Source organism: Streptomyces sp. LARHCF249 (genome assembly GCF_052871255.1).
Genome location: NZ_JBIXJQ010000006.1, coordinates 1 through 56522, shown reverse-complemented (window position 1 = coordinate 56522; position 56522 = coordinate 1). Strand labels below are relative to the sequence as shown.

58 protein-coding genes and 1 tRNA gene are annotated in these 56522 nt (G+C 69.9%); 11 read left to right on the top strand and 48 right to left on the bottom strand.

Annotation, left to right across the window (positions count from 1 at the left end; genetic code table 11):
* Window positions 1-211 precede the first annotated feature (211 nt).
* The 5 genes from topA (at window position 212) to ACIPUC_RS18150 (ending at window position 9627) form a co-directional block, all read left to right on the top strand.
* Entirely contained in the window at window positions 212-3022 is a 2811-nt protein-coding gene (gene topA, locus ACIPUC_RS18170; protein WP_446590532.1) for a type I DNA topoisomerase, read from the top strand.
* A 172-nt stretch (window positions 3023-3194) separates the two neighbouring features.
* The gene (tmk, locus tag ACIPUC_RS18165) at window positions 3195-6374 is read left to right on the top strand and encodes a dTMP kinase (protein ID WP_446590530.1); all 3180 of its coding nucleotides are present in this window, start codon (window positions 3195-3197) and stop codon (window positions 6372-6374) included.
* Between the two features lie 76 nt (window positions 6375-6450).
* Entirely contained in the window at window positions 6451-7662 is a 1212-nt protein-coding gene (locus tag ACIPUC_RS18160) for a DNA polymerase III subunit delta' (protein WP_446590529.1), read from the top strand.
* 183 nt (window positions 7663-7845) lie between these two features.
* Window positions 7846-9414, top strand: coding sequence for an alpha/beta hydrolase (locus tag ACIPUC_RS18155; RefSeq protein ID WP_446590527.1), 1569 nt, complete (start codon window positions 7846-7848; stop codon window positions 9412-9414).
* A gap of 139 nt (window positions 9415-9553) precedes the next feature.
* Window positions 9554-9627 (top strand) — tRNA-Thr (locus ACIPUC_RS18150).
* A gap of 42 nt (window positions 9628-9669) precedes the next feature.
* Here ACIPUC_RS18150 and ACIPUC_RS18145 read toward each other — a convergent pair.
* Entirely contained in the window at window positions 9670-11319 is a 1650-nt protein-coding gene (locus ACIPUC_RS18145; protein WP_446590526.1) for a tyrosine-type recombinase/integrase, read from the bottom strand.
* Window positions 11316-12014: a hypothetical protein gene (locus ACIPUC_RS18140; protein WP_446590525.1), complete on the bottom strand. Its 699-nt coding sequence runs from the start codon at window positions 12012-12014 to the stop codon at window positions 11316-11318. Before ACIPUC_RS18140 ends, ACIPUC_RS18145 begins: the two co-directional genes overlap by 4 nt.
* A 115-nt stretch (window positions 12015-12129) precedes the next feature.
* On the opposite strand from ACIPUC_RS18140, the gene ACIPUC_RS18135 reads away from it, so the two are divergent.
* The gene (locus ACIPUC_RS18135; RefSeq protein ID WP_446590523.1) at window positions 12130-12375 is read left to right on the top strand and encodes an integrase; all 246 of its coding nucleotides are present in this window, start codon (window positions 12130-12132) and stop codon (window positions 12373-12375) included.
* A 228-nt stretch (window positions 12376-12603) separates the two neighbouring features.
* On the opposite strand, the gene ACIPUC_RS18130 is transcribed toward ACIPUC_RS18135, so the two are convergent.
* A complete protein-coding gene (locus ACIPUC_RS18130; RefSeq protein WP_446590522.1) occupies window positions 12604-12987 on the bottom strand; it encodes a hypothetical protein in 384 nt (127 codons plus the stop codon).
* Window positions 12988-13157: 170 nt separating this feature from the next.
* Between ACIPUC_RS18130 and ACIPUC_RS18125 the strand changes: the two genes are divergently transcribed.
* Entirely contained in the window at window positions 13158-13436 is a 279-nt protein-coding gene (locus ACIPUC_RS18125) for a GntR family transcriptional regulator (protein ID WP_446590520.1), read from the top strand.
* A 119-nt stretch (window positions 13437-13555) separates the two neighbouring features.
* Here the strand turns inward: ACIPUC_RS18125 and ACIPUC_RS18120 are convergent, their stop codons facing one another.
* From ACIPUC_RS18120 to ACIPUC_RS18005, 24 genes are all read right to left on the bottom strand, one after another.
* Window positions 13556-14104, bottom strand: a complete 549-nt coding sequence (locus ACIPUC_RS18120; RefSeq protein ID WP_446590518.1) for an NUDIX hydrolase — start codon at window positions 14102-14104, stop codon at window positions 13556-13558.
* A 14-nt stretch (window positions 14105-14118) separates the two neighbouring features.
* A complete protein-coding gene (locus ACIPUC_RS18115; protein WP_328969264.1) occupies window positions 14119-15246 on the bottom strand; it encodes an adenosylhomocysteinase in 1128 nt (375 codons plus the stop codon).
* Between the two features lie 572 nt (window positions 15247-15818).
* Window positions 15819-16256, bottom strand: coding sequence for a hypothetical protein (locus tag ACIPUC_RS18110; RefSeq protein ID WP_446590516.1), 438 nt, complete (start codon window positions 16254-16256; stop codon window positions 15819-15821).
* Window positions 16257-16311: 55 nt separating this feature from the next.
* Window positions 16312-17541 carry a helix-turn-helix domain-containing protein gene (locus ACIPUC_RS18105; protein WP_446590513.1) on the bottom strand — a complete coding sequence of 410 codons (1230 nt, stop codon included), beginning with the start codon at window positions 17539-17541 and terminating at the stop codon, window positions 16312-16314.
* Window positions 17542-17746: 205 nt separating this feature from the next.
* Window positions 17747-18001 (bottom strand): hypothetical protein, encoded by a 255-nt coding sequence (locus ACIPUC_RS18100; RefSeq protein WP_446590512.1) that lies wholly within the window; start codon window positions 17999-18001, stop codon window positions 17747-17749.
* The gene (locus ACIPUC_RS18095; RefSeq protein ID WP_446590511.1) at window positions 17998-18261 is read right to left on the bottom strand and encodes a hypothetical protein; all 264 of its coding nucleotides are present in this window, start codon (window positions 18259-18261) and stop codon (window positions 17998-18000) included. Before ACIPUC_RS18095 ends, ACIPUC_RS18100 begins: the two co-directional genes overlap by 4 nt.
* Window positions 18262-18331: 70 nt before the next feature.
* Window positions 18332-19129 (bottom strand): peptidoglycan-binding protein, encoded by a 798-nt coding sequence (locus ACIPUC_RS18090; protein ID WP_446590510.1) that lies wholly within the window; start codon window positions 19127-19129, stop codon window positions 18332-18334.
* Between the two features lie 71 nt (window positions 19130-19200).
* Window positions 19201-20970 carry a hypothetical protein gene (locus ACIPUC_RS18085; protein WP_446590509.1) on the bottom strand — a complete coding sequence of 590 codons (1770 nt, stop codon included), beginning with the start codon at window positions 20968-20970 and terminating at the stop codon, window positions 19201-19203.
* Between the two features lie 36 nt (window positions 20971-21006).
* On the bottom strand, window positions 21007-21885 hold the full coding sequence (locus ACIPUC_RS18080) for a hypothetical protein (RefSeq protein WP_446590507.1): 879 nt from the start codon (window positions 21883-21885) through the stop codon (window positions 21007-21009).
* The gene (locus ACIPUC_RS18075; protein ID WP_446590505.1) at window positions 21885-22991 is read right to left on the bottom strand and encodes a hypothetical protein; all 1107 of its coding nucleotides are present in this window, start codon (window positions 22989-22991) and stop codon (window positions 21885-21887) included. The genes ACIPUC_RS18080 and ACIPUC_RS18075 overlap by 1 nt, the downstream gene beginning before the upstream one ends.
* 11 nt (window positions 22992-23002) lie before the next feature.
* Entirely contained in the window at window positions 23003-23986 is a 984-nt protein-coding gene (locus ACIPUC_RS18070) for a hypothetical protein (protein ID WP_446590504.1), read from the bottom strand.
* 13 nt (window positions 23987-23999) lie between these two features.
* On the bottom strand, window positions 24000-24908 hold the full coding sequence (locus tag ACIPUC_RS18065) for a phage distal tail protein (protein WP_446590502.1): 909 nt from the start codon (window positions 24906-24908) through the stop codon (window positions 24000-24002).
* Window positions 24909-24911: 3 nt separating this feature from the next.
* Window positions 24912-27323 (bottom strand): phage tail tape measure protein, encoded by a 2412-nt coding sequence (locus ACIPUC_RS18060; protein WP_446591149.1) that lies wholly within the window; start codon window positions 27321-27323, stop codon window positions 24912-24914.
* A gap of 233 nt (window positions 27324-27556) precedes the next feature.
* Entirely contained in the window at window positions 27557-28045 is a 489-nt protein-coding gene (locus tag ACIPUC_RS18055; protein ID WP_446590501.1) for a DUF7426 family protein, read from the bottom strand.
* Window positions 28045-28584 (bottom strand): phage tail tube protein, encoded by a 540-nt coding sequence (locus ACIPUC_RS18050; RefSeq protein ID WP_446590499.1) that lies wholly within the window; start codon window positions 28582-28584, stop codon window positions 28045-28047. Before ACIPUC_RS18050 ends, ACIPUC_RS18055 begins: the two co-directional genes overlap by 1 nt.
* A gap of 9 nt (window positions 28585-28593) precedes the next feature.
* Window positions 28594-29025 carry a minor capsid protein gene (locus tag ACIPUC_RS18045; RefSeq protein ID WP_446590498.1) on the bottom strand — a complete coding sequence of 144 codons (432 nt, stop codon included), beginning with the start codon at window positions 29023-29025 and terminating at the stop codon, window positions 28594-28596.
* The gene (locus ACIPUC_RS18040) at window positions 29022-29375 is read right to left on the bottom strand and encodes a hypothetical protein (protein ID WP_446590496.1); all 354 of its coding nucleotides are present in this window, start codon (window positions 29373-29375) and stop codon (window positions 29022-29024) included. The genes ACIPUC_RS18045 and ACIPUC_RS18040 overlap by 4 nt, the downstream gene beginning before the upstream one ends.
* The gene (locus ACIPUC_RS18035) at window positions 29372-29689 is read right to left on the bottom strand and encodes a hypothetical protein (RefSeq protein ID WP_446590494.1); all 318 of its coding nucleotides are present in this window, start codon (window positions 29687-29689) and stop codon (window positions 29372-29374) included. The genes ACIPUC_RS18040 and ACIPUC_RS18035 overlap by 4 nt, the downstream gene beginning before the upstream one ends.
* Window positions 29686-30084 (bottom strand): hypothetical protein, encoded by a 399-nt coding sequence (locus ACIPUC_RS18030; protein WP_446590493.1) that lies wholly within the window; start codon window positions 30082-30084, stop codon window positions 29686-29688. The genes ACIPUC_RS18035 and ACIPUC_RS18030 overlap by 4 nt, the downstream gene beginning before the upstream one ends.
* Window positions 30085-30088: 4 nt before the next feature.
* Window positions 30089-30337, bottom strand: a complete 249-nt coding sequence (locus tag ACIPUC_RS18025; protein ID WP_446590492.1) for a hypothetical protein — start codon at window positions 30335-30337, stop codon at window positions 30089-30091.
* 11 nt (window positions 30338-30348) lie between these two features.
* On the bottom strand, window positions 30349-31359 hold the full coding sequence (locus ACIPUC_RS18020) for a major capsid protein (RefSeq protein ID WP_446590491.1): 1011 nt from the start codon (window positions 31357-31359) through the stop codon (window positions 30349-30351).
* A gap of 18 nt (window positions 31360-31377) precedes the next feature.
* The gene (locus tag ACIPUC_RS18015; protein ID WP_446590490.1) at window positions 31378-32085 is read right to left on the bottom strand and encodes a hypothetical protein; all 708 of its coding nucleotides are present in this window, start codon (window positions 32083-32085) and stop codon (window positions 31378-31380) included.
* A gap of 74 nt (window positions 32086-32159) precedes the next feature.
* A complete protein-coding gene (locus ACIPUC_RS18010; RefSeq protein WP_446590489.1) occupies window positions 32160-32342 on the bottom strand; it encodes an Rmf/CrpP fold protein in 183 nt (60 codons plus the stop codon).
* Window positions 32327-34609: a phage minor capsid protein gene (locus ACIPUC_RS18005; protein ID WP_446590487.1), complete on the bottom strand. Its 2283-nt coding sequence runs from the start codon at window positions 34607-34609 to the stop codon at window positions 32327-32329. Before ACIPUC_RS18005 ends, ACIPUC_RS18010 begins: the two co-directional genes overlap by 16 nt.
* A gap of 58 nt (window positions 34610-34667) precedes the next feature.
* Between ACIPUC_RS18005 and ACIPUC_RS18000 the strand changes: the two genes are divergently transcribed.
* Both ACIPUC_RS18000 and ACIPUC_RS17995 read left to right on the top strand, forming a co-directional pair.
* Complete coding sequence (locus tag ACIPUC_RS18000) at window positions 34668-35003, top strand: ArsR/SmtB family transcription factor (RefSeq protein ID WP_446590486.1); 336 nt, start codon at window positions 34668-34670, stop codon at window positions 35001-35003.
* Window positions 35003-35710, top strand: coding sequence for a cation transporter (locus ACIPUC_RS17995; protein ID WP_446590485.1), 708 nt, complete (start codon window positions 35003-35005; stop codon window positions 35708-35710). Before ACIPUC_RS18000 ends, ACIPUC_RS17995 begins: the two co-directional genes overlap by 1 nt.
* A gap of 24 nt (window positions 35711-35734) precedes the next feature.
* Here the strand turns inward: ACIPUC_RS17995 and ACIPUC_RS17990 are convergent, their stop codons facing one another.
* The 12 genes from ACIPUC_RS17990 to ACIPUC_RS17935 form a co-directional block, all read right to left on the bottom strand.
* Window positions 35735-37216, bottom strand: a complete 1482-nt coding sequence (locus tag ACIPUC_RS17990; protein WP_446590483.1) for a phage portal protein — start codon at window positions 37214-37216, stop codon at window positions 35735-35737.
* The gene (locus ACIPUC_RS17985) at window positions 37203-37631 is read right to left on the bottom strand and encodes an HNH endonuclease signature motif containing protein (protein WP_446590482.1); all 429 of its coding nucleotides are present in this window, start codon (window positions 37629-37631) and stop codon (window positions 37203-37205) included. The genes ACIPUC_RS17990 and ACIPUC_RS17985 overlap by 14 nt, the downstream gene beginning before the upstream one ends.
* Window positions 37632-37698: 67 nt before the next feature.
* Window positions 37699-38934 carry a PBSX family phage terminase large subunit gene (locus tag ACIPUC_RS17980; RefSeq protein ID WP_446590481.1) on the bottom strand — a complete coding sequence of 412 codons (1236 nt, stop codon included), beginning with the start codon at window positions 38932-38934 and terminating at the stop codon, window positions 37699-37701.
* Window positions 38931-39374, bottom strand: a complete 444-nt coding sequence (locus ACIPUC_RS17975) for a helix-turn-helix domain-containing protein (protein WP_446590480.1) — start codon at window positions 39372-39374, stop codon at window positions 38931-38933. Before ACIPUC_RS17975 ends, ACIPUC_RS17980 begins: the two co-directional genes overlap by 4 nt.
* A 65-nt stretch (window positions 39375-39439) precedes the next feature.
* Complete coding sequence (locus ACIPUC_RS17970; RefSeq protein WP_446590479.1) at window positions 39440-40255, bottom strand: sulfite exporter TauE/SafE family protein; 816 nt, start codon at window positions 40253-40255, stop codon at window positions 39440-39442.
* Between the two features lie 396 nt (window positions 40256-40651).
* The gene (locus tag ACIPUC_RS17965; RefSeq protein ID WP_446590478.1) at window positions 40652-41416 is read right to left on the bottom strand and encodes a hypothetical protein; all 765 of its coding nucleotides are present in this window, start codon (window positions 41414-41416) and stop codon (window positions 40652-40654) included.
* A 14-nt stretch (window positions 41417-41430) separates the two neighbouring features.
* A complete protein-coding gene (locus tag ACIPUC_RS17960; RefSeq protein ID WP_446590477.1) occupies window positions 41431-41775 on the bottom strand; it encodes a hypothetical protein in 345 nt (114 codons plus the stop codon).
* The gene (locus ACIPUC_RS17955; RefSeq protein ID WP_423647283.1) at window positions 41772-41960 is read right to left on the bottom strand and encodes a hypothetical protein; all 189 of its coding nucleotides are present in this window, start codon (window positions 41958-41960) and stop codon (window positions 41772-41774) included. Before ACIPUC_RS17955 ends, ACIPUC_RS17960 begins: the two co-directional genes overlap by 4 nt.
* A complete protein-coding gene (locus ACIPUC_RS17950; RefSeq protein ID WP_446590476.1) occupies window positions 41957-42247 on the bottom strand; it encodes a hypothetical protein in 291 nt (96 codons plus the stop codon). Before ACIPUC_RS17950 ends, ACIPUC_RS17955 begins: the two co-directional genes overlap by 4 nt.
* Complete coding sequence (locus tag ACIPUC_RS17945; RefSeq protein ID WP_446590475.1) at window positions 42244-43062, bottom strand: zinc finger domain-containing protein; 819 nt, start codon at window positions 43060-43062, stop codon at window positions 42244-42246. The genes ACIPUC_RS17950 and ACIPUC_RS17945 overlap by 4 nt, the downstream gene beginning before the upstream one ends.
* The gene (locus ACIPUC_RS17940; RefSeq protein WP_446590474.1) at window positions 43059-43880 is read right to left on the bottom strand and encodes a hypothetical protein; all 822 of its coding nucleotides are present in this window, start codon (window positions 43878-43880) and stop codon (window positions 43059-43061) included. Before ACIPUC_RS17940 ends, ACIPUC_RS17945 begins: the two co-directional genes overlap by 4 nt.
* 156 nt (window positions 43881-44036) lie before the next feature.
* Window positions 44037-44324: a hypothetical protein gene (locus ACIPUC_RS17935; RefSeq protein ID WP_446590473.1), complete on the bottom strand. Its 288-nt coding sequence runs from the start codon at window positions 44322-44324 to the stop codon at window positions 44037-44039.
* A gap of 211 nt (window positions 44325-44535) precedes the next feature.
* Here ACIPUC_RS17935 and ACIPUC_RS17930 point away from each other — a divergent pair, with 211 nt between their 5' ends.
* Window positions 44536-45015: a hypothetical protein gene (locus ACIPUC_RS17930; RefSeq protein ID WP_446590472.1), complete on the top strand. Its 480-nt coding sequence runs from the start codon at window positions 44536-44538 to the stop codon at window positions 45013-45015.
* A gap of 99 nt (window positions 45016-45114) precedes the next feature.
* On the top strand, window positions 45115-45336 hold the full coding sequence (locus tag ACIPUC_RS17925; protein WP_446590471.1) for a hypothetical protein: 222 nt from the start codon (window positions 45115-45117) through the stop codon (window positions 45334-45336).
* 901 nt (window positions 45337-46237) lie between these two features.
* Here ACIPUC_RS17925 and ACIPUC_RS17920 read toward each other — a convergent pair.
* The 9 genes from ACIPUC_RS17920 to ACIPUC_RS17880 all read right to left on the bottom strand — a co-directional run.
* Window positions 46238-48580: a tetratricopeptide repeat protein gene (locus tag ACIPUC_RS17920; protein WP_446590470.1), complete on the bottom strand. Its 2343-nt coding sequence runs from the start codon at window positions 48578-48580 to the stop codon at window positions 46238-46240.
* A 1330-nt stretch (window positions 48581-49910) separates the two neighbouring features.
* Window positions 49911-50156, bottom strand: coding sequence for a hypothetical protein (locus tag ACIPUC_RS17915; RefSeq protein ID WP_446590469.1), 246 nt, complete (start codon window positions 50154-50156; stop codon window positions 49911-49913).
* Between the two features lie 7 nt (window positions 50157-50163).
* Window positions 50164-50601, bottom strand: coding sequence for a hypothetical protein (locus tag ACIPUC_RS17910; RefSeq protein ID WP_446590467.1), 438 nt, complete (start codon window positions 50599-50601; stop codon window positions 50164-50166).
* 157 nt (window positions 50602-50758) lie between these two features.
* Window positions 50759-51619: an immunity 49 family protein gene (locus ACIPUC_RS17905; protein WP_446590465.1), complete on the bottom strand. Its 861-nt coding sequence runs from the start codon at window positions 51617-51619 to the stop codon at window positions 50759-50761.
* Between the two features lie 36 nt (window positions 51620-51655).
* Window positions 51656-51817 (bottom strand): Imm49 family immunity protein, encoded by a 162-nt coding sequence (locus ACIPUC_RS17900; RefSeq protein ID WP_446590464.1) that lies wholly within the window; start codon window positions 51815-51817, stop codon window positions 51656-51658.
* A gap of 282 nt (window positions 51818-52099) precedes the next feature.
* Entirely contained in the window at window positions 52100-52417 is a 318-nt protein-coding gene (locus tag ACIPUC_RS17895; RefSeq protein ID WP_446590463.1) for an immunity 49 family protein, read from the bottom strand.
* 233 nt (window positions 52418-52650) lie between these two features.
* Window positions 52651-52782 (bottom strand): hypothetical protein, encoded by a 132-nt coding sequence (locus ACIPUC_RS17890; RefSeq protein WP_446590462.1) that lies wholly within the window; start codon window positions 52780-52782, stop codon window positions 52651-52653.
* Between the two features lie 31 nt (window positions 52783-52813).
* Window positions 52814-53539, bottom strand: a complete 726-nt coding sequence (locus ACIPUC_RS17885) for an immunity 49 family protein (protein ID WP_446590461.1) — start codon at window positions 53537-53539, stop codon at window positions 52814-52816.
* Window positions 53540-53679: 140 nt separating this feature from the next.
* Window positions 53680-56522 (bottom strand): hypothetical protein (locus ACIPUC_RS17880; protein ID WP_446590460.1); only part of this gene is annotated, 2843 nt, incomplete at its 5' end.

Genomic DNA, 56522 nt, shown 5'->3' with positions numbered 1-56522 from the left:
CGGGGGCGCGGCCAGACGGCCCCCCGGACACTCGGCCCGGTGATCGGCAAGGGCCCGGCGCGGCATCCGGGCGGCAGAACCGGCACTTGTCGGGTTACCGTTCGAGTGGCCGTTGCGGGCTTGTGCCGTTTGACACGGGGGCGGGTTGTACCGTCACACTCCGCAGCGTCGCCGTACTGCGACCGAGTGCCGACCGGAGAGAAGAGCCAAGTTGTCCCCGACTAGCGAGACCGCAAAGGGCGGCCGCCGACTCGTCATCGTCGAGTCCCCTGCCAAGGCGAAGACGATCAAGGGCTACCTCGGCCCGGGATACGTCGTCGAGGCGAGCGTCGGGCACATCCGCGACCTCCCGAACGGCGCGGCCGAGGTTCCCGACAAGTACACCGGCGAGGTCCGTCGCCTCGGCGTGGACGTCGAGCACGACTTCCAGCCGATCTACGTCGTCAACGCGGACAAGAAGGCCCAGGTCAGGAAGCTCAAGGAGCTGCTGGCCGAGTCCGACGAACTCTTCCTCGCCACCGATGAGGACCGCGAGGGCGAAGCCATCGCGTGGCACCTGCAGGAAGTCCTCAAGCCCAAGGTCCCCGTCCACCGGATGGTCTTCCACGAGATCACCAAGGACGCGATCCGCGACGCCGTCGCCAACCCGCGCGAGCTCAACCAGCGCATGGTCGACGCCCAGGAGACCCGCCGCATCCTCGACCGCCTCTACGGCTACGAGGTCTCGCCGGTCCTGTGGAAGAAGGTCATGCCGAGGCTGTCGGCCGGCCGCGTCCAGTCGGTGGCCACCCGCCTCGTCGTCGAGCGGGAGCGCGAGCGCATCGCCTTCCGCTCCGCCGAGTACTGGGACCTGACCGGAACCTTCGCCACCGGGCGCACCGGTGACGCCTCCGACCCCTCGACGCTGGTCGCCCGCCTGAACACGGTGGACGGCAAGCGCGTCGCCCAGGGCCGCGACTTCGGCTCGAACGGGCAGCTCAAGAGCGAGGTGCTGCACCTCGACGAGGCCAATGCGCGGGCCCTCGCCGCCGCGCTGGCGGACACCTCGTTCGCCGTCCGCTCGGTCGAGTCCAAGCCGTACCGCCGCTCCCCGTACGCCCCGTTCCGTACGACGACGCTCCAGCAGGAGGCCTCGCGCAAGCTGGGCTTCGGTGCGAAGGCGACCATGCAGGTGGCGCAGAAGCTGTACGAGAACGGCTTCATCACGTATATGCGTACCGACTCCACCACGCTGTCGGACACCGCGGTGTCGGCGGCCCGGGCGCAGGTCACGCAGCTCTACGGGGCCGACTACCTGCCGGAGAAGCCGCGCGTCTACACGGGCAAGGTCAAGAACGCCCAGGAGGCGCACGAGGCGATTCGTCCTTCGGGTGATCGTTTCCGCACCCCGGCGGAGACCGGCCTCACCGGCGACCAGTTCCGCCTCTACGAGCTGATCTGGAAGCGGACCGTCGCCTCCCAGATGAAGGACGCGGTCGGCAACAGCGTCACCGTGAAGATCGGCGGCCGGGCGGCTGACGGGCGGGACGCCGAGTTCACGGCCTCCGGCAAGACGATCACCTTCCACGGCTTCATGAAGGCCTACGTCGAGGGCGCGGACGACCCGAACGCCGAGCTCGACGACCGCGAGAAGCGCCTGCCGCAGGTCGCGGAGGGCGACGCGCTCGCCGCCGAGGAGATCACGGCGGACGGCCACTCGACCAAGCCGCCGGCCCGCTACACCGAGGCCTCGCTGGTCAAGGAGCTGGAAGAGCGCGAGATCGGCCGCCCGTCGACGTACGCGTCGATCATCGGCACGATCCTCGACCGCGGCTACGTCTTCAAGAAGGGCACGGCGCTCGTGCCGTCCTTCCTGTCGTTCGCCGTGGTGAACCTGCTGGAGACGCACTTCGGCCGGCTGGTCGACTACGACTTCACCGCGAAGATGGAGGACGACCTCGACCGCATCGCGCGGGGCGAGGCCCAGTCCGTGCCGTGGCTGAAGCGGTTCTACTTCGGCTCGGAGGACGCGACCGAGGTCGTGCCCGCCGACGGGGACCACCTCGGGGGCCTGAAGGAGCTGGTCACGGACCTGGGTGCGATCGACGCCCGGGAGATCTCCTCCTTCCCGGTCGGCGAGGGCGTCGTGCTGCGGGTCGGCCGCTACGGGCCGTACGTGGAGCGGGGCGAGAAGGACGCGGAGGGCCACCAGCGGGCCGACGTGCCGGACGACATGGCTCCGGACGAGCTGACGGTCGCGTACGCGGAGGAGCTGTTCGCCAAGCCGAGCGGCGAGTTCGAACTCGGCAAGGACCCGGTCAGCGGGAACGAGATCGTCGCGAAGGACGGCCGCTACGGCCCCTACGTGACGGAGATCCTTCCCGAGGGCACGCCGAAGACGGGCAAGAACGCGGTCAAGCCGCGGACGGCTTCGCTCTTCAAGTCCATGAGCCTGGACACGGTCACGCTCGACGACGCGCTGAAGCTGATGTCGCTGCCGCGCGTGGTCGGCGCGGACGCGGAGGGCGTGGAGATCACGGCCCAGAACGGCCGCTACGGCCCGTACCTGAAGAAGGGCACGGACTCGCGGTCGCTGGAGACCGAGGACCAGCTCTTCTCGATCACGCTGGACGAGGCGCTGGCCATCTACGCGCAGCCCAAGCAGCGGGGCCGGGCCGCGGCCAAGCCCCCGCTGAAGGAGCTGGGCACGGACCCGGTCAGCGAGAAGCCGGTGGTGGTCAAGGACGGCCGCTTCGGGCCGTACGTGACGGACGGCGAGACGAACGCGACGCTGCGGCGGGACGACGACGTCGAGACGATCACGCCGGAGCGCGGCTACGAGCTGCTCGCGGAGAAGCGGGCGAAGGCCCCGGCCAAGAAGACGGCGAAGAAGGCCCCGGCGAAGAAGGCGACGGCGACGAAGACCGCCGCCGCGAAGAAGACGACGGCGGCCAAGACGGCGGCCAAGAAGACGACCGCGAAGAAGACGGTGGCGAAGAAGACCGCGACCAAGAAGGCGGCCACGGCCCCGGCGGACGAGTGACCGTTCCCCTCGGGCGTCGGCGGGGCCGGGTTGCGCGCAGCGCAAACCCGGCCCCGCCGGCGTGTGAGGCGCGGGGTCCGGGGCGGAGCTCCCGACAGGGTGGGGCCGGGGTCACAGCGGACCTTGTCCACAGGCTTCCGCACCGGCCAAGCGCAGCGGATAGGCTGGGCGGATGACGCGAGCCGAGCAGCCAACGGTCGTGACCGCCCCCGCGAACCCCACCTACGACGAAGCCCTAGCCGCGGATTCCCGCGAGCGTGCGGTGCGCGCCCTGCTGCGCACCCCCAGGCTGCGCCGGCTGTGGAGCGCCCAACTCGTGAGCGGCATCGGCGATGCCCTCGCGCTGCTGGCGCTGGTGCTGCTTGCCCTGCAGGCGGCCGTCACCGAAGGAGCCTTCGGCGGCGGCTACCGGGGCGCGGCCCTCGCCGTGGCCGTCGTCTTCGGGATCCGGATCCTCGCCACCCTGTTCTTCGGCGCGGTCCTGCTGGGCCCGCTCTCCGGCCTGCTCGCCCCCGGCGGCAAGCTGGACCGCCGCTGGACGATGATCGGCGCCGACGGGTTCCGGCTCGGGCTCTTCGTCGTCGCGCCGCTGTGGCTCGACTGGATCCCGGCCCACGCACTCACCGCACTGCTGGCCACCGTCTTCGTCGCCGGCGCCGCCGAGCGGCTGTGGACCCTGGCCAAGGAGTCCGCCGCTCCCGCCCTGCTGCCGGTGCCGCCGCCCGAGGGGGCGACCGTACGGCCGCTTCCGGACCACCTGGACGCGCTGCGGCGGCTGTCCCTGCGCACGGCCTTCGCGGCCCTCCCGATCGCCGCGGCCGCGCTGCTCGCCGCCACCCTCGTCGGCAAGGCCCTCGGGCTCGGCATCGACTGGTTCGCCGCGAACCAGGCCGCGCTCGGTTCGTACGTGGCCTCCGGCCTCTTCGCGGCGTCCGTCTCGCTGCTGCTGCCGCTGGTGCTGCCCGGGGCGAAGACCCCGCGGCCGCGTTCGCCGCTGGAGGGGCTGCGCGCCCCCAAGGCGGGCGACCGGCCCGACAAGGGCCGTACCGGCGCGATCCCGCTGCTGGTCCTGGCCTGCGCGGCGGTCGCCGGAGCGGTGTCCTGCGCCGTGTCCGTGGCCGTACTGCACGCCTTCGACCTCGGCGGGGGCCCGGCCGCCTTCGCGCTGTGCGTCCTCGCGCTGGTCGGCGGCACCGCCGCCGGCATCCGGGCCACCCAGGCCGGCAAGGTGCTGCCCGGCCTGTCCCGGCGCCGGCTGCTGGCCCTCGCCATAGCGGTGGCGGGGCTCGCGCTGCTGCTGACCGGGCTGGTCCCGGACACGGCGACCGTGCTGTTCCTGTCGCTGCTCGCCGGCGCCGCCGCGGGTGTCGCCGCCAACACCGGCCACACGCTGCTGGACCAGGAGACCGAGGAGTTCCGCCGGGCCCGGGTCACCGAGCACCTGCACGCGGTCGTACGGGTGGCCGTGGCGCTCGGGGCCGTCGTCGCCCCGGTGCTCGCCGCGCTGATCGGGCCGCACCGGCTGGGCGGGGGCGATGTCGTCTTCGCACACGGCGGCGCCGCCTTCACCCTGATGCTGGTCGGCGCCCTGCTGCTGCCCGTCGCGGCCGTGGTCCTGGCCAAGGCCGACGACCGCAGCGGCGTACCCCTGCGGCGGGACCTGCGCGAGGCGCTGCGCGGCGGGGAGCCGGTGCAGGCGCCGTCCGGCACCGGGTTCTTCATCGCCCTGGAGGGCGGCGACGGCGCCGGCAAGTCCACCCAGGTGGAAGCGCTCGCCGACTGGATACGGGGCAAGGGGCACGAGGTCGTCGTGACCCGCGAGCCGGGGGCCACCCCGGTCGGCAAGCGGCTCCGTTCGATCCTGCTCGACATCTCCTCGGCCGGACTGTCGAACCGCGCCGAGGCCCTGCTGTACGCCGCCGACCGGGCGGAGCACGTGGACACGGTGGTGCGCCCGGCCCTGGAGCGCGGCGCGGTGGTCATCTCGGACCGCTACATCGACTCCTCCGTGGCCTACCAGGGCGCCGGCCGCGACCTCTCCCCGACCGAGATCGCCCGGATCTCGCGCTGGGCCACCGACGGGCTCGTCCCGAACCTGACCGTGCTGCTCGACGTGTCGCCGGAGGCGGCGCGCGAGCGGTTCACGGAGGCTCCGGACCGGCTGGAGTCGGAGCCGGCCGAGTTCCACCAGCGGGTGCGGTCCGGGTTCCTGACCCTGGCCGCGTCCGACCCGGGGCGCTACCTGGTGGTCGACGCGGGCCAGGACCCGGATTCGGTGACCACCGTCGTACGGCACCGGCTGGACCGGATGCTTCCGCTCTCCGAGGCCGAGGTGGCCGCCCAGGCGGAGGCCCGGCGGCTCGCCGAGGAGGAGGCCCGGCGCAAGGCGGAGGAAGAGGCCGCGCGCAAGGCGGAGGAAGCCCGGCTGAAGGCCGAGGAGGAGGCCCGCCTCGCACGTGAGGCCGAGGCCGCCCGGATCAAGGCCGAGGCGGAGGCCGCGCGCAAGGCGGAGGAGGAGCGGATCCGCGCCGAGGAAGAGGCACGGGCCCGGGCCGAGGCGGAGCGGCTGCGCGCGGAGGCCGAGGAGAAGGCGCGGGCGGCCGAGGAGGAGCGGCTGCGCCGGCAGGCGGAGGAGGAGGCCCGGCTGCGGGCCGAGGCCGAGGAGCGACGGCTGGAGAAGCAGCGGCGGGCCGAGGAGGCCCTGCTGAAGGCCGAGGAAGCGCGCCGGCTGGCGGCGGCTGCGGCTGCCGAGGCGGCGGCCCAGGCGTCCGCTGCCGCGGCGGCTTCGGCGGCGGCGTCGGCACCGGCTGCGGCCGCTCAGGCTGCGCCTGCGCCTGCGCCTGCTCCTGCTCCTGGCCCGGCCCCGGAAGCGGATGGTCCGCACCCGGACGACGCGGTGACGCTCGAGACCCCGGCGCTCAGGCGGGTCGTCCAGCCCGACGACATCACGCAGACCGTTCCCGTTCCGAAGGTCGACACGACGAAGCCGCCGGTGCGGCCGACCCACGAGACGGCGGTACTGCCTCCGGTGCGGCCCGCCGACGAGACGGCCGTGCTGCCCCCCGTACGCCCGCAGGCCTCGCGGCCCACGGCCCGGCGCCCCGAGGAGAACCCGGCCGACCGGGTGCCGCCGGGTATCTTCCGGGACTCCGGCGAACCCGGCGCCTCCGGCGCGGACCGGACGCGTGAACTCCCGGTCCTCGGCGAGGACGGCCGCCCGCGCCGGCCGCGGTCGGACTGGGCCGAGGAGACCCCGCTGGACGACCTGCCGACGCTGGCGGACGAACTGCTGGGCCGCCGCCGGGACGACGACTACGGCGACGACGAGCGGGGCCCGCGCCGGCAGCGCTGACCTGGGCCGGACCGGATTGTCAGTGCCGCGCGCCACAATGGGTGCACGCAGAGTGAAGTGAAAGGTGGTGGGCGGGATGCCCGTATGGGACGACCTGGTGGGACAGGAGCGGGTCCAGAAGCAGCTCGCCGCCGCCGCCCGCGACGCCGACGCCCTGGTCACGGCGATCACGGACGGGACCGCGCCGCCCGCCGCGTCCAAGATGACCCACGCCTGGCTGTTCACCGGGCCGCCCGGCTCGGGGCGGTCCACCGCCGCCCGTGCCTTCGCGGCCGCCCTGCAGTGCACCAGCCCCGACCGCGCCCTGGGCGGCGAGCCGGGCTGCGGGTTCTGCGACGGCTGCCACACCACCGTGATCGGAACGCACGCCGATGTGGAGATCGTCCGCACCGATCTGCTGTCGATCGGTGTGAAGGAGACCCGCGACCTCGTGCGCCGCGCACAGCTCTCCCCGGCCGTGGGCCGCTGGCAGGTCATCGTCCTGGAGGACGCCGACCGGCTCACCGAGGGCGCGGGCAACGTGCTCCTCAAGGCCGTGGAGGAGCCCGCTCCGCGGACGGTGTGGCTGCTGTGCGCGCCCTCCCTGGAGGACGTGCTGCCCACGATCCGCTCCCGCTGCAGGCACCTGACCCTGCGCACCCCGCCGGTCGACGCCGTGGCCGAGGTGCTCGTCCGGCGTGACGGCATCGAGCCCGCCGTCGCCGCGGCCGCCGCCCGCGCGACGCAGGGGCACATCGGCCGGGCGCGCAGGCTGGCGACCGACGAGGCTGCCCGCTCCCGCCGGGCCACCGTGCTGAAGCTCCCGCTCCGCGTGGACGACGTGGGAGGCTGCCTCAAGGCCGCACAGGAGCTCGTCGACGCCGCCTCCGAGGACGCCAAGCAGGTCGCGGAGGAGGTCGACACCAAGGAGACCGAGGAGCTGAGGGCCGCGCTCGGCGCCCAGGCGGGCGCCGGCAGCCGGATGCCGCGCGGCACGGCGGGCGTGATGAAGGAGCTGGAGGACCGGCAGAAGCGCCGCCGCACCCGCACCCAGCGCGACACCCTGGACCTGGCGCTGACCGACCTCACCGGCTTCTACCGGGATGTGCTGGCCCTGCAGCTCGGCTCCTCGGTGGCCATCGCCAACGAGGAGATACGGCCGGACCTCGACCGGATCGCCCGCGCCTCGGGTCCCGAGCGGACCCTGCGCCGGATCGAGGCGATCATCGCCTGCCGGGAGGCCCTGGACCGCAATGTGGCCCCCTTGCTCGCGGTCGAGGCGATGACGATGTCCCTGCGCGCGGGCTGACCGGCCCCCGCGTCCATGCCCGGTTGACCGGCTCACCCGTACGGGCGGACCGGCCGCCCCGGCACGGACGGCTCCCGTCCGTGCCGGGCCCCGTGCCCCGCCCGGCACGAGCCGCGGAAGGGGCTCCGCCGTCCGGCGCGGGGCCGCTGCCTGGGCCCGGTCACCAGGACGTAGTCTCCGGGGATGGACACCAGTCGCCTGCTGCGTACCACCGGGACCGTGATCGCAGCCGCCGGGCTGCTGCTCGTCGGATGCACCTCCGGCGGGTCGGCGGGACCCAGGGCGGCCGCGTCCTCCGACGAGAGGTCCGGTCAGCCGCCGGCGCAGCCGTCCCCCGATGCGGCGGCGCTGCGCCCGTACTACGAGCAGAAGCTGAGCTGGCGCGACTGCGGTGTCCCCGGATTCCAGTGCTCCACCATGAAGGCCCCGCTGGACTACGCGAACGCCGGCTCCGGCCAGGACGTCGACATCGCCGTGTCCCGCCGCCAGGCCACCGGCCCGGGCAAGCGGCTCGGCTCCCTGGTGGTCAACCCGGGCGGGCCGGGCGGATCCGGCATCGGGTACCTCCAGGCGTACGCGGGGATCGGCTATCCCGCGCCCGTCCGCGCCCGGTACGACATGGTCTCCTTCGACCCGCGCGGGGTGGACCGCAGCAGCCCGGTCGAGTGCCTGACCGGCCCGGCGATGGACAAGTACACCCAGGTGGACCAGACCCCCGACGACGCCGCCGAGCGGGCGCTGCTGGTGGCGGCCTTCAAGGAGTTCGCCGCCGGCTGCCAGGCGCGCTCGCAGCGGATCCTGCCGCACATGTCCACCGTGGACGCCGCTCGCGACATGGACCTGCTGCGCGCGGCGCTCGGAGACGAGAAGCTCACGTACGTCGGCGCCTCGTACGGCACCTTCCTGGGGGCGACGTACGCGGACCTCTTCCCGGGCCGGGTGGGGCGGCTGGTGCTGGACGGCGCGATGGATCCCGCCCGCCCGGCGGTCGACCTGAACCGGGACCAGACGGCGGGCTTCGAGACGGCCTTCACCGCCTTCGCGAAGGACTGCGCCAAGCAGGCCGACTGCCCGCTCGGCACGGGCGGTCCGGACGCGGTGGCGGCGCGCCTGAAGGAGTTCTTCCGCAAGCTCGACGCCCAGCCCGTGCCCACCGGCGAACCGGCCCGCCCCCTGGGCGAGGCCCTCGCGACGATGGGCGTGATCGAGGCGCTGTACGACGAGGGGGCCTGGCCGCAGCTGCGGGAGGCGCTCGCCACGGCCATGGACGGCGACGGGGCGTCCCTGCTGAGCCTGGCCGACAGCTACTACCAGCGCGAACCGGACGGCGAGTACCCCAACCTGATGTTCGCGAACGCCGCTGTCAACTGCCTCGACCAGGCCCCGGCCTTCGCCGGCCCCGAGGCGGTCGCTTCCGCCGTGCCGTCCTTCGAGAAGGCCTCCCCGGTCTTCGGAGAGGGGTTCGCCTGGGCCTCGCTGAACTGCACGTACTGGCCGGTGAAGGCCACGGGCACCTCGAAGCCGCTGACCGCGAAGGGAGCCGCGCCGATCCTGGTCGTCGGCACCACCCGCGACCCCGCGACCCCGTACAAGTGGGCCCAGGCCCTGGCGGGCCAGCTCGAGTCGGGCACGCTCCTCACGTACGACGGCGACGGCCACACGGCGTACGGCCGCGGCAGCGACTGCATCGACACCTCGATCAACGAGTACCTGCTGGAGGGCAAGGCGCCCGCGACCGGCAAGAAGTGCTGAGCCGCCGCATTCATCCGGGTATGTGACCTCCGTCCCACCCCTGGAGAACGTGGTTCAGGGCACCCGCCGAGAGCCTGTAGACTTGGCGCCGCTGCTGATGAGAGCACCTCTTCGAGGGAATACTTGTCTGACCAGCGGTGCCGCCTTAGCTCAGTTGGCCAGAGCAACGCACTCGTAATGCGTAGGTCTCGGGTTCGAATCCCGAAGGCGGCTCGGATTAGCCCCAGGACTCACTCGCCGTGACCTGGGGCTTTTTCATGCCCGGACCAATCGAGGGCGGAACGCGATGATCTTCGCGCCGTCCTGCGTGCCCATTGCGTGCCCATTCTGCTGAGCGGGTACCGGTGTGACCTCGACCGCATCCTCGACTGGAGCGACGACCTGAACGGGCCGCCGTACGGAACCCCTCGGCACCATGGCGGCCGTTGCCTCGGCGGCATCGCGTGCAGCCTTGGGCATGACCGACTGATAGATGTCCCGCGTGATGCGGCTGTCGCTGTGGCCGAGCGTCTCGGACACGATCTTGACGTCGACGCCGGCGGAGAGCATGAGCGAGGCGGCGACGTGCCGCAGATCGTGAAGCCGGATCGGCGGCAGACCGGACAGTTCGACGAGCCGCTCGAACTGGTCGGTCAACCACCCGGGATGAATCCACTCGCCGTTTTCCTGGGTGAACATCCGGCCCGTGTCCTGCCACGCCTCGCCCCATTCGAGGCGCTCGGCCCCCTGCTTGGCCCGGTGCGCTTCGAGCACCTCGACGGTGTACTCGTCAAGCGAGATGATCCGCTCGCCGCTGTCCGTCTTGGGCGCCGACTCGACGACTTCCCAACCGTCCTGCACGAGCTGTGTCGCGACCGTGAGCTCGCCCGTGCCGGTGTTGTAGTCGGACCACCGGACGCCGCACGCCTCGCCGCGGCGCAGACCCCGGAACGTGATCAGGTGGAACAACGGCAGCAGCCGGTGCCGGAAGTCGGCGAGGAAGTCGAGGAACGCGCCCGCCTGCTCGGGCGTCCACACCATGACAGCGCTCGGCTTCTCGCCGGTCCGCAGCCACTCGGCGATGCGCTCGTCGGTCCACACCATCGCTTTCGGACGCTTGGCCGCGACGAGCTCGACGTGCTGCGCGGCGTTGAACGTGATCGAGCCTCGGGCTATCGCCGTGTTCAGCGCGGCCCGCAGCGTCGCCCTGATGTGCTGCTGCGTCGAGGGCCCGGTGATCCGCCGGAAGGGCGGCATGGCGTCGATAGCTTCACGCATGGCCTTACGCCGTGCGCGGTTCTCTCCCCCCTTCCAAGGAATCGTCTTGAGCTCGGTGATCGCAGCGCGCCGTGTGGTGTTCGCCTCGGTGATCTCGATGTTCGTCTCCGCGATGCCCTCGAACATGGCGTCGAGGTGCGGCACAGTGAGGCGGTCGAGACGAATGTGCCCGATTCGGGGGCGCAAGTGGCACCGGATGTCGAGCTCGTACCGGTCGTGTCCGCTCTTACGCAGTGCCTTTTTGCCGGCGAGCCACAGGTCGAGCCACTCGGCAACGGTCATGTGCTGCGTGAGCGACTGGCCGGTGCCGAACTTGCGCTTGGTCTCGTCGTAGTCGGGGATCGCTTCCTTGGTTGAGCCGACGGACTCGAGCAGGTTGCCGAGGCGGGTGCGACCGTCCTTGTCATCTTTGTCGGCGATGTTCAGCAGGGCGCGAACCTTGTCGAGGTCTGCCTGCGCCTCGGTCTGCGTGTCGTATCCGGCGCGGCGGAAGAGTCGACGGTCGCCGTCCTTGGTCGGCGGCAGTTCCTGCCGGATCGACCACACGCCGTGCGCGCGCTGCTTGAGCTTGGGGCAGGAACTGCCCAGCGGCTTGCCGGCCTTGTCGCGGCAGTAGCAGCGTTTCGTTGTTGTGCCTTTCGCGGTCACTCAGTACCTCTCGGGTTGATCTGGTCGGGATGGTCGAGCAGGCCGAGCCGACTCAAGTCCTTGCCCAACTCGGTTGGCAGGGCGGGGACGGTGAGGCTCGCGCGGTGCATGTCGTTGACGATCTGCGCGAGCTCGTCGAGGCGGTCGACGTACTCGGTCTGTGCGGATGGATCGAGCGCGGCGCGTAGCCGGGCCTTGTGGGCCGTTTCGCGACGCCGCGCGAGTTCGGGGTACAGCGAGACCGGATAGGCCGCTGTCGCCCATGCGGCGGCCCACGTCTGCCCTGTCCCGGCGATCTGTCGGGAGTCGGGGACGTACCGCCCGTCGAGGGGGCCCTCGAGCGTTGGCGTCGCCTCGCCGGTCATCCACTGCCACACCGTGTAGGGGTCGCGCGGGTCGGCGGCCGGAACGGTCGGCACCGTGTCCTCGCTCCCGAGCGGGAGCATCAGGAGCAATGGCGGAGTGGCGAGAGCGAGGCCGAGCACGAACAAGTCGTCGACGTCCACCGGACGGCGTTTCTTGCCCTCGCCGCTGGCTCGGCCGATCTCGATGCTGACGAGTACGGCGTACGTGATGTCGGGACGCCCGAGGCGGGCGCACTCGGCGGCGAGCTCGTGCCGGTTCATGCCGAGGCGCTCGCGGTGCCGGCGGATCTGTGCGGCGACGACATCGCCCGCTGTCTGGTGTGTGTGCATATTGCAAAGCTAGCTTTGTCAGTTGCAAAGCGCCAGTCTGGATCGTACGTTGCTGATCTAGCACTACTCGGCACCATCGGGCCGACGTGCACACCAATGTCACAGGGGGCAGATGATGAGCAGCGCAGAGCAGGGGATGACACACGACGAGCTGATGACCCTTCCCGTCGCGGTCCCGCTGGAGACCGCTAATCGGGCGCTGCACCTCGGCCGAACGACCGGGTATCACCTCGCGCGGACCAACCGGTATCCGGTGCGGGTCCTGCGCCATGGGCGGGCGTACAAGGTGTCGCGGTACGACCTGCACCGGCACCTCGGGGTCGCTGCGTCTCCCGAGTCGCCGTCCGACGCTGAGGGATAAAGGCGTAGCAAGCGCGAGGCCCCGCCCGGAGCGATCCGGGCGGGGCTGCTCGCGTGTGTCAGAGTCCTTGGCGCCTGATGTGCTCGCCCGCAGTGGGAGCGGGCGAGTATCGAGGGGCGCAGTCGGGGCACGCCGAGACCGTCACGGGGGCGCCGCTCTGGCGCTCGATCCGCCTCACCGGGATCGGGGCGTCGGTGTCGCGGTGGCAATGACAGCAGACGGCGGCGGTCACAGGGCGGCACCCGCGGGGATCGGCGCTCCGGGGTAGCTGTACGGGTATTCCTTGCCCGCCGCCGCAAACGCTGCTGCTCGGCACCGCTCGCGTTGCCATTCCTGCTCCGTTCGAGGCGGGGGGAATCCCGCGACGTAGGGGCGAACAACGTCGGGTAGCTCGTCCTCGAACGGTGCGTTTCGCTCGGCGATGTGGGGCGAGGGTGGTGTCGTCCACTGCTTGAGCCAGATCGAGGGGGAGAGCTCGACGGGGGTGGGCTGCGCCGTGAAGTGGGCGGCGGAGTGCCGGCCCGGCTGCCTGGTGCGGAAGACCAGCAGGAGTAAGGGGGCGGCCCACAGCAGCCATAGCAGCGGGTGCAGGGGGGCGATAAGGTCGCGCATGTCGTCAGCTCCTCGAAAGCTGGTGATGTTCGGCCCCCGGCGGGCCGGGCCTAATCGGCCTGCCGGGGTTCTTCGTTGGCGACGGTAGCCAACTTGTCTACCTACGTCTACCGACGTATGGGGACGATCGGCGACGCTCGGCGATGTGGCCAGTTGTCTACCCTCTTGGCATGGCAGTGAGTGAAGGACCCGCGCGAGAGGTCGACCATGGGTCGGCGACCCCGGTTTACGTGCAGATCGCGCGATTCGTGATCGAGGACATCGAGAGCGGGAAACTGCCCGTCGGGCGGCGAATCCCGTCCGAGTCGGCGATGAAGGGCGAGTTTGGGGTCGCGCGAGATACCGCTCGCCACGCCGTCGACTACCTGCGCACCGAGGGGTATGTGCACACCGTGCCGCAGCGCGGAACGTTCGTCCTCGACCGGAGCGCAGCACCCAAGGCCGAGTAGCCGTCCGCTCGCCGCCCTCGGGGGGTGGGGCGACGAGCGGACGGGCACGGCGGGACGCTGCGGCCCCGTGGGGGAGCACGAGTACGGCCGCAGCGAGCCCAGTCGGGGGCGCTGCTCGGTCAGCCGCGCGCGGCAGCGAGGACGCGACTGCGCAGGGGCTCTGCGGTGAGCGTGTCCGCGAACTGCCACGAGAAGTTGGTGACTTCCTCCTCCTGGAGCTCGACCGCTTCCACCGTGGTGCGGAACAGGAACCGGAAGTCGAAGTGCATGTGCTCGGGTTCACCCTTGGCGTCGTTCGCCGGGATGACGTGAGCGTCGATGTGCAGCGGACCGTCGCCGACGACCTCGACCTGCTCGGCCCGGATGCCCGTCTCCTCGGTCAGCTCTCGCAGCGCGGCGTCGAGCAGCGTGTCGTCGTCCGTCTCGATGTGGCCACCCGGCAAAAGCCACTTCTGTAGGGCACGGTGCTCGATGGTGAGCACGCGACCGTCGGCGCGGAGCAGGATGGCGCCGGCCGTGGCGTGGCCTCGAAACTCCTTCCGCGACCCGATGGTGTTGCCCGCGACGTCGAGCGTCTCGGAGAGAGGCGCAAGCGGGTCCTTGTCCGCCGGGTGCTGGTCGAGATAGGCGTCGAGGGTCTCGCGTACGTGCTGTGCCGTGATCGGCATGGTGCGGTGTCTCCCTACTGATTGCGGTTGAAGAAGTCGAGCCACGTAGCGGCGATGGTGGCCCTGTCGGCGGCGCCGACCTCGTGCATACCGTGGCCTAGCTCCCCGTGCGTGAGCTTCTTGATTCCGGCGAGTATTTCGGCCTGAACCAAGAAGATGAACGGGCCTACGCTCGCGCCGTGCAGGAAGTTGACGGCGTTCCCTCCGTTGAGGAGATAGAAGAAGTGCCCGGTGGTCTGGTACTTCGTGACGTGATCTGCGCTCGGGGTCTGCTGGTAGACATCGGGGAGCGCAGCGAGGTCGAGCTCGTCCTCGCTTGAGGTCACCGTTGCGACGTAGGCGCCGTTTCTGAGCGTCGCGAAGTCCTCCCCGCGTAAGGAGACGCTGCCCGTCGCGCACAGCACGAGTCCGGCGCCGTGCAGGGCTGTGTCGCGGTCCCGGGCGACACCGAACCCCTGCGAGAGCGCCTGTGTGGTCCGAACGGGGTCGATGTCGTACACCGTGACCCTGATGCCCTTGGCGTGCAGCAGGCGAGCGATGCTCGAACCCAGCTTGCCGAACCCCAGGACCAGCGCGTTCCTGCCATGCAGGATGTCGCCGCGGCTGCGCATGAGCGCCTCGGTAGAGAACACCACGCTCTGACCAACGAGGTAGTCCTCGGGGTCCTTGAGCGGTGAGCGGGCCACGGACACGACCGGGCACGGCAGCTTGTCCCGCTCGGCGTAGCGACGGTGCCCGTTTTCGGTGTCCTCGACGACGCCGAGGATTCGACCGGAGAAGCGATCACACAGGGCGTCGAGGGCGGGCGCGAAGTACCCGCCCACGTCGCACAAGACGACGTCCTCGCCGGCGGCTCGGGACTCCAAGTAGTCAACCGCAGTGTCGGGGTCCTCGAACATCTCCCGCGTCAGGGTGTCGCACTGCGTCATCTTCTCGACCGTGCGGCGGGCGGCCGGGTCGATGCTCTTGGGCTTCGGCAGTACAACGCGCAGGTCGGTTGACGTGCCGATGCCCCGGACGAATGAGGGGCGCTCGGGGAGCAGGTGGGTGATCAGGAACGACGCGGGGCGCTCCCGAGGTGCGAAGGTGCGCGAGATGCGCGCGAAATACGAGTCGAGGCGGGCACGCTCGAACTGTTCCATGGACTCACTTCCCTTGGGGGACGGTAAGGATCAGGACAGGTGCGGTGGGGGTGGGGAGCGTGGCGGTGGTTAGGCGCGAACCGGCGTTCGGCGATGGCGGCCCGCGCCCCCGAGGGTGAAGCGGGAACGCGCTGCGGGCGCCGGTGGGGCGGACGGCCAGCGAGCCCGAACGGGGTAGACGTTCAGGCAGTACCGGGCGTCGTAGTCTCTGACGCTGATCAGATAGGCGTCGCCGGAGCCGAGCACGCGTATCGCCCGCTCGTACTCGCTTTCGCTGTGGCGCCAAGCGCGTAGGGCGTCGTCGGGCCGTGGATAGGCCGGATCGACAATCGAGAGCGGGGCGTCCCGCAGAGCCGGTGACTCAGGATCGAGAGAGAATCGGCGCGCGAGCCGTTCAGCCTCGACTCGCAGCCATCGGGCGGCGAGGCGCGGTGTACTAGCGCGATAGACCGCGAGCAGTACCTCGCGGGAGCCAGTGAGGTCAGTTGCCGTTGTCTCGCACCGGTAGGCGAGGACGGTCTGCGCAAGTGGTCGTGCTGACGCCGGCGGGGCGAGCGTCAGCACGCGCGCGCTCACCGCGCGCCCCTCGCCTCTTCGCGGCGGTCGATGAGCTGCCCGAGCTGGATGTGGAACAGCTCGACCTCACTCGGGGTGAGGATGAGGACGGACTGAGTAGAACCGCCATCCTCGTTGTGGATCACAACCGGTAGGGCGGCCTGCTCGGCCCTGTGGTCGTAGATCACATCACCCTGCATGGGCGTGATGTGGGTGGGCTTCGCCGGAACGGGGCGCAGCGTCGTACCGTCTGCGCGGGCGGACCATTCCGGGCCACCGCCCGGGGGGCGCAGGTGGTACGACGCTGAGGTGTTGCTCGGCAGAGTGACCACGACACCGATGTTCCCGCCCTTGGCGAGGTCGGCGGCGAGGTCACCCAAGCGGGGATGGAACGGGTCGCCTGCGCGTAACTGGGCGTCCCGCGCAGGGCGTTGCGCTGCGGTCTGTTCGGCCATGCCCCGAAGTTAGGACGCGGGTAGCAGCCCAATATGAACCGGAGGAATACCGCACTCAGCCATCGAGGTGGAAGCGGTCCGACATGCGGCGCAGCTTCTCGCGAGTGACTGCCCGTTCGGCGTACACGATGCCACGCAGGGTTGACCGCGCAATCGGATGGTTGCGGATGAGCTGCGGCGCGATCCGCTCGGCCGTCTCCAGCTCGGACAGCGCCTTTTCGCGGTTGCCGTCCCACAGCCATGCGCGGGCGAGATCCATGTGATGGTGGCCCTGTCGCGAGTTGGGCAGCGCCTCAATCAGCGCCGGATCGGTGCGCCGGCTTATGGCCAAGGCATCCCGCTGCTCGCGCATCTCCAGGGCAACACTGATCGCATGAATCTGCACGTTCCCCGGAGAGAAGGTCAGAGAGTGACGGTCGTACACCGGCGGGCCGGCGTACTGCCCCAATCGCTTTGCAGCGGTCTTGGCGTGCTTGATTCGGTCCTTCGCCTCAGACTTCCGTCCGCCCCGCGCTGCGGAGACAGCAGCGCGCAGTTGCAGCGATCCCCATGCGCGCAAGGCGAGCGGTTCGCCCTGGTCAAAGCCATGCTGCACGCTCTTGATCGCCTTGTCCGAGAGGGCAATCGCGTCCTCCCAATCGGCAGTTGCCCACATGTCCCAGACCCGCATCCAGTCGGCCACGGCGGGCATGACCGAATCTCCGGACAGCCGAGCCGACCACGCGGCGCGCTCGCACGACATGGCGACGAGCTCGGGGTGCCCAAGGGCGTGAGCGGCTGTGTGCGCGAACTTGCAGCACACGGCGTAGATGGCGTACGCCTCTTCACGCTCGTGGCCGGTGGTCACCTCGGCCAGGGCGCGCGATTCGCGAAAGAGGTCGGGGAGAACCTGCATGATCGCAGTGTTGGCTGCCGCGTCCCGCAGACGGTGCAAGCGGGTCGCTTCCTGCCACAACTCCCGCGCAGGGCGGGGCGTTCCTTCGAACACCGGTGCAAGGTCGTAGCGGCGCAGCTCGCGCAGAATGGACGACGCCGCGACCTGCCACTGATTTTCGGTCGGTGAACTGCTGTACGGACGCCCGATGAGGTCGTTGGGGTGCACGTGAAGCTCTGCGGCAACCAGATTCAGCAGACCGACGCGGTCGAGCTCGATTTGACCCCGCTCGACCTTGGAAACCCAACCCTGCGACTTGCCCACGGCGGTAGCGAGGTCAGCCTGCGGCATCCCCAGTCGGAGGCGAGCGCGTCGTACACGGCGGCCGATCTCTTCGGCTTCTTCCAACATCAGCGCGCCCCCCTCTCGGGGGCGGGGCGGTGGCGCTCAAGCGATCGGCTACGCATCGGGGCTCCATCCGTTCAGGCTCATACTCCAGACGGTACCCACGGGGTGGGGGGCGTGTGGAGCGCTACCGGCAAGGAATGAGCGGCAGAACGACAAAACCGCCCCCTGCCCGCCGGATGGCAAGGCAGGGGGCGGGGGCGAGTTGCGTTCAACGGTTGGCGAGCTGCCAGAGCGTGAGAGCGAGGCCGAACACGGCGACCAGAGCGACGACACTCGGGAGCGGCCACCGGTTCTTTTCTAGAGCGTCGAGCCTGCTCTCGTGATCGGCGAGGCGGGCGTCGGTCTGGTCGGACCGCTGCACGAGCAGGGCGAGCGAGCCGTCGAGGCGAGCGAACCCTGCCTCGACGACGCCGCGCAGTCTTTCAAGTTCGAGGGCGACGTCGCCCGGGGTCGGATCGGTCACCGGCGCCCGTCCCGGTCCCGGTCGATGGCGAGCAGCTCGTCGTCGAGGGTCGGTGCGGTGCGCAGCCACGAGGGCAGCAGGACCTGCACACCGGGCAGCGCCATGACCCGCGCGGTACCGCCGGCGACGGCGAGCGCCGCGGCGACCCACGGCAGGGTGGCGGGGATGCCGGACGCGTCGACGATGGCGGGCAGCAGGACGGCGAGCGCGAGCGTGGTCTGCACGAGCGTGCGGAGGGTACGGCGGGATGCGTCGGTCATACGGGGTTCCTCTTTCGAAAAGGGGGGCGCCGCGCCCGCGGTCGGTGCGGGCGCGGCGAGGGTGGGCTGATCAGACGTTGGGGACCTTGAGCGCGTCCCAGCTCGTGCGGCCGGGCCACCCGTCGGCGTCGTCGCCGCGGTAGCCGAGGCGCCGCTGCCACCGGGCGTAGCTCTGCCGGTCGGACTCGGTCCACTGCGGGCCGGGACCCTCGCGGTAGGCCGAGCAGCCCTCGGCGACGAGCCGACGACCCATGGCGGTCACGATCGGCGACCGCGGGTTGCGCTTGAACCAGTCGGCGCCCGGGAACGGCTCGTACTTCTGCGCCGGCGTGCCGGTTCCGCCCCCGCCACCGGGGCGCGGGGCGCCGCGCTGCACCCATGCGTACAGCGGGCCGCCGGGGCACGCGGTCGGGTGTCCGTCGCGGTGCCCCTTGATCTCGTCGCCGGCGTCGCCGTCGCGGCGCAGCCACTCGACCGCGTCGCGGAGGCCGGCGAGCTGCGCGTCGGTCGGCTCGGTTAGTCCCGAGCTGCCGAGCAGCGCACACACCGCGTAGTGCCCGACGTTCAGCGCCGCCGTGCCGTTCGCACCGGTCTTGCGGTGCGCGCCGCGGCCCTCGAACACGTAGCCGTGCGGGCAGACGAGCGCGTTGTACGCGACATCGGAATAGTCCTCTTCCCGGTTGGCGAGGTGGCTCGCCTGAATCGAGCGGACGCGGGCGGCGCACTGCCCGTGCGCGTCCGCGCGGCCGAGGGACTCGGGCACGTACGTGCCCTCATAGTGGATCTTCACGCCCCGGGTGCTGCCTATGTAGGTGAGCGCGTATCGGGACGGGCGGGCGCCCCACTGGGCGCGGGTGATGAACTGCAAAAGGGGCCTCCGGGCATAGAAAAAGCCCCGGGCCACATGGGCGCGGGGCGTCGGTGTAGCAGGGCGGCGATCTACGCGAGCCCCGTCCAGAAACGGTTACTGCCGTTCTCCATCGAGCCGAGGGTGATCGAGGCCGGCGCGGTCGCGGCGCCGGTCGGGTAGGACCCGAAGCGGCGGACGTTGTTCAGCCCGAACACGTTGGGCGGCGCGCTGAACGAACTCTCGGCGACGAGCATCATCGGGCCGTCGCCGGTGGTGGTGTTGTACTGGAATCGCCATGCGACGTAGTACAGGCCGGCCGCGGCGGAGTAGGCGGCGGTCAGTGGGCTTGAGACTGTCGCCCCGCCGGCGTTGTGGACCTCGGCGGGCTCGGCGCCCGCGGTCGACAGGTCCGCGGTCTGCGCGACGCGGGTTCCGGCCGAGTTGTAGAGCGCCGCCCACGATCCCGTGGTGAGACCGCCGGCGTACCCGCCGAAGTGCCACACGATCCGCGTCACGGACGCCGCCACGCGCAGATATACCGCGGTGACTCGGATCGGGCCCGATCCCGGGTAGAGCGGGGCGGAGTGCCCGAGGGCAGGGTCGAACGCCCACGTCAGCAGACCGAGGTCGGACGCGCGCCATTCGCCCCCGCCGAGGGCGTCAACGTAGGACTTTCGTGCGAGGTGGTTGTCGGTGGTCGGCGCGGCCGAGCTCGACGGCACGCTGCTGAACGTCTTGGCGCCGGCGACAGTCTGCGCGCCAGTGAGCAGGACGGCGGTACCGGCCGCTTCGGCGCCGACGTCTGCGGCGACGAGCGCGACCGCGCCGGTCTTGCCGGCGACCGAGGTCACGGGGATGCCGGCCGGCTGCACGTACCGAGCGTCGCCCGCGGTCTGATCGAGCGCGCCGACGTCGGCCGCGGTAAGGACAACCGTGCCGGTCTTTCCATTTACCGAGGCGACCGCGCCGCCCGAGCTCGTCGGGAGCTGCGCGGCGGGTACCTTTCCGTCGGCGCCGAGGGTGGCGACGCCGTTCGCGGCGCCGGCCGCGGCGGTGGCGAGGGCGCCGACGTCGCCGGCGGTGAGGGTGATCGAGGCGGCGCTCTTGCCGTTGACGGACTGGACCACGCCGCCCGGGCCGGTCAGTCCGACGTCGCCTCGGTCGCCCTTCGGGCCTTTCAGGTTGCCGAGGGCCGTTCCCCAGCCGCTAGCGGTCCGCTGCCAGACGTCGCCGGTATCGGTGCGCAGCAGCAGGTCGCCCGGGCGCGTCGAGGTGCTCGGCGTGGTCGTGTTGTTCAGGTACCACGCTGCGCCGCGGACGTCGCCGCCGAACTGCGTCCACGTGCCGGCGGTCCGCTGCCACGTCGAAACGGTCGTCGAGGTGACGCCGAGGAACGTCGTCGTCTCGTATCGCACGTAGAGGTCGCCGTCGACGCCGAGGGCGGCGCCCGGGGCGGTGGTGCCGCTGTAGATCCGCGATCCCGGGGGACCGGTCTCGCCCTGCTCGCCTTGGGGGCCCGGTACGCCGACATAGTTCGGCTTGCTCGGGTCAGTGGGGGCGATGTCGGCGAGGTCGACCTCGGGCTGCGCCCGGGGCAAAAGGATGTTGTACGAGCGGCCCACAGGGATTCCCGAGAGCTGCTCGGTCACGATGTACGCCCACCCGCTCGGTTCCATGTCGGGTGCGTCGGTGGCGGGCAGAGTGACCTCGACGCCGCCCTGTGCGTCGAGCTGAACGGTTACCGGGCCGCCGAGGATGACGTCGGCCGCGGGAAATGTGAGCGTCGCCGGCGCGCGGAAGACGAGCGAGCCCGACAACGGGGTGCCGTTGGGAGCGAGGAACCTCGCCCGGATGGTCACGGTGGGGATGGATGCGGGCAGCAGGGGGCGCCCTCCTTAGTCCTCGAGGGTGCGCAGCCCGGACGGAGCGCGCGCGGGTGTGGGCTTCTGGCGTTCGGTCGGCGTCTCGCTTGCCGCGGGGCCCGTTCCCCGCTGCGCGGTGGCTGCGGCCGTCGGGGTTCGGGTCGGCACGCGGGGGGCCTCTTCGGGGTTGTAGGTGTGGCGGTAAAGCGCCGAGTAGAGGCGCGTCTCGACGTCGCGGCCGGCTTCCTTGTTGCGGTGCTCGACCATCCACTCGACCCACTGCATGAACTCGATGTCGTGCATGGGCTGCTGGATGAACTTGTTGGTCCACTGACCGGCCGGACAGTCGTACTCGGCGACCGTGATCGCGGTTCCACCCTCGGGCCGCATGGTGACCTTGACCTGCCCGCCGCCAGTGTTGGCGTAGGTGAACAGTTCGATCTCGGCGACCGCGTGCGTTGCCGGGCCTGAACCCCACCACGCCGGCTGATAGGTGGTGTGCGCTGTGTTCTGCCGCTCGGTGGGGTGGAGTTGAAGGGGCAGCATGGGCCGACCGAGGAAGCGGTCGGAGAACGCGTCATCCATGAGGATTGGAGTCGGGCGCTCCTTGTCGCGGCTCCATATGCGGATCATCTGATCCTCTTCGAGGATGTCGTCGCCGACCGTGAGGGCACGCGTTCCGGAGGCCCGACGGATGAACACGCCCCAGTCGCCTTGCGGGGTCTGGCCGACCTTGAAAGTGTCGACGCCCTCGGGCGTCTGGGCGATGAGCTGTCCGCCCTCGCCGATGGTGATGTCGCCGTGCAGGATCTGGTCAAGAGCCGGGCGGATGTTCGCGCGGCCGGAGAGTTCGCGTACGCGCCGTTCGAGTTCGCGGATTCGGTCGAGCAGGTCGAGGGGGATTGCTGCCACTAGGCGGCCTCCAGGAACAGGCGGGCGGTTTCGGGCCGGCCGCGGAGGGGCGGGGAGATCGCGAGACCGACGACGCGGTATCGCTGGTCGAGTCCCTCGGCCCACCACAGGTCACGGATGCGGACACGCACCGTGGCGCCGAGCAGGGCGGGCGACAGTGGGGTGCGGCCGAGGGCGACGGTTACCTCGGGGATCGTCTGCGGGCGCAGCGCGGCGGAGTGGTCAGCTCGAGCGTGCGCGTCGAGGGTGGTCTGCTCGGTGACGGTGGAGTAATCCGAGGTTCCGTCCAGCCGGGGCCACCCGCCGGTGAGCTGCTCGTCGTCGACGAGCAGCTCGGACATGATCGGCAGACTCTCTTTGGTCTGGTTCTTGTTGTCGGACGCGCCGCGGGACTGCCAGACGTTCGCCCGCACCGTGGCATCAACGGGCCACCCGTAGGACATGATCGGGCCCGGGTGATCGAGGACGACCTCGCTTGCGCCGGTGCGGATCACGGGGGAGCCGAGTTGCAGTTTCTTGATCCGCCGTCCGCTCCCGGGGTCGCGGTAGCTAGCGATCCGCCACTCGAATCCGCTCTCGACCGCGCCGAGTTGGTCGATCAACTCGCGGATGCGGGGGACGTCGTAGCGCCGGTATGTGCGGTCGCGACGGGTGCCTGAGAGCTGCTCGGCGTCGTACTCGATACCGATGTCGCCGCCGGTGAGACTTGCCGAGTAGTCGATCAGTCCGCGAACGATGTCGAACTGATCGACGTCGGTTGCCTGCTGCGTGTGAAATACGGCCCGGTGGTCGAGGTAGCTTGCCCACCCGCCGGCCTGTACCTGTAGCCCGAGAAACCCTCGGTCGTTGCTGGTGAGGTTGGCAGTCCAGAGGACGCCGCCCCACCAAATTTCGGGGCCGCGCTCGATCCACAGGGCCGTGCGCCCGGGCTCGACGGCAGCACGAGCTCGGGCGGCGATCCCGCGGTTCGGAAGCGGGATCGTCGCCGAGGCGGTGCCGATCTTGCCTATGTAGTCGTCGATTGAGACGTCGGTGATCGGCAGGACGTCGAGCAGTTGATCGCTACGCAGGTCACAGAGCAGCACACGATAACCGGGGGTGGCCAAGGTCCACCCCCTTACGCGTCGAGCGGGTAGATCAACCCGGACAGGGCCGCCCACGTGGTGAGGCTTGGGTTACCGATGAACTTGAGATGTCCGTTTGTCTGGCAGTCCACCTTGATCGGGACGCCGCCGGCCGCGATCGAGGCCGAGGTGTGTAGCGCCGGCCGAGCGGCGGCGGGAAGCGGCGCGGCGAGCGGCTGGCCGCTCGCCGGTGGGGCCGCGTTGGTCGTCCACGAGACGCCACCCCGCCATTGCAGGTGAGGGACGCCGCCGAGCATGATCCGGCGGTACCGCAGCGTTCCTTGCGAGTTACCCCCGTTGGTGTATCCGGCGGCGAGGGCCGGTGCGGTCCAGCCGATCACGGGGTCGAGGGTCTGCCATGCCGCGCCGTCCCAGCGATCGAGGCCGGTCCCGTTGTCACGGTACTGACCCGCGTACGCCCCGGGGAAGCTGAGTCCCCACCCGCGGGGGATGATCCCGCCGTACGCCGCGGTGTAGCGGCGGCGGTCGGCGAGCGCCGAGCCCCACGTGATCCCGCCCGTTCCCGCCGACGTGCCGGCTGGAACGGTGATCTCCCACAACCGCAGTGCGGCCGGCGGAAGCGTGGGCGGGGTCGGCGTCGCGGTCTCCGCGCCCCGGACGATCTCGACGCGGGCGAGGGTCTGTGTGCCGGTGTCGTACAGCTCGTCGTACACCCGCAGCACTACGGCATCGATGCGCCCGTACTGCGCGTGTCCGTCGCCGATCGTGAGCGTCTCGGGGGCAGTCACGGCGACCGGGTAGGCGCCCTGTGCGTCGGTGCCTTGCACCAGGGCGCGACCGACGCCGATCTGTACCTGCATGGCGCCGGCCCCGGTCGCGTTCAGCGCGGTTCCGCCGGCGATCACGCCGTCGCGGGATGTCATCGCGGACTCGGGCGCCATGGTGCCCAGCGGTGCTAGGCGGGTGTCCTCGCGGGTCTGCCCGGCAGGGAGCAGCCATCCGGCACGCACGGTCAAGTCGGGGTCCTCCTTACCAGTAGGCGGAGCGCCATCGGAGAGAGACCGAGGCGCGGGGGTCGGTCGAGCCGGGGGCCGCGCGGAAGACGAGCGAGGTCGCACCCGGGGCGAGGGCGAAAGCCTGCTCGGGGGCGCTGCGGGCCGTCGCGGTGTAGAGGCGCGAGGCGGTGCGGTTGAGCGTCACCGTGCCGTCGCGGGTGTCGACGAGCAGCTCGTCGTCGGCGGCGAGGTCGATGTCGTATTCGATCACCTCGCCCGTGCCCAAGTTGGTTACGGACGGAAGGGCGACGGGGCCGCGGATCGTGATGGTGGGGTGCGCGGGCGCGTCCCCTTCGTTGACGGCGCGCAGTGATCCCGTACTGCCCGGGGTGCCGAAGTTCATGGGGTAGGTGAGCCGTTCCGGGCCCGGGGTCACCTGCCAGTCGAGGCCCATCTCGGGGGCGGGCAGTGCAGTCTCGACCTGCTGCTCGATCACGCTGTACCGGCGCGGGTCGCTCGCCTCGAATTGGAGAGCGGCCCCGGTGACGACGCCGATCGCATACCCGCCCGTGCCCACGGGAACGGCACGGCGGATGCACCTCGCCCACGACAGCAGGGGCGGCGAGTCGTCGAGCTGAATCACGAGCGCCTGCTCGTCCTCGCGGAGTGCGGTCGCCACGGACAGAGCTCGCACCGCGGCGCCCATCCGTCCGGGGTCGGTACGGATCACGACGCCGTCGAGCGTGATCGTCCGGGCCTCGGCGAGCAGCCGGCCCGGGTAGGCGCCGTGCGCGTCGGCACGGGCGACCGTTCCCGAGTCGTAGCCGGGGGAGTCTTCCCAACCGGTGAGGGACTGCCAGCCGTAGGCGGTGCGGGGGCCGAGCAGCAGCTCGTCGCCGAACTGGACGTGTCCGGGAAGGGCGACCAGATCACCCGGGGCCACTGGTCACCCCCTCCCCTTGGCGTGCCAAGCAAGCGCGACCGCGGTCTCGTCCGCGGATGCCGAGCCGGCGTGCCAGTTCTCAATGTGGACAGCCGGCCCCCAACCCCCGCCCGAGCCGGCCCCGTTACCTGGGGCCGCGCCGGCGGTGGCGAACTGCGGGGCGGCGGGAACGGTGACGAGCCGGCGCATGGTGCGGTCGACCGCGGGCGCTCCGGCCTTGATGCCCTCGACGATGCCGGCCGGAATGAACTTACCGATCTTGTCGCGCATAAGACGCGACGGAGAATGAATCCCGAGCGCCTTTGCAATCGGGCCCGGAATCAAATTCTTGGCCCAAGACATAAGCGTTGACTTGAGCCAACCACCCATGCCCTTGATGCCGTTCCATAGGCCCATGATCAGATCGCGGCCCTTGTCGTACAGCATCGAGCCGAAGTTGCCGAAGTAGCCGGCGATCATTCCCGGCAGCCCGCGGACCCACGAAAGCATTTCGCCGGCCTTCTGCACCGTTCCGGACTTGATCGAATCCCAATGCTTGATAATCAGACCGACCAAAGTCCAGTTCAGGAAGAAATCGACGATGCGGCCCGGGATACCTCGCACCCACTCGACGGTGGCGTTCCAAATGCGGAGCGTGCCAGCCTTAATCGAGTCCCAGTGCTTAATTATCAGACCGACCAAAGTCCAATTCAGGAAGAATTGGAGGATCGTTTCTCCGATCCACTTGAGCTTGCCCCACACCCAATCCCACGCCGCGCGCGTGGCGTTGACGATCGTGTCCCAGTTGGCAACGACCAACGCGACGATGCCAACCACGGCGGCGATCACGAGCGCGATCGGGCCCATGGCGAGCAGCCACGCCGCAGCCATCCGGGCCCCCTGAATCAGGGACTGCGTACCCATGAGCACCCATGCCCCGACCACCCGCAGAGCAGCAGCCGCAGCACCCGCACCCTGCGCAACCCAACCCGCCAACATAGTGGCGTTGAGCAGCACAAACCGGGCTGCAGCGGTTACGCCGGCGGCGGTCTGAGTGGCCCATCCGGTGACGACCGCGGTCGTCGTCGTCCACGCCGTGATGCCGAGCGCGACGAGCGTCGGCAGCATCAGGACAGTGATCACGCCGGCCGCGATCGAGAGCGCCGTCGAGTGCTCGGAGATCCACCCGACGGACGCCTGAAACGCACCGCCCAACCCGCCCGCGCCGAGCCAGTCAGCCGCGGTCGACAGCGCCGGAACCAAGTAGGTTCCGAGGACGTTCACGACTTTCTGCTCTATGCCTCGCTTGAACGCTTCGAGCTTGGTCGCCGCATTGTCATGCAATGCATTACCTGCGGCATCGGTCGCGCCCTTGACATCGCCAAGGGCCTTAACTGCATTGGAAGGGTCGAGCGAGTAGATCGCTTTCTGCATGTCCTCGGCCTTAGTTCCGAAAAGGCCGAGGGCGATCTCACTCTGCTTGGCAGGGTCCTTAACGCCCCGCAGCTTGTCGAGAACTTGATCGAGCGCCTTTGCTGCTTCCGGTCCGCCCTTCTGGAAAACCTTCTGCATTTGCTCGGCAGAAAAACCGAGATCCTGATAGGCGGTCGCCGTCGCCTCGCCCATTCCCTGAGCCATCAGGGTGAACTCTTTCAGGCTGTCCGCGACGGTATCGGCGTCACGCGCGCCGCCCTTAAGCCCCTGCTGCAAAAGGCCCATGGACGTCTGAGCGTCGAGGCCAAGCTGCCGGAACTCAGTCGGATATTCGCTGAACGTGTCGAGCAGGTCCTCGGCGACGTCGACACCGTTCTGCGAGCCGCGCACGAGCACGTCGAGGGCCTGCTGCGCAGAGTCGGCGAGCCCGGTTTTCATCATCGTGCCGACGGCACGAGAGACCTTGCCGACGTCCTCGCCCATGACCGAGGCGGCCGAAGCGACTTGCGTCGCTAGCTGCTTGACCTGCCCCTGCGTCGCCTCGGGGGGCAGCAGCCCGTTACGAGCGATGCCCTTGACGATCTCGGCGCCGTCGGCGACCGAGTCGACGATCGCGCCCGCGTACAGGTCGCCGGCCACCTTGCCGTACTGCGCGGCGACCGGCCCGGTTGCGCCGAGCTGTGCCTGCAACTGGCCGGGAATCTTGGACTGTTCGAGGGCTTGCCCGATCCCGGACATGAGAGCGCCGCCGATCGCGGCACCGATCGCCGCGGCGGCGAACCCCTTGAGCGCGGTCCCCATGCCCGAGCTCGCCTTGTCGGCGCCGTCGGCCGCGCCCTCGGCGAGACCGTCGCCGAGGGCGTCGCCGGCCTGATCGCCGGCGCGCTCGGCGTCGGCGGCGATCCGGTCGCCGCCCGACTGCACCGCGGCGCGGGCGCGGTCCATGCCGGCGGCGGCGCCCGAGTCGTCGATCGAGACAGTGGCGGCGAGCTCTCCCACCATCAGCGCCAAGGGGCCTCACCTCCGGGGGGTCGCACCTCCCGTCGGGGAGGAATCAGGCGGAGGTGTGAGGACCCGCGCGAGGCGGGACTCAGCAGAGAGCAGGGCGAGGATGCGCACGCGCAGCCAGCGCCACGAACGGGCCCGCAGCAGGCCCGGGGTGCCTAGGTCGATGCCGTAGACCTCGTGCAGATCGGCCTCGACGAGCGGCCACTCGGCGAGGATCTGCGCCCACGTCAGTGAGGCTTGCGGCCCTTCTTGCCCTTTCCTCGGGCGGGTGCCGGGCGGGTACTCGTACCACTCGTAGAGCCCCGAGACCTCGTCGAACTCGCCACATCCGATCGGTTCCGGCGAGCTGCTCGGTTCGGGGCCAACCTGTTTGGGTCGCCGACCGCGTTCCAATACCGCTCGGCCGCGGCCTTGTCCTGCGCGATCCACACCATGGCGGTGATCGCGCAGTGCTTGAGCGCGGGCCACTTCACGCCGTCGGCGATCATCTGATCGTGGGCGGTGCCGAGTACCTCGCGGTAGAGGTCGCGCTCGGCGGCGTCGCCGAGCACCTGCTCGTCGGCCTTTCCTCCGTCCGCAGCCACCGCGGCGGCGTTGATCAGTGCCTGCGTGCGCAGACCGATCTCGGCCGAGGGCGCGGGCACGGTGTAGAGGCGGCCGGCGACGGGCAGCTCGAGCGACTCGTCGAGCAGCTCGTCGAGTGCCTCGAACGCCACTACGCATCACCTGCCTTGAGCGTCTTAGCTTCGGCGGCGGCGAACGTGCCCCCGCCGGCGACAGGGTTCGTGATCTCGACGAGCGGGCCGGAACCGGTCAAGGTGACCTTGATCGTGTCGACCTCATCCGGGCCGCCCCCGTCGGGCTCCCACGTCACCAGGGCCGTGCCTTCCTGCGCGTCCGGGGCTCCGTTGCGGTCGTAGTAGCGAACCCGTACGTACGACGCGGCGCCGAACGACCTGCTCGCCTTCCTGAGCGCTTCCTGCGCGGCGTTGAAAACCCCGGTCGTCGGGTGCGCACGGTGCGCGAGGGTGGTCTCGATCGACCACGCGAGCATGGTCACGGCCTGCTCGCTCCACCCCTCGGCGTCGTAGGTGGTCACCTCCTGCTGAGTCGGTTCGATCTTCGGTGTGAACTCGGTGACCCCGGGGACCAATGCCCACGCCGGGGTACCGGGCGTCGTGCTCATATCCAGTTCGAGGCGGTACCGGCGGGCGAGCGCGGTTACGGTCTCGGCCGGGGGCGTCGGGGTGCTCAATGGCGCCTCCTATTCGAGGTTGGGGTGCGCGCGGTGCGCGCGGGCGTAGTAGTTGGCGGACCGCTCCCAGCGGCCGGCAGAGTCGGCACCGATCGGGGCGGCCGAGACGCGAAAGACGAGCTGCACGGGCACGGCGCCGAACCGGTGCGGTCCGGACGCGTGCAGCAGCTCGTGCACCTGGTCGTCGAGCGCGTCGACCTCGCGCGGGTCGGCGCCGGCGCGCGTGCGCACCTGAATCCCGGTGGTGGTGTCGGTGAGCACCGACGAGTCGGTGACCGGGTAGGCAGACAGACAGATGACGCGGTCGGGCGCGGGAGGAAGGGCGGCGACGGTGATCGCGGTCTCGCCGGCGGCGTACGGGCCGTCGGTGCGGTAGATGCCGACACCCTGCTCGTGCAGCAGGCGGGCGAGACCGTCGAGCAGGTCGACGGTGTAGGTCATCGCAGCGCGCGCCGGATCTGCGCGGCGATCAGCGCCTGTACCTCGCCCGCGGTCTCGGGCAGCACGCTTTCGAGGTACTTCGCGCTGCGCCCGGGAGAGTGCCGGGCGGTCATGTCCTCATGGACGCGGGCCGCATACGGGGTGTCGTAGGACACCGCGGCGACGAGCTGCTGCTCGTCGACCGAGGTTGCCCCGGAGCGTTCGAGGGTGCCCTCGGCGATCGGCACCCGCTGCCTGCTCGCGCCGAGGACGTGCTCGGCGCCGAGCAGCACACCGCGGGCCGCGGCGTCGCGGATCGCGTCGGTAACGGCGTCGCCATTCCAACGGAGTCGGGCGCGCTGCGGGCTCATTCGCACACCACCTCCGTGGACGCGGGGACCGGCAGGCCCGGGGCGGTGTGCGAGGCGGTCGTGATCGCCGTGGTGATCCGGCCGCCGGGCAGCGTGACGCGCGATCCGGGCGGGCAGTCGAGGCCCGGGGCGGCGATGATCTGCGCGCTGCTGGTGACCTCGCGACCGTCGGGAGCGCGCACCATGCGCAGTGCCTCGCCGACGAGCGCGGGGTGCTCGACGAGCGGCCCGTACGTCGGTCCGTACGCGCCGTCGCCGACGTACGGCTCGACGCCGATCCGGTGACGGAGCAGGGACGGGGGGACGCGCGTCACCACGGGATCACCCGCCCCGGTTCGAGACCGGCGCGGCGCAGCACACGCGCGGCCCGGGGAGCGAGCTCGACGCCGGACGCGCCCGCGGTCGAGGCGGCGCGGCCGGACAGGGACACGGGTCCGATCGAGACCGAGTCCCACTTGCCTGCGGCCCCGGTGCCGTCGTCGCCGGCGGCGAGCCAGTATTCGACCTGCGCGCACGTCGCCGAGCTGAGCGCGGCGGCGATCGTCGTGTCGAGCGGGTCGCCGTCGTCGTCGACGGGATAGATCGCGGTCAGCAGCGCACTGTCGATGTCCTCGCCGGCCCGCGCGATCAGCCGCTCGGCATCCGGCGGGGCCGGTGTGCCGAGCCATGCGGCGAGTGCCTCGGGGGTGGCGTAGGGCTGTCGCGCCACACGGTCACCCCCTCGGCTTGCCGCGGGCAGCAGAACGGCCCGCCGACTTGTCGTCTGGCGGGCCGTCCGGTGCGGTCGTGGTCTCGTCGTCTGGCGGATCGTGGTCAAGGGGCTCGACCGAGTAACCGGCCCCCTGGCAGTAGCCGATCACGGCCCGGTCGCTGGTGGTCGCGGTGCCGTTTACGAACGGCACGCCGCCGGGCCCCTCGCCGGTGAAGTCGGCGACCGGGGCCGTAATGCGCATGGTGGTCATGTGGCGTTCCCTCACGCGCTCTTGATGTTGCGGAACACGGCGGCGGCGCGGGTGGCCTTGAGCACCGGAGCGACCGGCCCCATCTCGACCTCGCCGACCTTGACGGCGCCGGCGCGGTCGAACTCGGGGAGCCACGTGTTCACGAGCGGCGAGCCGCCCCCGACCGAGGCACCGTGGAAAGCGTCGAGCCCGTATCGGACGGCGTAGAGATCGCCGAGGCCGGTCACGTTCCCGCCGGCGCCGGCGCCGTCCGGATCGCGGGTGACGAGCGAGATCACGTCCGTGTTCGAGCCGGCCTTGCTCTTGAGGTCGACGAGCGGGATTCCGTTGTACGCGGTGACCGGGCGGCCGAACGCGTCGGTCGTCTTGTCGAGCTGGTCGGTCCACGCCGCGATGGTCTTGAACAGAGACAGGGTCTTTCGGTTGCCGTAGATCACATCCGGGGCGTCATCCATGGTGGCGAGCCAGTCGTCGACGTGACGCTGCGCGGCGAGCGCGGCGCCCTTGTCGGTGATCCCGGTCCAGTCGACGAACCCGGTCGCGACGCCGTTGTTCAGCGGCAGGTACTCGGTCGAGCTGCCGGTGAGGATCTTCGACAGACCATCGAAACCCTTCGCGTCGGTGGCCTTGTCGCCGTTGATCACGGCGTCAGCGAACCGCGCCCGCGTTGCCTTGATGAGCTGCTGCATGTTCAGCGTGACGGCGCCCGAGGCGGCCGGCCCGATACGGGCGATCACCCGGTCGATCTGGAAGGACCCGCCGAGCGGTACGAGATCGACGGTGTAGCGCTGCGTCGAGACCTCGGCGGGCGTGTACTCGGTGTTCAGCGCGCGGAAGTCGGCGGCGCGCTGCGTGATCAGCCGGCGGTACCCGTAGGTGAGCGTGTCGCCGCCGGTCGGGGAAACGACGTTGTCGAACGTCATCCGGTCGAGGATGTCCGAGCTCTTACGGAACTCGTCGATCACGTTCACGTCGAGGTCGTCGGCCGCGTTGTTCCGGGCCTCGGCAAGAGAGGTGGGCAAAGGTTTCTCCTAGGGGATTCAGCCGCCGAGGCGGGCGGCGACGGCGTCGTGCAGGGATGTCGCGCGCCGGTCGCCGGCGGGCGGGCCGTTGAACTCGCCGCCCCCGCGCGGCGGCCCGGTCGGGGTGGCGCGGTAGAGGTCGGGGTCGGCGTCGACCGCGGCTTTGATCGCGGTCGTGAGCGCGGCGTCGAAACCGGCGTCGGCGGGATCGAGGCCGGCGACCGAGGTAAGGAAGCTGCGGGAGTTGAGCAGGCGGTCGCCGCGGGCGCCCTGGTCGGCGGCGACGCGGGCGACGGCGAGCTCGACGCGTGCTGACCGGAGCGCGGTCGCGTTCTCGGCGAGCAGCCGGTCGCGCTCGGCGACGGCGGCGGCGAGCGCGGCGGGGTCCTTGTCCGACTCGGGATCGTTGGGGTTGAGCGCGCGGGTCACGGCGTCCAGTGCGGCGCGCAGCTCGTCGCGCTCGGCCGCGGCCTGCTCGGCTCGGGTCGTGGCGTCGGCGAGCTGCTGCTCGGCGGCGGGGTCGCCGGCCGGCGGAGTGCTCGGGGGTGCGGGGTTGGGGTCGCCGGCCGGCGGGGCGGGCGGGGCGGGCGGGGCGGCGGGGTCGCCGCCCTCGCCCGAGCCGCCCTTGATCGGCCAGATAGCGCGGCCGTCGCGGCGGCGGCCGAGGGCGCGCTCGCCGGTGCGCGGGTGGATCGGCAGGGAGTCGTCGAGGATGTGCTCGGGCATGGTGGCTCGGCCTCCGAGGGCGTGGTGCGGGCATGAAAAAGGGCCGCCCGAAAGCGGCCCGGTGTCGGTGGTGACTACTGCTCGGCCTGCTCGGCGGCGACGTAGCCACGGACCCATGCGGCAGTCAGCCGCGGGTCGGTGTAGCGAGGGGCGTCGGTCGGCGGCCGGCCGGCGCGCGCGGCGGCGAGCCCCTCGCGGCGGGCACGCAGCGCCTGCTCGCGGAACCCCAACAGATCACCCCCTACTGCTTGAGCCACTGGCCGTGTGCGGACTGGCGGGCGGTCTCGCCGGCGCCGGTGCGGACGCCGGACACCTGCTCGGAGAACTCGGCGAGGGTGATCCGGGGCGAGACGTCTTCCCAAAACCTGATCAGGTCCTCGCTCGCGCGGGCGTACGCAACATGGGCCGGCCCTGAGAACAGGCTGCGCGGGTCATGCCCCGCGGCCCGGGCCTTGCGGTTGAGCAGGTTCCCGCGGGTGTAGTCCTCGGCGGCGAGCCACTGCACATAGATGTGCTCGTCGTACATCTCGCGTATCTCTGCGCGGCTGTACGCCCCGCGCGCCGAACGGGCCTCGAGCTCACGCTCGTACACCCATCGCTCGGTTGAGGACATGTGCTCGGTGCCGTCCGGGCCGCGCTCAACGTCGGCGCCGTACGGCCCCCACTCGTCGGGGTCCGCGGGCGGCGGATCGTCGAGGCGGATCGGGTGCATGGCGTCGTCGAGGGCATCTCGGGCGGCGAGGGTGTCGGCGACCGTCGCGCCGGCCGCGGGCGGCGGCGGGGCGGGCGGGTGCCGGCGGTCGATCTCGCCGGCGATCCGCTCGGCGTCAGCCGGCGAGGCGTAGCGGATGCCCCACACGAGCAGATCGTCGCCGAGCTCGGAGAGATCGCCGGCGAGGCGCCCGCCCGGAAACAGGGAGTCGAGCAGGCGGCGCCGATGGATCTCTGCGCCGATCGCCGGCCGGTCCTCGGGCACGTGCCGCGCCCGGGTGGCGAGCGCCTGCTCGGACATGCCGAGCAGGTCGGCCCGCACTCCGGGCATGGCGGCGTCGATGTCGCGGCGGTCGGCCTCGGCCATGACGCGCAGCAGACCGTCGTCGTCGAGGTGCAGCGCGACGCGGGCGAGCTCGTCGTCGCTGAACTCGGCGAGGCTGTCGACCATGCGCCCGCCGGGACGGATGCGGTCGAGCAGCGCTTGCTCGTCGCGGCGGTCCGCCTCGGCGCTGATCCGATCGCGGTCGCGCTCATCGAGCACCCCGGGCCGCAGTGCGGCGCCGAGCTGCTCGTCGGTCATCTCGGGCAGGGCGCGCTCGTCGCCGGCGCGGACCCGCGCGGCCTCGAACGGGTCCGCCCCCGGGCCGCTCGGCGTACCGGGGCGGCCCGCGGTGCCGCCGGCCGGCGGTAGGTTGCTCGCTCCGGGCTGCTCGCGCTCGCGGCGGCGGATGAGTTCGGGGTGCTGCGCGAGGTGGCCGCGCATCCGGCCCTGCCACTGCCGCACCCGCGCCTCGGCCGCTTGCTTGGCCTCGGGCGTCGTGGCGACGGCGGCGCGGTTCTTCCACTTCCTGATGGCGCGCTCGATCGCCCTCTGCCGTTGCGTTGCTTCGTAGCCGGCGGGGTCCTCGGAGTGCTCGACCGGCGCCCGGGTGACACCGGGAAGATAGGCGCTCGTGCTGTGCCGGCAGTTGGGGTGTTGCAGCCCCGAGCGGCGGGCGTCGTCGAGCGATCCGGCGACGTGTACCCGCACGGTGCGGTCGTCGTCGGTGGCGTGCTCGACCTCGATCGTCCGGGCGCCGCCCGGTCCGTCGAGCGCAAGCACCTTGCCCTCGAACGGGTCGCAAAGATCGCAGTTGTGGGGGGCGTTGGAGACGATCACGAGCGAGACGCCGGCGGCGCGCAGCTTGTCGCCGTGCGCCTCGACCGCGGCCCGCCCGACGGCGGTCCGCACTGCCATCTCGGCATAGCTCGTCATCTGCCATGCGCGCCCGCCCTTGTCGACGAACGTCCGCAATCCCCGGTCGGCGAACCTTTCGAGGGCGCGCTGCGTGGCCTGTCGGCGAGTGTCGATGCCGAGGAGCGGCGTCGCCGATACCTCGCTGATCACCTGTCGGTATCCGTCCTCGACGCCGCGGAGAATCCCGCGGTGCGTCTCGGTGACGAGCTCGATCGTCTCGGCGGCGAGGCGGTCAACGGCGCGGGTGTTCGGGGTGCTGTCGGCGCTCCGGCGGGCGTCATCATCCGAGAGGGCGCCGAGCTCGGCGAGGCCGGCGCGTGCCCCGACGTCGTATGCCTCGGTGACAGCCGAGAACACTTCAAGGTCGGTGGCGGTCGCGAGGGCGTCGACGACACCCTGCGCTGCTCGCCGTAGCGGCTGGATGTCGCGCAGTTTGGCGACGGCCCACCCGGGGGCGTCGAATCCCTCTGCGAGCTGTCGCGCGACGATGCCGAGCAGGCGCTGCTCGGCGTCCGCGTAGAGATCGCGGACGCCGGCCGAGAGGTCCTCGGCCATGGCGGGGTGGATCGGCACGCGCACCCCCCATACGACACAGTTTCCTGAATTCAGCCAAACGTGTACCGTCGTGGTTGTGCTGACTCTCGCCTCTGAGGTCGAGGTGCTCGCGCGCTTCGGCCGCGCCCTCGCTGACCCGATCCGTTGCCGGTTGCTCCTCGCACTCCGAGAGGCCCCGGCGCACCCGTCTGACCTTGCCGAGCAGCTCGGCGTCAGCCGTACCCGGCTGTCGAATCACCTCGCGTGCCTGCGTGACTGCGGTCTCGTGGTCGCCGTCCCGGTGGGGCGCCGCACCCGCTACGAGCTCGCAGACCCCCGTTTCGCCCATGCGCTCGACGATCTGCGCAGCGCCGTAGTAGCGATCGAGACGGACCGGACCTGTGCGGATGCTGCCGACAAGGGGTGCTGCTGATGGCTACGCCGATAACCCTGGGACCGTCGGTCGAACGGCGGTCCCTCCTCGCTCGACGGATACGGCTGCTCGTTGCGGCAACGATCACGTACAACGTGATCGAGGCAGTAGTCGCAATCACGGCCGGAACCATCGCATCGTCTACCGCACTCGTCGGCTTCGGCCTCGACTCTATAGTCGAGGTGTCCTCGGCCGCGGCCGTCGCATGGCAGTTCTCCGCCCGCAGCGAGGAACTGCGCGAAGCGCGCGAGCGAACGACACTACGGATCATCGCCGTCTCGTTCTTCGCCCTGGCAGCGTACGTAAGCGTCGACGCGGTCCGAAGCCTGGCCGGTGTCGGCGAGGCCGACCGATCCATACCCGGGATCGTGCTCGCGGCGCTATCGCTGATGATCATGCCGTTCCTGTCCGCAGCGCAGCGCCGAGCAGGACGTGAACTCGGTTCCGCCTCAGCGGTCGCGGACTCCAAACAAACCCTTCTGTGCACCTACCTCTCGGCTGTGCTGCTGGTCGGCCTGCTGCTGAACGCCACTGTCGGGTGGGCATGGGCCGACCCGATCGCCGCGCTTGTCATCGCGGCCGTTGCAGTCAAGGAAGGCCGCGACGCATGGCGCGGGGACAGTTGCTGTGCCGTGGTGCCCCCGCCGAGCGCAGACAGTAAGACGGACGCCTGCGGCTGCAAGCCGGGGTGTGACTGCTGCGGGTAAGCGGTCCGGCGCCCTCGCCCATTGTTAGGCGAGGGCGCCGACCTGCATCGGGTCGGGCACGGCGGCGCCGGTTTCTGTGAGGATGCGGTCGACCTCGGCCTGCACGTCTACCGCGTCCCACTCGGGATGCAGCATCCGAACTCGCGTCTGCGTCGAGACCGCTTGCGCCTGCTGGAGTAGGGAAAGCGTCTGGGCGAGCGAGGACGTGTCCTCGGTGATCGAGTCGCCGAACTTCACACGGGGCCGGTCGGGAACGATCCGCGGCGTGAAGAACTGCCGGTCGAGCAGCAGCAGAACGTGCAGCATGTCGGCGACGGGCGGGGTCCAGTACCTCACTTTCTTGCCCCGGGTGATCATGCTCTTTCGCTCGCGCGCCCGAACCTCTGTCGCAGTCACGGCGGCGCCCTGGTCGCCGAGCCCGAACGTCGCGGCGGAGTAGCCGGCGCTCATCACGGCTTGTCGGGTGATCGCGGTCGAGGTGCGCTCGTGCTCGTCGACCCTGATCGCGAACTGCGACAGGGTGATGCCGGCGCCGCCCTGCTCGGTCGGCGGGACGTTGAGCAGCGTCCAGATTTCCCGGTCGTCGTCAAAGCTCGCGCCGCGCCCGGGCCCGTGGTCGCGCAGATATCCGTCGGGCACGAGCAGCCGCGCGCGGGCGAGCCGCAGATCGCGAATCCAGCTCGACCACGTCGTATCGAGCGAGTCGAACAGGTCGTACAGGGGAGCGCTGAAGTCGGAGCGGCCGAACGGTGAGCCGCGGTGCTTGCGGTGGGGGCGGATGTTGGGGCAGTAGGCGGCGGTCAGCAGGTCGATACCGGTCTCGATCGCGTCGCCCTCGGGGCCGAGGGATTCGGCGAGCGGGGTGACGTCGGGGTGCTCGGTGAGCGGCACCCGTATGCCGAGGGCGTCCTGCGACCCCTGGTAGAGCCCGTGTTCGATCCGGCCCGGGGAGTGCCGTTCGAGGTGGCGCCACACGGTGACCGAGTCCGAGGTGAGCTCGCGCCAGAACGTCACGGCGACGAGCTGCCCCCAGCGCCATTCAGGCACGGCGGCGTCGGGGTGAACAGTGGTGAGCAGGGGCCGGCCGGCGAGCGACCGATCCCACGTGACTCGCAGATAGACGCCGCCGAGCGCGGCGGCGACCTCGGCCGCTTCGAGCAGGGTGTTCGCGATGCCGTCGGATTCGGCGAGCTCGTCGAGACGGTCCTGCGTCGCGGTGTCGGCGACGGTGAGCACAGGCGGCTCGGCGAACAACAGATCGGCGCTCGCGGTGGCGATGTCACCGGGCAGGGGAATGTGCAGCCGCTGATCGGGCGCCCCGGGCTGCTCGGCCCGGTCGCGCCCCCACAGCCGGCGGCGGCCGTCGCGGCGCTGCGACTGGTTCCGGTAGACAGCGGCGAGCTTGTCGCGGTCGCCGGAGTACCAAGCATCATCGACCCGCAGCTCGGCGTAATGGCGGGCGAGGGTCGGCGGCGGCCACGGTGCGCCGTTGTCAGGAAGCGACACAGCTCACCCCCTGTCGACGAGCCCGAGCTCGCCACGCTGCGCACGGCCGGCAGTGTCGGGTGCCGTTCGGCGCGACGTAGGTGTGCGCTCGGTTGAACCGGTGCCCGCGGGCGCAATGGGTCTGCCGCGCGCGGCGCGCCGCGGGGGAGATCCCGCGCCGGATGTTGGTCCGGTGGGTCACCACTTCGAGGTGGTCGGGGTTCACGCAGTGCCGCCGGCGGCACAGGTGGTCGATCACGAGACCGCGGGGTATGCGACCGCGGGTGAGCTCGTACGCGACGCGGTGCGCGTACTGCGGCCGGCCGTTCACCTTGAACTGCCCGTATCCGTTGGGCTTGACGTGCGCAGTCCAGTCCCAGCACCCGAGGGGGCCCGGGGTGACCTTGTCGAGGAATCGGTCGGTCAGCTCACGCACGCGATCACCCCCTCGCGTGCTCGGGCCCGGGCGCAGTGCAGCGCCCGGGCGGGGGAGTTGGGGGCGATCAGGCGGCGGTCGTGAGCAGGCCGCGCCACTCGTGCACGGTGGAGTGCACCGCGTACCGCAGCGCGTCGAGCGAGTGGTCGTCCGCCTTGACGGGGCGGTCTTCACCGCGGGCCGCGGCGGCGTCGTCCCATACGTACGTGGGGAACTCGGCGAGCAGCCCCTCGCACGACCGGTGGATGAGCAGCGCGCCGGCGTCGAGCGCGTTTGCCACGCTGCGGATGCCGTCGAGCACTGCGTTATTGGCGCGGGCAACGTTCGGGTGCCCGTCGGCCCACAACTGCGTGGAGAACGACGCCGCGCTCGGGTCGATGAACGTCCACTCGGGCCGCACGTCCTGCTCGGCGATCCACTCGCGGACGGCGCGGCTGTACTGCGCGTCGGTCATCTGCCGGTGAGCGGCGCGGGCGTCGTGTCTCCACTCGCTCACCGCGTACAGCCGGCCGTCGACGCTGAGACCGAGCAGGATCGCCGAGAACGGGTTGCTCGTGCCGTAGTCGACGCCGACCCAGTAGTTGCGCATCTCGGGCAGCTCGTCGACGACGTGCTGCTGCTCGTCGTACATGTCGTAGATCGCGCCCTCGGCGACGACCCACTCGCCGAGGATCATCCGGCGGCGCCATAGTCCGGTGTACTCGACGGACAGTGCCTTGACGTAGGCGGGCGACAGGGCCGGATTGTCGGCGAGCTTGAAGTGCCAGGAAGCGAGGTCGAGCTCGGCGGCGCGGTCGAGGTACTTCGCTTTGAGCCAGTGCCGCGGCCCGTCCGGGTTCGTGGTGCCGATCAGGATTGCGCCGGCGACCGACAGGCGGGCGAGTAGCTGCGTGAAAAAGGCTTCCGGCAGCAGCGTGACCTCATCCGCGTACGCGACCGATGCGGTCAGACCACGTAGCCGCCCCTCGGATCGCGAGTCACTCGCGCCGATCAGGTGCACAACCCTGCCGAGGATCACGGCGGTTGTCGCGCCCCGGGTGTGGTGGACCTCGGCCGCGGTGTCCGAGAACAACTCGGGGTCTTGCAGCGGCTCGATCACGTTCCGCTCGATCGTGGCGAGCGATCGGCCCACGATCAGGATGAGTCCCGAGGCGGGCGCCCGCCGGACGGCGAGCAGAAAGCGCAGAAGCGACGAGATCGTTTTGCCGGAGCGCACCGACCCGTGCCACAAGTTGATACGGGCGGTCGCCTCGCGGATCGAGCGCAGTTGCTTGTCGGACAGGTGGCCCGTCGAGGGAATCACCCCCCGTCGGCGTCGTCTCCCACGGGCCCGAGCAGGGCGTCGGCGAGGCGGTCGAGCATCCCGCCGGCGCTCGTCGACTTGTTGGAGCGTGCGAGCTCGGCGACCTTGGCGTGCACCTCGGTCAAGGCCCGGGCGGCGGTGGCGTAGTCGCGGGCGTCACGTGCCGAGTCGGCGGCTCCGACCCGCTCGACTTGAGCGAGGGCGCCGTCGAGGGCGTCGTCGGCGAGCTGCTCGCGCCGGGTCGAGGCATCGGCCTTACGGGCATCGGTAGCGGCGGCGACCCGCGCCCCGCCAGAGAACGCGAGGCCGAGCTCGGCGGCGATCTTCGAAACGGTCGCCGCTCCGCGACCGAGCTCGCGGGCGATCTCGTTACGGCTCTTGCCCTTGGCGTGCAGGCGCTGCACGGCTGCTCGGTCGGCGTCCGTGATCGGGTCGGCCACGGGATCACCTCCCGACCGGGGTGTGCTGGTCCGAGCCTAGGGGCCGGCCGAGGATGTGCAGCCCGTCAGCCGTGACGGGCGAGCTTGACCGCGGAAACGAGAAGGATCACAGCCAACGCAGGGATAAGGAACAGATCCGGGAACACGCCGAGGAGCAACCCGCCGAGCACGGCGCCGGCGATCGAGCCCGCGATCATGGTCATGGTGAAGCGAAGGTTTGCACCGAGAACGGCGAAACTTCCATCGCGGCTGTAGCGGGCGAAGGCCACCAACATGGTCGGCAGGGAGACGAGAAGCGAAAGGCTTCCAGCCGTCTTGATGTCCTCACCGAACAGCAGAACGATCGTGGGAATCAGAAGCTCACCGCCGGCAACCCCCATGATCGCGGCGACCACCCCGATACCGAATCCCGCTACCACTCCGCAGGGCACCTGTGCCCATAGGGGCATGTCGAGAGTGCCTAGGCTGGTTGTGTGGGTGAACACCAGGGCGGCAGCCATCAACACCATGAGTGCCGCGAGCACCTTGTAGAGAGTGGCCGAGCGCATACGGACCGCCCATGAAGCCCCCGCCCAGGCACCGAGCAGACTGCCAGCGAGCAAGTTGACCGCGACTGGCCAGCGCGCGGCGACTTCCGCGGCCGGAACGGCTGCGAACCGCGCCGGCAGAGCAACCAGGACCACGACCAGACTCATGGCCTTGTTAAGGATGACCGCCGAGAGAGCGGCGAATCCGAACACGCCGATTAGCAGTGGCAGCCGGAACTCTGCACCGCCCAAGCCGATCATCCCGCCCAGTACACCGATGCTCGCCCCCGCACCGAACACCACGGCTGCCGAGTGGGACGAGCGGGGGGAAATCAGGCTTTGGTCAGAGTTCACGACGAGCATCCTCGCTCGTCGTCGTAGTCGCTTGCTACAGCGGAACCTCGACTTCAGGGAAAGGCACGGGGAGCGTGCGCGGGGTTCGTCGGGACGTCCGATCGGCGCAGCACGCAGACGCCCCGCCGCGGGGGGATGCGGCGGGGCGTTGAGTTCAGCTTGTTTCCGGGTACGCCGGAGGCGCTCCCGACTCTAGGTCACGAACAGATAACGGCGCAACCCTCAAGGCTTCCCGATCACTCAAAGAGGGCGCCCTGCTCTACGCCGTGGCCGAGGTCGAGCAAGGGCTCGACACTCGGCGGCGCCTCGACGACGAGCCACCCGCTACGCCACGTGGCGGGGACCTCGCCGGCGCCGACCGTGCGCTCGTCGACGAGCTGCTCGTCGTCGCTCCCCTTACGCCGCGGCTGCAATGTCGACGCCGAGCGCGGCGATCAGCTCGGGCAAGTCGTCCCACTCCCACACCCGCGCCCGCTCCCTGCTGTCGAGCGGCACGGGGGCCGAGCAGGCGCGCCCGCCCGAGCAGGTCACGGCCGGCGGCCCGTCGGGGGCACTGTGCAGGGTGAGCTCGCCCTCGCACCACGGGCACGGCTCGGGCAGCGGGGTCTCGCGCTGATCGAGGCCGAGGGCGCGCAGCACCCGGGCCTCGGCGATCCGCGCGGTACGCCGCGCTTCGTGCAGCAGGTACAACGGCAGCACCTCGAACGGCGGCGGGGCGAGGGCGCCGTCGAGCTCGCGCTCGGGGGCGGTGTCCTCATCCTGCACGCGCCCCTCGATCCACACGCACGCCCAGTGCAGCCCATGCACCCGCGATCCGGCGGCGCGCCGACTGTCGGGTGCGCTCGGGTCGGCGCACAGCCACGCCCGGGGGTCGCCCTGCTCGGTGCGCTGTACGGCGGCGGCGAGGGTGTCGGCGAGGTCGAACACCAGCCGCTCGACGCCGCGGCCGGCATCGAGCGCGCCGAGGTTGAGCGGGGCGGGGTGCTCGCGCAGCACGAGCGGGGCCCGGTCCTCGACGACGAGCTGCTCGTCGTCGCCCTCGCGCATGGTGTGCGCGAGCTGCCGCGGGGGCCAGTGGTCGGCCGGCGGTTCCTCGATCGCGAGCAGCAGCTCGGCCCACCGGCCGCGGATCGTCCGCAGCGCGCGCACAGTTTCGTGCACAGCCTGTGTGTAACTCACCGTCCCCCCTTGTTGGATGCTCGCAGCGCCTCGACCTCGGCGGCGTACGCGTCGCGCTCGGCCTCGGCCTCGACGATGGCCTGCTCGGCGGCGGCGACTCGGTGTGTCAGCCGCAGCGCCGCGGCCTGCTGCCCGCCGGCAGAGCGGCGGAAGTTGTCGCCGTCGGCGATCTCGGCCTCGACGAGCTGCCGCAGCCGCGCCGTGTCCTCGGGGCCGAGCACCCCTCGGTCGGCACGGGCGAGCAGGACTCGCAGCGCCGTGCGTCGCTCGTCGCGGACTGCCTCGCGGGCGTCGCTCCGGCCGCGCCGAGACCGGATGCGGGGAAGGGTGTTCGCGGTCATGGTGTGCTCTCTCCGTTCTCGGCTCGGCGCGTCGTCGAGCAGGTGGTGCAGGTGGTTGGGCACGGCCGGCGGCCGAGGCGGCGCAGCTCGCGGTCGAGGCGGTCGTCGATCCGGACCGCGTACGCAAGGGCGGCGCCGAGGGCGAGCGCGAGCGTCACGGCGAGGGCGAGCAGGGCGGCGCTCATGGGGTTGTCTCTCCGTTCGTTCGGGCACGGCGCAGCAGTCGATCGAGGGCGCGCCGAGCGCCGCGGGTCTCCCGCGCGCGAGGCGCGACCGGTCGCGCGCGGTGGTGTTCGTGGTGCAGGTGACCACCGGCGTCAAGCGAGCGGCCGAACTCGGCAGTGATGTGCCATCCGTCGATGGCGAGTCGGTCGGCGAGCGAGGCGACGAACACGGTCGCGCGGTGCGGGGGCACGTCGAGCTCGTCGGTCAGATGGGCGGCGATCGCGGCGCGGGCGGCGAGCGGAATCATCGGGCCTCGCCTCCGCCGCTGGTGTGGCGGGCGCGACCATCGCGGCGCGGGGCCGGCGGCTGGCACATGATCCGGGCGAGGCGCACCTGCTCGGCGTCGGCCTCTCCGTTGCCGAGCTCGGCGATCAGCGCCTCGACGCGCGAGGGATGAACACCGGTGAGCGGTCGCCGGCCCTTTCCGCGGTTGCGGAAGCTCGATCGGCACTGCTCGTCGACGGCGGCGAGGCAGTGCGGGCACCGGACACTGAGCGGGTCGGGCAGACCCTCGGCGACGAGCTGCTCGCGGTGCGCGCGGGCCGGCCGGAACTGCCGCAGCTCGGAAGCAACATGAGCAGGCATGTACCGGCGCGGGCCGGCGCCGACTCCGGACATGAGCGCGGCGAGACGTTTCTGCCCTGCTGCGTTGATCTCGGCCCGGTACTGCGCCGGCGCGGCATGACCGCGGGCGACGGCGGCGCGCGTGCCGAGCAGTTCCTCGCGCCATGCCTGCGGGTTGTCCGGGTCGGCGGTCGGCACGGGGTCGGTGTGCCGGTTCATGAGCTCGGCACGGTGGGGCCCCCACGCGGCGAGCAGGTCGTGCGGCTCGATCGCCCGGAACTGCGAGCTCTTGTTGCCGCCCTGCTGCTCGTAGTAGCGGCGGGTGGCGCGGGCGGCGTCCCATCCGGTTTCGGGCATGGTCGCCGGCACGTCGGCGACGGCGGCGGTCCACTCCGAGATGGTGCGGGCGGACTGCTGCGGATCGGCGAGGGCGCGGCGCACTCGGCTGTCGAGCGTTCCGGCGAACGCGAGCAGGGCGGCGATCTGTTCGGGCGTCATGGGCGGCTCTCCTTTTGGGTGAGCAGGGCGAGGCCGGCGGCGAGGTTGTCGGCGTAGTTCGCGGTCGAGGCGGTCGCCCGAGGCGGCGTGTTCGGCGCCGGCCGGTCGAGGTCGCTCCAGACCTTGAGCCAGTAGCGGGCACTCTTCGGTGCCTCGCCCGGGGTGGTGCGGCGGGCGGCGAGGTCGACAAGGGCCTCGACGCCGTGCGCCTGTACGAGCCGGTAGACGTCGCGCTGCTCGCCGAGACCGAGCGACCACCGGACGGCGATCGAGGCGGCGACGAGAGCGGCGTCGAGCGGACGCAGTTCGGGAACCAGCGCAGCCGCGGTGTTCGTCGCGCGCGGCGGCTGCTGTTCGTCTTGTAGAGAGCTTCTTTTGTTCTGGGGGCCGGTAGCCGGCCCCCCGGGGGCCGATCTCCGGTCCTCCCCCGGGCCGGTAGTCGGTCCCCCCGGGGCCGATGTCCGGCCCTCCCCGGGGCCGCTCACCGGTCCCCCGGGGGCCGATGTCCGGCCCGGGTCGGAATCCGGCCCGGGCCGATCTCCGGCCCCCCGCGCGTCGAGCAGGGGGAGGCGGTAGACCGTTTCTCCGCCGGGGCCGAGCTCGCCCTCGACGACGGCGAGCTCGCCCGAGGCGAGCAAGGTGTCGACGGCGTCGCGGACGGTGGAGCGAGCGGCGCGGGTGCGGCGGATGAGCGAGGCGGTACCGGCGTAGGCGACGCCGTCGGCGTCGGCCCGATCAGCGATCGCGAGCAGCACCAGACGAGCGGCGCCTCGGCTGTCGGACTGGGACCAGACCCAATCCGTCGCGGCGAGGCTCAACGGTTCGTCTCCTTACGGGGATCGGCGAGCCCGGAGGTTCGGGCCGGCCGGCGAGTGCGGCGGGCGTGTGGGCGGGGCAGCGGTTGCCGACGATGTAGCGGCGGGTACCGATCGCGCGGCAGTAGTCGCCGGCGGCGCCGTCCCAGTGCTCACAGATCACGCCGCGCGATCGGGGCGGCCGACGTACCGAGCGAGGACTACGAAGCGGGGCACGTTGTTCTCGACCACGGTCCGGGCGATCGCCTGAAATGAGCCAGCCGGCGCGTAAGACGAGAGCTGCGCGGACCGGATCGCCTGCGCCGCCGAGGATGCCCGGGAGCTCGTTTCCTTCTGCTGGATCTCGGCCCACTGGTTCGGGTGCGCCTTGAGCTGCTCGACGATCAGCGCGTGCTTGACGTTCTTCTGCCGTGCCGGCGGCGGGCCGGCGATGAACTTGACTGTCACTAGATCCCCCTCTGATCTGTCACCGAACGCGAACAGACATGCTTGTTGCCATGTCCGAAACGGCGCTAAGGTCCGTTCGTGTTCACGAACAAGAACAACGTAGACGTGGCAGAAACCCAACGTCAACGCAGTTCCGAGGTGTGCAACCGGGCGAGATCACTGGTTAGATGAGACTGTTCGCGTTCTGCGACAAGAACGGAGATGAGAAACCGTGTCGGAGAACGACACCCCGATAGGTGAGCCGACGGCCGATGGGGCGGCCGGGCGTGCCCCCGACTCAAGCGCCGGCGGTCCCTTTGCGGCCCTAGTGGCGGCGGCGATCGCGGGGGAGCCTCTACGGAGCGTCTCTGCGCGCGCTGTTGACCCTGAGACGGGCAAGCGCATCCCGCACAACCAACTGCCCAAGATTGCCAAGGGCGACGGGTATAGGCGCGAGCGGTGGCTCATCGGTGCAGTTGCTGCGGCTGTCGGGCGCCCGCTTGCGGAGGTGCAGCGCGCCGCGGCGGAGGAGTGGACCGGCCTACAGGTCGGCGACCTGCTACGGGCGAGTAACTCGACTACAACCGTTGTCGTGGCTTACGAGTCTGGCACTACGGCTGATGATCTTCCGCTGCTTAAAGAGAAGCTAAAAACTCTGGGGCTCGGGAACATCCGAGTCGTGTCCGCAGACGTCGGTGACTCTGCGCCGTAAGCGCGTGACCTGCGGTGTTTGTGCGGGTATGTTGGTTGAGCTCTTGCCTCGGGCATATGTTCGAGTGGAGGGCTCCGCCATGCCACAAGGGGGGGCATCTTGTACCGCGTCCGCCGTACCCGACTCGACGACAAAGCGCCGGCCGCCGGCGCTGCTGACGAAGTAGATCGACACATCCTGATCGACGACCGGCACATCACCGATACCGGCGCGATCGCCCTTGAGCTCGTCCTGAACGCCCTTCCCCCCACCGAGGGCAGCAGGGGCCGAGCTAGCGAGCCGCGGCCCAAGCGCGACCCCGGCAAGGCGCAGCAGGGCTAAGACGACCGAAGGGGCCGCACGGTGCGAACCGTGCGGCCCCTTCTGTGTGTCAGTGGGCCGGTGTAGCGTGTGGATCGAGCAAGCCACGTTTATGCAGGTCAGGGGCCATTTCCTGAGTGCCCGTTGCGTGCCCAATGCGTGCCCATTGCGTGCCCGAACTGCTCTGTACCGGTTGTCACGAGTCGGCACGGGAAGGCACCGCCGCACGGCTTGACCTGCGGTTATCGCCATGCGGCGGCACCCCGTGGAACTATCCGACAGGACTCATCTGGCGCTCGTAATGCGTAGGTCTCGGGTTCGAATCCCGAAGGCGGCTCTGTAGAAGCCCCAGGACTCACTCGCCGTGACCTGGGGCTTTTGCTATTTCCGGGATCGGTCGGCGCGTGCGCCGACCGGGGCCCGAGACCCTGTGCGTGAGCGGAGGGGTGGGAGCGTTTCCGCTTCGACCGCAGCGTTCCCGGCCCATAGGCCGACTATCAGACTGGCGAAGGCTAGCGCCGCCCCCTCCGGACTGCTACGCGGGCGTAGGCGGCGTGCCCAGCGCCTGCCGTGCCGTGCTGGTGAAACGCTCGCGGCTGAGTTCCCGGGCTTCCTTGTTGCGTGTCAGCACATCCAGCATCGCTTCGGCCTCGCCCAGGGTCGCCGAGAGTTGCTCGACGTTCTCGTGCAGCGCTCCCCGCGCTTCTCCGAAAACCTGCTGGAACTGCTTGCGCCGGGCATCGGAGCGGCCTCTCCGGCCTGCGCTGCCACGAGATCAAGGCCGGCGCCTGGACCAGCCCATTCCCGCGAGCCATCCCCCGCCGTCTTCAACGACGCCTCCGCGGACATGCTCGACGACGGCACGGGTTCCGCTGAGCGACGCCTGCGTCGGCCAGTCGATCCGCCAGGCAGGGCTTCGCTCCTACCTCCTGTATGTCCCGCTATTCCCGACGCGACTCTCCCAATATGCAAAACCATTTCGGCAGGACTTGGTTGAGGGGTGGTGTGGGCCGAGGATGCGCTCGAAATCGACCAGAAGGTTCCTGAAGTTAGCCAACGCCCCTTCAATATCTCCTGACTCTCCCAGGCGGCTAGCGTGATTGTGGCGTGCAGTGAGAGTTGTGGGGTGCTCCTCACCCAAGAAGCCTGCCATGTCGAGCAGCAACTTATTCGATTCCGCAGCGGCGCCAATCGCGTCGCCGCTGCGTGCGCGCCAGGTGATTTGATTGTCGCGGGCTGTGAGGGTTGTGATGTGTTCTGGGCCTAAAATTCTTTCAAGGCTCGGTATGAGTGCGGTGAATTCGCGAGCAGCCTCGGTAGGATTTCCAGCCCCGCCAATCCAGGAAGCGAGGTCGTTTCGCGTTGTCAGAGTAGACGGGTGATCGAGGCCAAGAATGCGTTCTCGATCGTTTAGCAAGCGCCTGAGGTCCCGTACGGCGCCAGCGGGGTTGCCCGCCTTGGCTCTCCACCTGGCGAGGTCGCCTCGGACAGTGAGGGTGCGCGGGTGGTCGGCCCCAAGGGAGTCGTTGAAGGCGATCGTCAAGGCGGCAAGGCTCTTGGCCGCGAGGATGGGCTGGCCTCCCTGGCCTTGCCAGCACGCCAGCTCATGTTTGGTGAACAACGTGTCCGGATCGGCCGGGCCGAGGGCTTGTTCTTGATCGATGGCCAGCGACTCAAGGTTGTCGATTGCGGCAGTGATGTCGCCAGTCTTCCCCGTCCAGCGGGCGAGCTCGTGACGTGCGAAAAGCACCTCGCGGTGGTTTCCGCCCCAGAGGCGCGTTTGATCGGGCAAAAGGCTCACGAGTTCCTTTACCGCCCCCGAGAAGTCTCCCGATCTACCTCGGAAGATTGCGAGGTTAAGTCGGCTAGTGAGGGTGTGGGGGTGATGAGCGCCCAGAAGGTGGTCCTGCTGGCTTCGGACGAATTCGAGTTCGGTGACGGCGTTGGTGTGATCGCCCGCTTCGCCCAACCAGGCTGCGAAATTTCCCCGTGCCGCTAGAGCCAGTGGATGTGAAGTTCCGTTAATCCGCTCTGAGGTAATCGTGACATCGCGAAAATGCGCCATGGCGAGACTGGCTTGCCCGGCCTCTCCGAGGCTTCTCCCCAATCGGAACAGAATTATGTGCGGGTGGGGCTTGAATAGATCTTCGCCGGCAATCCGCTGGAGAGTCTCGGCGTTGGCTCGCAACGCCTGGTCCATTCGGGTGTTCCGGTCGACTTTTGTCCAGCTAGTCGCCAGTGAATCGGACGCGGCGCTCGTCAACATGAGCCGCGCATCAGGGGGGAGGGTCTCGCGGACTGCGCGTTGAATTAGTTGGTGCGTGTGTACCGTTTGGCATGAATCTGTCGGATTGTGGTCGATTAGATTCAGGCGATGCAATGATCGCACTGCGGCGAGGGCATCATTGGGGGACACCTCGGCGAGGGTTTGCCGACTACTGCTTGTGACCGCTCGATTGTTGGCCAAGTAGCCTAGTGAACGCTCACTTGTCAAAACTGAGATAGGGATGCCATTTCCATCGAGCGCCGAGGCCAACTGGAGCATAGGACGGGCCAGGCCAACGGGGCGGAGGAGGTCGGCACGTTCAATCGAGAGTGACCAGGCGGCAGCCACGGTGCTGTTTTGATCGTCAGGGAGGGTACTCGGGTCGGGAAGTACATCCCGCAGCTCTGTTGCCCGGTCTTTCAGGAGGCTTCGGTAGTCAGCGAGATTAATGGCCGCGTCGACGACGTAGGCGGCAGCCTGAGAGAGCGCAAGTGGCAGGTACCCGAGGTCGGTCGCCAGCGAGGCGAGCTGCTCATGGTGTTCGACGTGGCCATGCACCGCCAGGAACTCGGTCAGGTAGGAGATCGCCTCGTCGCACGTGAACAGGCCGATGTCCACGAACTGTCGGCCTTGCCCAGCCAAGGCTGCGTCTCGGCGTTGCGTTGTCACCCATGTGGCGCCCTGGGGACTGGAAGGCGGCCAGAGGCCACGCACATCGCTGGGGTCAGCAAGACCGTCCAGGACGATGAGCCAACGACATGGCTGCGTCCCGCTTTTCGGCTCCAACCAGGATAGGAAAGCGCTAGCGGCAAGCTCCGGGTCGGCAGGGGAAATGCCCAAGAGCTCGGCTGCCGCCTGGGCGTACGCGGAGATCACCGCCGCGCGGGTACCGGCGGTGATCCACACAAGAACGTCGATGCTGCTGGCTTCCCAGGCGTTGCGTGCGAGGCTGGCCGCTAGTTGTGTCTTGCCGACGCCTCCCGTGCCTGTGAGGATCACCGAGCCGCCAGGCGGTACCGCGCCAAGGCGATCTGTCGTAGTGCGTTCCTGAAAGGCGGTTGCCCTGGGCGGAAGTACGCCCACCTGGTGCGGCCAGGAGGCCGGCTCGCGTGGGACCTGGGGCTGGATCACCGTCAGCCTGGCGATGTACCCGGTGTTAGCCAGCCCGCCGTTGGAAGCCGTGGCCGCCCCGGTGTGCATCACGACTGCTGGTTCTGTGGCCCCGTCGCTGGGGGCGTCAGGAGACGGTCCGCGATAGCCGGTGACGGCTGATCCGCCATCCCTGGCTTCGGCGTCCCCTGTATTCGTTACGACCACCGAGTCTGCTGGTGCTATCGCACCGGTGGCTGGGTCATCGCCATCGGCGAAGGGCGAGGAGTCACGCTTGGTCCGCGTCATCGTGGCCGCTCAACATGCCGTGCGTCTGTGAATTGTGATCGCTTAGCTGTAGTCAACACCAGTGCTAGCACTGCTCCCCTTGCCATCTGCGGTTGCGTCTCCGGTTTGCATGGCTCGGGCTGTTCCATTCCCTGCGGCCTGGGGGCGCCGCACGCCGGTGCGCGCGGAGCCGCCGCCGGTGGCCTTTGCTTCCCCGGTGTCGATGGCCGTATCCGACACGCGCGTAGACGTCGCGGTGGCTGGCCTGCTCTGGCCGTGACGCCAGGCCCAGAATGCTGCTGCGATGCCCGTACCGGCCTGCACAGTGGCGCCTACGAACTGCCCCGCGCCTGGGCCGTCCAAGAGCCACACCACGGGGGTGGACGCGATACCCAGTCCAGCGATCACCCCAACGGTGATCCTCCACATGCGAGACATGCATTCCCCTCGGAACGTAACCCCAGCCGACGTCAGACCAGCCTAGATGGCCTCTCGTCTCAAGGTGCGCGTTCCTGAAACTGTGGCTCCGTTCTTCGACGTCGGCCCTGCACAGTGCGACGGGATGCCTGTCGGAGCTGATGCAGGCAATCGTGGTCGGCTTCCACTCGTTGGCACTGTCCTGCGTGAGCGCTGCGTGAGCGCTGCGTGAGCGGACGGGAGGCACAGGGTGGATTGAGTGGCAAGCAGGGGCCGGCCCGTACCATCCTGACCTGGGAAACAGGATTTGGTGGCACCGCCCGGCACTGGCTGGGATGATCTTGTGGGGCCTCGTAATGCGTAGGTCTCGGGTTCGAATCCCGAAGGCGGCTCTGTAGAAGCCCCAGGACTCACTCGCCGTGACCTGGGGCTTTTGCTATTTTTCGGATCTTGCGCCGCTCTCGCCTCTCAGACGCCTGGCCCATCCGACACATCGCCTCTCGCGCGAGCTCCGATCTGCGTGTGCCGAAGGATCTCAAGGCTTTTGCTCTTCCCGGGCGTGAGAGTCCCGCTTGGCGAGGCGGGCCAGCCACGCCCAGCGGGCAAGTCCGCCGACGGCCAGCGACACGATGATGGCGCCCCAGTCAATGACGTGGGGGAGGCCGGGGAAGAACGCGAAGAAGGCGAAGGACGCGGCGGTGCCGGTGAGGAAGGCGGTGATGCCTGCACGGCGGTGTCTTGCTTCCCGGGTGGCGTCCTCGGGGATGGGCTGGGGGCTCATGCGCGGCTCACTTCGTGATGTGGTGGCACTGGCTGACCCGGCGGACGCCGTTGATGTTGAGGTGGGCGCATGCCTTGCCGTAGCGGGGGAGCTTTTGAGGTGCGTTGTCGCGCATCGGGTTGATCTTGCACTCGGTGTGGGTCTTGCCGCGGGAGGTGCGGTAGGTCTTGTTGGCGGTGTCCGCGTAGGTGAAATCGATGCGCCAGTTGCAGAAGCCGGCGTTGAGGGCGCCGACGAAGCCGCAGTCGACGCCCGCGTTCTGGTACGTGATGTTCTTGCCGTCGCCGCGGATGATGTGGGTGAACATGCAGCCCGTGGGGACCTTCATCGTGAGGCCTCCGACTTGGTAGTCGAAGGTGGCCACGGGCGTCGAGCCGATGGCACTGGCGTGCGCCTCGGCAGGGGGTAAGACGGCCAGCGCGGCAGTGGTGGCGACGGCGGCCATGACCCGGGCAGTCGAAAGTCGGTCCAGGTGCGTTCCTTCCTGGCAGAGTGTCTGCGCAGATCGGAACTCCTGTTGTCGGCCCGGAGTCAGCCCCTGCTGACTGTCCGTAACCCACTCCGCAGTGGCGCCAGCGTGTGCTGCCCGGGGGCTTGCGGGGCTAGGCGTCGAACTCGCCGCGCCAGCCGAAGTCGAGGAGGGCTTCGGGGAGGTAGTCGGTCTGGACCTCGACGGGGAGGCCGTTGGCCTTGGCCACGCAGGCGACCGCCAGCGGAGCGAGGGCTACGACGCCCAGGATGTTGTGGGTGCGGTCCTCGTCGGCGGTCCAGTACTCCTTGTGCCACTGGACGGCGTCGGCCAGGGACTCGTTGAAGCCGGCGGCGTCATTGCGCAGGTAGCGGTAGAGCATCATGATCGGCGGGTACCGGAGCTTGCTCATCTCCTCCGCATCGACGACGCGGGCGTGCTCGGCAGCGCTCAGGTCCACGGCGCGCACCAGGTGCGTGCGCAGGTCGTCACGGCGGAGCCAGAAGCTCTGGAGGGTCTCCACCCAGGCGTAGGTGTACTCGTCCAGGGCGCCGCCGAAGTCGCGCAGCAGGGACACCGGGATCCGGGCCAACATGTCGAGGCGGGCTGCTTCACGGCAGATGACCGCGAGGTAGAAGGCGTCGAGCCAGGTGTCCGCGTTGAGGTAGGTCTGCGGTCCGGTGGTGGCGAGGTGGCGCTCCTCCTGGCGGATCTTGCAAGTGACCGCCTCCCTGTCGGGATCGGCCGCGGCGAAGACGGCCGAGTGCACCTGCATGGCCAGCAGCCAGGACTCCCAGGTCTCCAGCATGACGGCGCCGGGGTCCCCGACACAGCGGACGAGGGCGACGTTCAGCGACTCCATGACGGCATCCGACCTGGAGTTGTGCGAAGTCTCGATCCTCTCCAACGCTTCGGACAGCGACTCTTCCATGACGGGAACCACCGCCGCCATCTCGTCCTTCTGATAGTCCTGGCGGGACACGGTCTTGGTCATGAGGCAATCCTTGCGATAGCGGTGTTCATATGTGCCTTACGTGGGGAATTCGCCGAGCCGGCCCACCGTGAGGAGGTGCTTGGGGAGGTAGTCGAAATCGACCTCGATCGGGATTTCGCCTTCGTAGGCCAGGCAAGCGATCGCGAGGGGGCCGATGGCGATGGCGCCGTCGATGTCGGCCTCCCGCTCCTCGTTCACGGTCCAACACGCCTTGTGCAGCTTCGCGCATCTGCCAGTGCAGGGCTGAAGCCCGCCTCGTCCCGGCGCACGAAGTGGTAGAAGAGGTTGATCGGCGGTTGACGGCCAGGCAGAATGCCGTCAGCCAAGTCCCCGCGTCGGTTGTAGGCAGCGGACCCACCGTCGGAAGGGTCCGCAACTTGCGGTTAAATGCGGCACTCGACCGACCCCTCGCTCACACCCGGACCCAGCTGCATCGCGTTGACCGTGGCTTCCCGCGTCCCCACAGCCGCCGCCCGTGGGTCAGCGACGCAACGAGCATGCAGCGTCAGAAGAGCCGTGCCAGACGTACTCGTCCAGCAGGCGACCACGGTCACGCAGCAGTGACACGGGCACCCGCGCCAGCATGTCGAGGCGCACCGTCTCCCGGCAGATCAGCGCCAGGCAGAAGGCGTTGATCCAGGTTCCCGCATTGAGGTAGAGCTGCGGACCGGTGGTGGCGAGCTGCCGCTCCTCCTGACGGATCTCGCAGGTCACCGTCTCCTGGTCGGTGGAAGTGGCCGCGAAGACCGCCGAATGCACCTGCATGGCCAGCAACCAGGACTCCCAGGTCTCGAGCATCACCGCATCCGGGTCCCCGATGCAGCGGATGGGCGCCACGTTTCAGGGACGCCGCCAGCGACGCGCTCCTGGCGCCGTGCGAAGTCTCGACGGTCTGCAGTGAATCGGCCAGGGACTTCTCCATGACGGGAGCGACTGTCCCCCTGCCGAGACACACTTGCGACCACTGATCTCCTCTGTCAGATTTCAGATCTTGAAGTATTCGAGGACCGCTCCGCCTACGAATCCTTGCCCTAGACGGCCTTCACCAGCGCATATTTCAGGTTTCCGCTGTCGAGCGCCTTCCTCGGCTCTGCCGCCAGATCGGAATTGGCCCAAAACGTGCCCGCGTCGTCGGTCGCCGGAAGGAAAGGACGGGCCTCCATTTCGGTGATGATGGCCCTAGGGGACTCTTTTTTACGTGGGGAATTCGCCGCACCAGTTGCGCGTGACGAAGACGGTGGGTAGATAGTCGGACTCGACCTCGATCGGGATGCCCGCGTCGTGGGCGAAGCAGGTCATGGCGAGCGGAGCGAGTGCGACGAGGCCCGAGATCTGGACGGCCCGCTCCTCCTCGCTCCAGTACTCCCTGTGCCACTGCAGGGCTGCGGCGAGCGCACGGTTGAAGCCGTCGTTGTCCCCGCGCACGATCCGGTGGAACATCTCCATCGGGGGATAGAGCAGCTTGCCGACCACCTCCTGGCCCGAGCTGACGGCTGCGGGATCGGTGCCGTCGATCGCGGCCACGAGCTTCTGACCGAGGTCGGGGCCGCCGAGCCAGTAGGTTTGGAGGGTGTCGATCCAGGCGAACTCAAATTCGTCGAAGCCCGAAGAGTTCTCCCGGAGCAGGGACAGCGGCACCTGGCACAGGGCGGTGATCCGGTCCCGCTCCCGGCACACGACGGCCAGGTAGAAGGCGGTGAGCCAGCTGCCCGCGGTCACGTACGGTTGCAGACCAGTGGCCTGGAGCGTGCGGTCCTCGTGTGCGATGCGGCACTGGACCAGGTCCTGCGTCGTGGTCGCGGCAGCGAACACTGCGGAGCCGATCTGCATGGCGTTCACCCAGGCGTCCCACGTGGGGTAGATCGCGCCCCTCGGGTCCATCAGGCAGTGGGCCTTGGCCAGGGTGAGCGTGCTGTCCAAGGCTTCGCCCAGAGCTGTGGAGCGTCCCTCTAGACGCCCGATCCACCCCACTGCATTCTCCTGGAGAAAGGCGAGGCCCGCTTCTGCATTCCCCGTGGGAAAGGGGTGACGGGGGATGATCGCGACCAACGCATTTCTCCTTAAAAGAGTTTGAAGTGCTTGAGTACGGCCCCAGCATACTGTCCTGTGTTCTCGCTGGCCTGAACGAGGACGTAGCGCAGGGTCTGGGCCTCGATGGCGTTCTCGATCTCCGTGGCGTACTTGGCATCGCCCGGTGATACAAAGGCGCGTTCCCTCATATCGGCAATGATCGTTTTGATGTAGTCCATGCTTCCCTGCTTCACCATGACCGTGCCGTCCGGACGGCCATTGCTCTGGCGCCACTCCAGGATTCCGTTGGGGCTCTTGGCCTCGACGATGACGAGGTTGCCGTCCTTGTCACGCCACAGTTGGTCGAACCTCTTCGAGCCGTTGGGCGTATCCGGCAGCGGCGGGTCATCGACCTCCCTGGCGCCGGCGAACTCCTTTTGCAGGAGCATGTGTCGACGTGCGGCCTCCTCTCCGAGTTCCTCACCCAGCTTGGTGTTGTTCGACACTCCCTTGCCGACCGTCTGGTTGTAATGCTCCTGCGCGTGGGCCAGATCGTAGGCGTTGTCGAAGCTCGGATTATCGCCGAAGGCCTTCTCCCACCGGTTCAGCTCCATGCCTGCAAAGCGCTTGGCCGCGATCTCGTCGAGGTGCTTGAGGTCATCGGGACCAACCGTGGCCCGGCCCCTTTCCAGGGGCGTGAGGTGGAAACCTCCTGGGTCCATGTGCGATAGCGAAGATGCGGCCATCCAACTGCCGTCCGGCTGCTTGATGATCTTCGGCAGCAGCTGGCCGTCGACCAGTTCCTCGGCGTTGTTGCGCTTGCCGGGCCCCCAGTGGTCGTAATGTTCGGCACGCCAGATCGGGTCCTCGTTGACCAGCCGGACGTGCTCGCGTGTGATGGCGTCCATTTCCGCGACGGTCCGCTGCTTGGGCGGGACCTCGCGGGCAGCCTCGTATTCCGCGCGGTGGGCCGCGCGGGTCGCCTCGTCAGGGGTAGCCGAGGACGGCGTCGCTGGGTGGCTGCCGCCTGTATCCGGGCCGTCGGGGTGGGTGCCGCCTGTGCCGGGGCCGTCGGGGTGGGTGCCGCCTGTGCCGGGGCCGTCGGGGTGGGTGCCGCCTGTGCCGGGGCCGTCGGGGTGGGTGCCGCCTGTGCCGGGGCCGTCGGGGTGGGTGGCGCCCGAGCCCGGGGCGTCCGTGTGGGTGCCGGCCGTGGACGGGGTGTCCGGGCGGCCGGTCGGGGTGTCGCCGCCGCGCGAGGGCGGGTTCAGGTCGTTGCGCGGCATGTTGTCCGGGGCGTGGCCGCCGGGGGTGCCGTGGTCGCCGGCGCGGCCCGTGGGGGTGTTGTCGAAGGCGCCCGGGCCGGGCGTGCCGTTGTCCAGGGTGCGGAGCGGGTCGGAGATGTCGGAGGTGAGGTTGAGGCCGTCGTTGCCGCCCCGGCCGCCGACTCCGGCCAACTGGTGCTCCGGGACCTCGACCTTGATCGGGGTGTCGACCTTCGGGGCGTCGACGCGGGGGTTGTCCGCGCCCGCGTTCAGACCGGGCTCCTGCTTGGCGGCCTTTCCGCTCTGGCTGAGCGAGCCGTCCGCCTCGTAGATGTTGCCCTTGGGGTCCATGAACTGCGGTGCGCCGTCCGACGGCAGCTTGACCGTGCCCGGCGGGAAGGTCGTCGTGCCCTCGGGGAGCTTGAAGTTGCCGTCGGGGAGCTTGGCCGCGCCTGGCGGGATCGCCGTGCCGTCGGGGAGGTGGAGGGCGCCGTTGGGCAGCATCACGGCGCCGTCGGGGAGTGCGATCGCGCCGTCCACGTCGATCTTGGGAACCTCGAAGTTGCCCATGCCCTTCAGACCGGCCATGACATCGCCGATCTTGGAGATGCTCGCGCCCGCGCCCTTGAACATGTACGTCATCGGGTCGATGGCCCGGCCGGCCTTGCCCGCGAAGGACAGGGTCTTGGCGACCGCGCCGGCCTTGCCCGCGCCGGAGACGGCGCCGCCCGCGCCGCCGGTGAAGACGGTGGTCAGGACGTTGAAGGTGACCGCGCCGGCCGCGCGGGACGGGTTGGAGCCCCACTGGTCCCAGGCGAGGAGGGCCTTGCCGGTCTCCTTCATCGCGGTGCGGGAGTCACGCAGCCAGGACGGCAGCTTGTCGTCGGGGGCGGCGAGGAACAGCGGGCCGGCGCCCGGGATCGACATGATGGCCAGGCCGGTGCCCAGCTTGGCAAGGCCCGTCCAGGACTGCTTGAACACGTCCCAGCCCTGCAGGCCGACGAGGCCGCCGAGGCCCTTGAGGGTGCCCCAGACGCCGTCGACGACGATGCCCTTGCCGAACTCCCAGGCGTGTTCCCAGATCTGCCACGCGGGGATCGACTCCTCGACCGCGTCGCCCCAGGGAAGGGACTTGGACTGCTTCATCGCCTCGGCGTCGTAGCCGTACATGTCCTTGGCGTTGGAGCCGTCGTTCACCTTCAGCGGTGTCCCGCCGACCAGGCCGACGATCTTCGCGTGGGCGGCCCGTTCCACTTCCTGGAACTCGGCCCACACCTCGGCGATCTTGTTGCGGCGTTCGAGGTTCTCGTCGATCAGATCGCCGTCCTCACGCCACTTCTCGTCCTTGTCCGTCTCCCTGCGGAACGCCTGCGCTTCCGCCTTCAGGTTCTCCAGCTTCTTGATGACGGGAGCGGCGTCGCGGGAGTACGTGCCCAGGGCGCCGGCGATCGTGCACATGTCGGAGCTGAGCTTCAGGCCCAGGTCGGAGACGGGTTTTGTGGTGGCGAACAGCTGGTCCGCTTCCGGAGCCTGGTAGAAGGCCTGGATACCGCCGAAGCTGGTGTGGACGTCCGACGTCTTCGTCGCGACCGCCGCCCCGCCCGACGAGATCGCCTTGACCTTCTCGTCCA

Excerpts from the sequence above, each read along its gene's own strand:
- ACIPUC_RS17995 (WP_446590485.1), top strand. The coding sequence starts at position 35,003 with ATGGCTACGCCGATAACCCTGGGACCGTCGGTCGAACGGCGGTCCCTC.
- ACIPUC_RS18115 (WP_328969264.1), bottom strand. The coding sequence starts at position 15,246 with ATGGAACAGTTCGAGCGTGCCCGCCTCGACTCGTATTTCGCGCGCATC.
- ACIPUC_RS17905 (WP_446590465.1), bottom strand. The coding sequence starts at position 51,619 with ATGACCAAGACCGTGTCCCGCCAGGACTATCAGAAGGACGAGATGGCG.
- ACIPUC_RS18045 (WP_446590498.1), bottom strand. The coding sequence starts at position 29,025 with ATGACCTACACCGTCGACCTGCTCGACGGTCTCGCCCGCCTGCTGCAC.
- ACIPUC_RS17910 (WP_446590467.1), bottom strand. The coding sequence starts at position 50,601 with ATGGCCGCCGTCGCCACCACTGCCGCGCTGGCCGTCTTACCCCCTGCC.
- ACIPUC_RS18040 (WP_446590496.1), bottom strand. The coding sequence starts at position 29,375 with ATGAGCCCGCAGCGCGCCCGACTCCGTTGGAATGGCGACGCCGTTACC.
- ACIPUC_RS18015 (WP_446590490.1), bottom strand. The coding sequence starts at position 32,085 with ATGCCCGAGCACATCCTCGACGACTCCCTGCCGATCCACCCGCGCACC.
- tmk (WP_446590530.1), top strand. The coding sequence starts at position 3,195 with ATGACGCGAGCCGAGCAGCCAACGGTCGTGACCGCCCCCGCGAACCCC.
- ACIPUC_RS18095 (WP_446590511.1), bottom strand. The coding sequence starts at position 18,261 with ATGACCGACGCATCCCGCCGTACCCTCCGCACGCTCGTGCAGACCACG.
- ACIPUC_RS18130 (WP_446590522.1), bottom strand. The coding sequence starts at position 12,987 with ATGCGCGACCTTATCGCCCCCCTGCACCCGCTGCTATGGCTGCTGTGG.
- ACIPUC_RS17945 (WP_446590475.1), bottom strand. The coding sequence starts at position 43,062 with ATGACGCCCGAACAGATCGCCGCCCTGCTCGCGTTCGCCGGAACGCTC.
- ACIPUC_RS17895 (WP_446590463.1), bottom strand. The coding sequence starts at position 52,417 with ATGCTCGAGACCTGGGAGTCCTGGTTGCTGGCCATGCAGGTGCATTCG.
- ACIPUC_RS17950 (WP_446590476.1), bottom strand. The coding sequence starts at position 42,247 with ATGATTCCGCTCGCCGCCCGCGCCGCGATCGCCGCCCATCTGACCGAC.
- ACIPUC_RS18140 (WP_446590525.1), bottom strand. The coding sequence starts at position 12,014 with ATGCACACACACCAGACAGCGGGCGATGTCGTCGCCGCACAGATCCGC.
- ACIPUC_RS18060 (WP_446591149.1), bottom strand. The coding sequence starts at position 27,323 with ATGGTGGGAGAGCTCGCCGCCACTGTCTCGATCGACGACTCGGGCGCC.
- ACIPUC_RS18120 (WP_446590518.1), bottom strand. The coding sequence starts at position 14,104 with ATGCCGATCACGGCACAGCACGTACGCGAGACCCTCGACGCCTATCTC.
- ACIPUC_RS18105 (WP_446590513.1), bottom strand. The coding sequence starts at position 17,541 with ATGTTGGAAGAAGCCGAAGAGATCGGCCGCCGTGTACGACGCGCTCGC.
- ACIPUC_RS18110 (WP_446590516.1), bottom strand. The coding sequence starts at position 16,256 with ATGGCCGAACAGACCGCAGCGCAACGCCCTGCGCGGGACGCCCAGTTA.
- ACIPUC_RS17915 (WP_446590469.1), bottom strand. The coding sequence starts at position 50,156 with ATGAGCCCCCAGCCCATCCCCGAGGACGCCACCCGGGAAGCAAGACAC.
- ACIPUC_RS18125 (WP_446590520.1), top strand. The coding sequence starts at position 13,158 with ATGGCAGTGAGTGAAGGACCCGCGCGAGAGGTCGACCATGGGTCGGCG.
- ACIPUC_RS17890 (WP_446590462.1), bottom strand. The coding sequence starts at position 52,782 with ATGGAGGCCCGTCCTTTCCTTCCGGCGACCGACGACGCGGGCACGTTT.
- ACIPUC_RS18155 (WP_446590527.1), top strand. The coding sequence starts at position 7,846 with ATGGACACCAGTCGCCTGCTGCGTACCACCGGGACCGTGATCGCAGCC.
- ACIPUC_RS18135 (WP_446590523.1), top strand. The coding sequence starts at position 12,130 with ATGAGCAGCGCAGAGCAGGGGATGACACACGACGAGCTGATGACCCTT.
- ACIPUC_RS18160 (WP_446590529.1), top strand. The coding sequence starts at position 6,451 with ATGCCCGTATGGGACGACCTGGTGGGACAGGAGCGGGTCCAGAAGCAG.
- ACIPUC_RS18025 (WP_446590492.1), bottom strand. The coding sequence starts at position 30,337 with ATGACCACCATGCGCATTACGGCCCCGGTCGCCGACTTCACCGGCGAG.
- ACIPUC_RS17960 (WP_446590477.1), bottom strand. The coding sequence starts at position 41,775 with ATGACCGCGAACACCCTTCCCCGCATCCGGTCTCGGCGCGGCCGGAGC.
- ACIPUC_RS17955 (WP_423647283.1), bottom strand. The coding sequence starts at position 41,960 with ATGAGCGCCGCCCTGCTCGCCCTCGCCGTGACGCTCGCGCTCGCCCTC.